The organism is Nostoc sp. (assembly GCF_036917155.1).
In the GTDB taxonomy this organism is placed as follows: Bacteria; Cyanobacteriota; Cyanobacteriia; order Cyanobacteriales; family Nostocaceae; genus Nostoc.
Genome location: NZ_JBALDZ010000241.1, coordinates 1 through 53,396, shown reverse-complemented (window position 1 = coordinate 53,396; position 53,396 = coordinate 1). Strand labels below are relative to the sequence as shown.

Genomic DNA, 53,396 nt, shown 5'->3' with positions numbered 1-53,396 from the left:
TCATGGATTAACTTCTGCCTTTAATTGCTGTAACCCCTTCACCCATTCTATTTTGCCTGATTTCAGCAACTAATTACCCCTGTGAACGGTTACGAAAAATCATTGTTTAGCCAAGTCCATTAATGACGCATCTTGGTATCAGTTTCGTGTTTGGATTGAGTACTTCGGACTTGTATTTAAACGGGTGACAGTAGCAGTTAATCCACAATACACGAGTCAAGAATGCTCTAGTTGCGGTGAAGTTGTTAAGAAAACACTATCCACTCGAACCCATGTTTGTAAATGTGGTTGTGTAATGGACAGGGATGAAAACGCAGCTAGAAACATCCTTAGTCGGGGATTGGGTACGGTAGGGCATACCGGAACCTTTGCGCTAGACGCAAACAACGCTTTAGGAGATGATGCCTCTATCCAGGTTGGAGTAATCCTGCCTGAGTAAGCAACGTCTTTGATTAAAGAATCTCAGTGGCTTCAGCCCTGAGAGTGTCAAAACCCCAATATTGTTCGCTTAAGACAAGAGATGCGATGAATCGCCGTCTCTACAAAGAATCTATCGATCAATTATTTATTGACAGACTACTAGTACAACACGGCGTAAATAAACCACCCATTCAAAATAGCCAGAAAGCTTACAAAATAAGCACTCTTTCTTTTTACTTTTGCCTTCTTGTACTAGGAGTATGCTGTTCGTTCTCAATACACGCGATCGCATTACTTTTGAGCAAGTTTCCCTAGCGAGCGTAAAGCCTTCTCCTTCAAAACTTCACCGGTAAAGTGAGAGTAAACGCTGTTTGACCAGAAGATGTTGAGTCAAGGGTGAGATCGCCACGATGGGCGCGGGCAATTTCACGGGATAGGCTGAGTCCTAGTCCAATTCCTTCTATTTTGCGGTTACGTGAGGGATCGCCGCGATAGAAGCGGTCAAAAATACGTAGGCGATCGCTCACTGGAATATCTTGAGATGCATTGACAATGGTTACATTGAGGGTTGCTAGAGTTTGATCAGTGTGAATTTTTATCCAGCCGTTGGGAAGATTGTATTTGATGGCATTACTGAACAGGTTTTGCAAAACTTGAATTAAAAGATCGCGATCGCCTTTTACCCGCAGTCCATCAGTGAAGTCAGTTTGCACAGTCAACTGGGGAGCTAGCATTTCCACATCTTCTAGCATCTCCATGAGCAACTCAGACATATCTACCTCAACCAGATACAAGCTCATTTTTCCTGCATCTGCCAGAGATAGTAACAAGAGTTTCCGCATAATTCCACTCAGGCGGCGCACCTCATCCAACAGGTTGCTTAAGCGTTGTTGCACTTCACTACCGGAATCAACCTGTTGTAGTGTTCGTTCGAGTTCGCCTTGTAAAATAGTTAGTGGGGTTTTCAGTTCATGAGCCGCATCACCACTAAAGCGGGAAGCTTGCGTAAAACTGCGTTCCAAGCGTTCCAGCATCAAGTTAAACACTTGAATCAGTTCGACAAATTCCACATCAGTTGTTCCAATGGGAATCCGCTGATCTAACCCTTTGACAGTCACCTGTTGAATTACGCCTGTTAATTGACGGATAGGACGCAAAGCACCACCAGAAACTAACCATGCTCCCACTGCAACTAGCAACAGCGCTCCCGGAATTGAAACCAGAAAAATATTGCGAATGGTAGCCATCTCTTGATCGACGGCTTGTAAGCTAACGGCAATGGCGATCTGAGCATTGGGAAATTTAGTGACCCCAATCCGCCAGACTGCTTTTGCCGTCTGTTCGGTGACAAGTTGAGGTGGGCGTGGACGAATCGGCGGCGGCGGCTCGAAGGATGGATTTGTATTGGAGGGTAAAGGTGGTTCTCTCTTCGGGGGTGGTGGTAGAGGTGTCAACTGGAGACGCGCCAGCAACAGACGATTCACCTCAAGATCGGCAGGTAAGGAGTTTGATTGATAAAGTATATTGCCGTTTGAATCAAGCACCAGAACGGCGACGGGGGTTTTTGTATTAGTTCCAAAAGTATAAGATAATGAATCTTCGTAAGATTGCCATCGCGAGTGATGTCTACGACGGGCTAGGCCTACGCCTGATTAGAAAAAACTTCCGAGAACGGGAGGTTCCTGTCGTTGAGGCAAGTTCGGAGTTGCCCGCATCAATTGATTTAATAGTTCTGCATCCAGGCGGCTAGTCTTAGCATTGTAAATCTGCAACCAGGAAATTGCACCAAATCCAACTAATGTGCTTCCAGCTAGAGCCGCAGACAACAGAGCAAGGCGGAGTCGAAAGGAAGGGAGTTTCATAAGGAAGAATCTGGCTTGCGAAATCGGTATCCAACCCCTCGAATGCTTTCAATCCAGACTGCTTCATCAATGGGGTCAATTTTTTTACGAATTCGCTGAATGCAAACATCCACAACGTTGGTGTTGGGGTTAAAGTCGTAACCCCAAACGTGTTCTAGAATTTGAGTCCGAGTGAAAACCCGTCCGGGAGAGCGCATCAGATATTCTAGAAGATTAAACTCGCGGCTGGTGAGTTCTATCGCCTGGTGATTACAAGTGACTTCCCTAGTGATGCGATCGAGTTTAATCGGCCCAACGCCAAGTACATTTTGGCGTTCGCTCACACTCCGACGCACAACGGCATGAATTCTAGCGACTAACTCTTCCACAAAAAACGGTTTGGCAATATAGTCATCGGCTCCCAAATTTAGTCCTTGCAAGCGATCGTCTAGTTCATTCCGAGCCGTCAACAAAATTACTGGAGTATTCCGACCTTGCCGCCGCAATAGTTTTAGAATCGATAGTCCATCTTTTCCCGGCATCATAATGTCGAGTAAAATCACATCATATTCGTTATCTAATGCCCGCAGATATCCTTCATCACCGTTATCGCAGTAGTCTACAACAAATCCCTGCTCCTTCAGCCCAGCCCGGACAAAGTTAGCAATTTTCGCTTCATCTTCGACAAATAGAACGTTCACAAGTATTTATGAGTTCACATATTGTTCCATTTTAAATTCATTATTTTCTGTTTAAATTACAGTTTTGTAATTTATAAAATAGGCAAGCTGTAATTTTGAGGTAGCTCAAATAAACTACAAATCAGGCATTCTAAACTTCGTCCACATCAGCAAAAGCATTCTCCCCAACCTCATAATCAGGGCGCGGTTCAAAACCGAGTAGAACACAATAACCGTTAATAGAAGCACCATTGCATTTCATCTTGCCCTCAGCCATGATATTCTCAGAGAATTCCTGACTCAAATTACAAAACTGTAATTCAAAAAGAGGGCAGACTGTCATTTTGAGATGATTTCATTAGAAACATAAACTTTTGGAGATTTAATGATGAATATTCGTCAACTTCTAGCAGTAACAGCAATTCCTGTTCTAGTTGGCACATTTGGTTTTATTTCACTCAACCAAGCAAATGCCGCTAATCAATTCGATCAAATAGCACAGGTGCAACAACCGCCCAATCAACCATCGAACGAACAGCCACATCCACACAGACCTGATTTTGCAGCCGCAGCCGCCAAGTTAGGAGTCACAGAAGCACAGTTAAAGGCTGCCTTGGGATTTCCTGCTAATCCTCCGAATCAAGGCGATCGCAGTCAGCATCCACCCAGACCTGATTTCGCAGCCGCAGCCGCCAAGTTAGGAGTTACAGAAGCACAGTTAAAGGCTGCCTTGGGATTTCCTGCTAATCCTCCGAATCAAGGCGATCGCAATCAGCATCCACCCAGACCTGATTTGAAAGCCGCAGCCACCAAGTTAGGAGTCACAGAAGCACAGTTAAAGGCTGCGTTGGGAATTCCTGCTAATCCTCCGAATCAAGGCGATCGCAGTCAGCATCCACCCAGACCTGATTTGAAAGCCGCAGCCGCCAAGTTAGGAGTTACAGAAGCACAGTTAAAGGCTGCCTTGGGATTTCCTGCTAATCCTCCAAATCAAGGCGATCGCAGTCAGCGTCCACCCAGACCTGATTTGAAAGCCGCAGCCGCCAAGTTAGGAGTTACAGAAGCACAGTTAAAGGCTGCCTTGGGATTTCCTGCTAATCCTCCAAATCAAGGCGATCGCAGTCAGCGTCCACCCAGACCTGATTTGAAAGCCGCAGCCGCAAAGCTTGGTGTCACTGAACAACAGTTGATCGACGCACTAGGTATTCCACCTCATCCTCCTGGCGATGGTGGAACTTCTCCCCAAGAAAATCGCCCTAATCAACCAAAATAGCTGAACATTATCTAGGGTAAGAACTACGCGAGTTAAAGAACACTGGAGAAGTCGCTAGCTGCAATTGTCTAGCTTCATACCAGAAGCGCCATAACGTTCCAGAAAGGTAGATAGATTTTGATGAATTAAGTCGATTTTAATAAGCAAACCGGAGTTTGCTGACTCATTTTCTCTAAATGCTTGCTTATTTAAGTAATTCAAGCATTCATGACTGCGATCGCTATGTAGCAAATAGCCATCTTCAAAAATTAATTATACGTTGCTCGCAATCCTTCGTAGGCAGAATTCATGTAGACGCGGAGCGGCTTCCCGCAGGGTATTCTGCCTACATCATTTTTACCCATCTGTCTAATATAAAATCTTCAAGAGATGAGTAGGTAAATTGGCATGAGTGAAACTACAGAAACGATTTTCAGCAAAATCATTAGTCGGGAAATTCCCGCTGATATTGTTTATGAGGATAATTTGGCCCTGGCATTTAAAGACATCCATCCCCAAGCGCCGATTCATATCCTGGTCATTCCCAAAAAACCCCTGGCTACACTAGCTGATGCTGAATCAGAGGATCATGGTTTGTTGGGTCATCTTTTGTTAACCGTCAAACGTGTTGCAGAAGAAGCGGGACTAAAAAATGGTTATCGAGTTGTTATCAACAATGGTGATGACGGTGGTCAAACAGTCCATCACTTACATTTACATATTTTAGGAGGACGGCAGTTGGATTGGCCCCCTGGTTAATAAAACCAAGTCATTAACAATTCAAAATTCAAAATTCAAAATTAAAGACATTTCATACGGGGATTTAAACCCCGACTAAAATGGGTGCTACATGTAGATTGCAGGTTCTTAAACCCTTTAATTTACGATAACTCTACCCACAAGGGGGATATAGTTTTTGGGCATGGGGTATGGTGAAGAAGTTACCAATATCCTTGCCCAATACCCCAAGCGACGGGGCGACTATCCCTGTCCACCCATCTTCGCGTAGCATCTCTTAAAAGTGGGGCGAGGTTTATACCTTTCCCCCTACCCCCCATCAAAATCCTTAACATATCGCGGAAGTCCCCACCCTCAACTCTTAGTAGGGTGGGGATTGTGAATTCTAACAGCACATTCTCACTTGAGTATCCGATAGTGTAAAAACAACTGACTTCCAACTTGACGAGTTTCGACGAGCTGAAGATGAGGAGCAGCACTAGGAATAAAACCCTCTCCCTCAACTGGGCTAGGAGCGTACTTTCCTCCATAAATAACCGGCCAAATAGTCAACCACCAATCGTCAATTCGCCCTGCTTTTACTAAAGAAGCTGTTAAAGAGCCGCCTCCCAAAGCAACGACTTTATGAATACCCCGCTCTGCCATCAAGCTGTAAGCCCGATCCCAATTCAGGTCTGGTTGAGTCGATGGGGAGTATTATCTCCCGCACCTCTCAGTTAAATCTGGGCGTGCGATTTTCACCGCACCCAGCTTCCGATGTTCTTAGCTTACGCTTTTGCTCATGTGTTTGTAATCGTGGCAACTCTCATGAATTGCTTCAAGATTATTTTTCTTCCGGTTGATGTGGTTTCCATCGACGTGATGTAGGTGAACCCGTTCCTCATCGATGAAGTTCAGACCACAGGAAGCACATCTATGGCTTTGCTTCTTAAGAGCTTTAGAGGTTTCGCCGTAATAGAGTTTACTGTTACGTTCGCTCCAGTAGGCTGTATCTCCGTCGTAAGGTGATTTAGTTTCCTTGACAGAAATGTGTTTGTTTTCGGAGTAAGGAACCTTTGGGAATGCTTTGTCTAGTAATTTCTTGCTAGAGTTGCGATTTTGATTAGTTTCCTTGTTGAATACTGTGTAAGCTCTTTTTTCAATGTGGTATAACGAGTTTCTTGACCCGTCCATCTTGCAGAACTTATGGTAATTTCTCCACCCTCTAACTACCGGGGCTAATTCAAGAGCCTTTGTGGTAGCACCATAATTCGAGTTGTTGACGATGTGTTTTACCTTCTTACGAAATGCTTTGAAGTTATCCACTGAGGGACTGCATCTGAACTTTCCGTTTTTCTGGACTTGAAAGTGCCAGCCGAGGAAGTCAAACCCATCTGTCGCGGCGGTAACTTTGGTTTTCTTTTGGCTTACATTCATTCCGCGTTTGCGGAGAAACTCGCTGATTCTTTCAAGTATCTCTATTGCATCATCTTCGGGTCGGAGTATAATAACCATATCATCCGCGTATCGGATTGATGGTTCAGTAATATCACTGGCTAGGGTTTTATCAGTGATTCTGTATCCTAAATTCTTATGGTATCTGTGTATACCCTCAATCCCGTTGAGCGCAATGTTAGCTAGTAGGGGGCTGACCACTCCCCCTTGGGGTGTTCCTTGTTCAGGGAATTCTGGGTTGACTCCTGCCTTGAGGCATCGGTATATTCCGAGTTTTAAGCCAAAAGGGGCAATGAGTTCATCCATAATTGCTGAGTGGTTAATCCTATCGAAGCATTTTTCGATGTCGAGTTCTATAACTCGTTTCTCTATTCCATTGCAAGCAGAGCGGAGGTTATTAAAGATGTACTTTTGTGCATCGTGGGCAGAGCGCCCAGTTCTGAACCCGTAACTCCTAGCGTGGAAAGTGGCTTCGTGTGCTGGTTCGAGTGCGTATTTTGCTAGGCATTGCCAAGCCCTATCCGCGATGGTGGGTATCTTAAGCATTCTGGTAGTCCCGTCCTTCTTAGGGATGGGGATTTCCCGTAGTCCTTGATGTTTCCAATTTCTACTATTCATTTTCAGTAATTCTTCAAGGTTGAAGCGTTCTTCAAATGAGAGCGATTTTTTCCCATCAATACCAGCCGTCTTTTTACCAGCATTTAGCTGAGATACAAGTCTTATTGCAAGAAATCGAGCCGAGGTTGATTTGAGAATAAGCTTTTGGAGTGACCGAGCTTTCCGCTTGTCTCCAACTTGAACCGCTTTAAATACGCGCTTTTGAAGGCGGAAAAGATTTCGGCGGAATTTCTTCCACGGTAAAGCTCTCCAAGATTCACTAGTATGTTTACTGTGTCTAATCATTTTCTCTTCTGGAGTTTGTATTTTCTGAACACCTCAGTCCAATTACGGACTGTCCTACCCTAACTGTGGGGATTCCTCCGCTCGTCTGGTCTACCTGAGATTCGACTGTCTCAAGACCCACAATTAGTTTTTATTCGTTCCCTCGGAGAGATTGATTGTTCCGTTAGATGTAGCCAATTCGACTACTGGATTCCCTAGACTCTTTGCCGCTATTAAATACAGGATACGGCGGGAATGAACTCCAGTGAGATCAGGGGATTTTGAGTTGCGCCCTGTCTTTTGGTAAGTCGCTTTTATAGGCTCGGTTTCATCATAGGAACTCCCTGTTAGCACCAGTGTCAACCCGCAACGGTCGTCTGATTGCGCCCTGTTCCCAGCTTCACTCTACAAGAACCGAGCTTGTTCGGTGTGGGCAGATAAGGAGTCAATTCTGAGTCTGAATGGCAAGGCTTACACTTGCATCTGACCGAGAGTTCAGCCTTTTGATGACAGTAATCTGCTCTCAGGCTGGCTTAGTTATGTACGGACTGATTACCGTGATTCACTAAACAACGAATCGCACGTATCTCCCAAATCAATCAATTCAACCAATTTTTGCAAGGCTTTGGTATCAGAACTGCGCTCCAAAGCAGTCCGTGTGGTGAATATCCATCGCTTAATGTCCTGGCTTAAAAAAGGCAAATCCAGCGATAGGTCAAGAGAACCTGAGACAACGCAAGTAATGGGTTGGGGAGGCTGACCCCGAACCTCGCGTGCTGCCAACAGTTCGGGATTGCGAATTGTAAAAGTTCCTCCCTCAGCCCGAATTGTGCCTGCTCCTACCAGGATTAAATCAGCAAAGGAGACTTGATGCTCCATGTGTGCTTGATCATCTGCATCAGAATCACGGGGTGCTTTAGGATCTACGGCGCTAATCTTTCCATCAGCCGTCATGGCAAGAACCACTGTTGTTTGAATAGCTGACATGATTACATTTTGACGATTCTTTATAATTTTACAAGAGAAGGCAGGAGGCAGGAGGAAAATAGCAATACAGTTAAGTTAGCGCCAAAAACCTTCAACTGTGTAGGTTCGGTTGAGGAACGTAGCAAGCTCCCACAGTGTAACGCAACATTTCTGGGGCTTTGTTGGGTTAAGCAAAGCACAACCCAATCGGCGATTTTCCTTAACTAGACATCTGGTGAAAATGAATGTAGAGACGTAGCACTGCTACGTCTCTACAAGGATTCTGGATAACGCATATTTAATTTCTGGAGATGTCTACTGAACTGTATTGGCTCTATCCTAGAAGTGACGCTTGTATAACGCATTTATGCGATCGCTACCCCTACATTCGTAGCGCATTCGGAAGAGGAGATAGACGTTACAGTTAGTCTAGTGCTATAGAGGGGCTTCAAAATTTATAATGAATTTTTGAGAAAAAGCTAAAAACTAGACTAGGCAATAAATACAGATGATCCGACCTCGTAAGGTCTTTGCTCAACATTGGCTCAAAAGTGAAAAGGCGCTCAACGCAATTATAAAAGCAGCAGAGTGTATAGAAAGCGATGGCTCTCTCAAAGGCGATCGCATCCTGGAAATTGGGCCTGGAACCGGGATTCTGACTCGTCGTTTATTACCCTTAGTGCAATCTCTGATTGCAGTTGAAATAGACCGCGACTTATGCCAACTACTATCAAAGCAGCTTGGTAAGACTGAAAATTTTTTACTGCTGCAAGGCGATTTTCTCACTCTAGATTTACCATCTTATCTGGCAGCCTTTTCCAATTTCCACAAGCCAAATAAGGTAGTAGCCAATATTCCCTACAATATTACGGGGCCAATCATTGAGAAACTACTGGGTACGATCGCCAACCCTAACTCTGAACCATTTGACTCTATAGTGTTGCTGGTACAAAAAGAAGTAGCAGAAAGGTTATATGCTAAATCAGGCTCAAAAGCCTTTGGGGCGTTGAGCGTGCGAGTACAGTATTTGGCTGAGTGTGAGTTAATCTGCACAGTCCCAGCTGCCGCATTTCATCCACCGCCAAAGGTCGATTCAGCAGTGGTGCGATTGCGTCCCCGAAAAATAGAAATACCAGCGCTTAATCCCCGACAGTTAGAGAATTTCTTAAAGTTGGGGTTTGGTGCCAAGCGCAAAATGTTACGAAATAATTTGCAATCAGTTATAGAACGCGATCGCTTGAGCCACTTACTGGAACAATTAAAAATAAATCCCCAAGCTAGAGCCGAAGACCTCAGCGTTCAGCAATGGGTAATTCTAGCAAATGAATTGGGAGTTGGGAGTTAGGAGTTAGGAGTTAGGAGTTAGGAGTTAGGAGTTAGGAGTTAGGAGTTAGGAGTTAGGAGTTAGGAGAATTCCCAATGCCCAATGCCCAATGCCCAATGCCCAATGCCCAATGCCCAATGCCCAATGCCCAATGCCCAATGCCCAATTCCCAATTCCCAATTCCCAATTCCCAATTCCCAATTCCCAATTCCCAATTCCCCACTCTCAGAAAATGCGTTCTTACAGCCTAATTGCCCCTGCTAAAATCAACTTGTATCTGGAAATCATTGGCGACCGCTCCGATGGCTATCATGAGTTAGCCATGATACTTCAAAGTATTGGACTTGCAGACCAAATTGATGTGCGTTCCATTAGCACTGAAAATATCCGTGTTCATTGCAACCACCCACAAGTACCAACAGATAAAAGTAATCTGGCATACCGCGCGGCAGAATTAATGGTGAGGCAATTTCCCGAAGCCTTTGCTAAAAATGGAGGCGTGGAGATTAATATTAATAAGCAGATTCCTGTCGCTGCTGGTTTGGCTGGGGGTTCAACGAATGCAGCAGCTGTGTTGGTAGGGATAGATTTACTGTGGAAGTTGGGGCTAACTCAGTCAGAATTAGAGGAGTTGGGAAGTACACTCGGTTCAGATGTACCGTTTTGTGTAGCGGGTGGAACTGCGATCGCCACAGGTAGGGGTGAACAACTTTCTCCCCTGCCGAGTTTAGATAACATATATATACTCTTGGCCAAATACCGCAGCCTGGAAGTTTCCACCGCTTGGGCATACAAAACTTATCGACAGCAGTTTGGTCATTCTTATATTAGAGATAGCGACAACTTGGCAGCACGTGCTAATGCAGTTCATTCAGGAGCAATAGTAAAAGCTATTGTGGATAAAAATACGGGAGAAATTGCCCAAAAACTGCACAATGATTTAGAACGTGTAGTATTGCCAGCCTATCCCCAAGTTTTGCAACTTCGAGAAGTGTTTGCAAATCAGGAAGGCGTTTTAGGAACAATGATGTCTGGTTCTGGGCCAACAGTATTTGCTCTTTTTGAGTCTCAACAGCAAGCAGAAAAAGTTAAGCTGCAAGTTCGGGAAGCAATTGTTGATGAAGACTTAGAATTGTTTGTGACTCAGACAATTACACATGGTATTCAGGTGGCATCTTCAGTTTAATTCAAATGGCTAGTAAAGACGCAGAGATGCAATTTTAAGGACGATTAGCTAAGGATAATAATTATTTCCTAATCCTCCAATCTAAAATCTAAAATCTAAAATCCCAAATATTATGAATGACCAAAACCTCACGCCACAAACAGATGCTAAAGAACAGGTTACAGCGAGTCCATTACGCTGTTTTCTTGGGGCAGCGATTTCTGGAGGAATGGGATTTGCAGTGTATTCGCTGATGATTGCGATCGCTACTAACTTTGCGACTAAACCTGTCCATTCAATTAATCCCTTGGTGGTAAAGATTTCTTCTGCTGTTCGTACTCTGGTTGTTGGTGTAGTTGCTTTAGGAAGTGGGATATTTAGTATAGTGGCAATTGGTTTGTTGGCTTTGGGAGTGCAATTATTAGTGCAGCGATTGACTAAGCAAAAAAGTAGTGAAAACTAGTAATTTGCTTTAGAGTAAACAACCTAACGTCTTTTGGATTGACCCCAACCACAAGGGTGCGGGGCATTATGATTTTAATTTGGGATTTTGGATTTGTTCCGCTTGACTTCGGGCGGGGCATGAACCGCAAATTTTCTAAAATCTAAAATCTAAAATTGGCACGGTCAATTTCTGGCGGCTAGGCGATCGCAATTGCAAACCTTGGGAATTATCGTCATCAATGAATCGGGAGCATCCACTTTTGGAAGAAACACCGGGCGATTGGAAATCGCGGCTACACAAACTTTCGTCCGCCTGCGCGGACTCTCTGAAACCCGCGTAGGCGGGTTTTGTTTGTATAGCCCCAGACTTCTAGTCTGTTCGCGTAGCGTGCGCCTTAGCGCAGGGCGATCCGCCAAAACAGGATGCTCCCAATGAATCTGACTTGTTTACACCTGCTGATTTAAGTAGGTGGGGGTCGTCATTTGTCATTTGTCATTGGTAAGGGTTTCAGCCATATTTACGTTTCGTAACATAGTTTGGTTTATTCCCGCCTACCTACTTATACCTCAATACGGTTCAGTTAAGGCTAAAACTCTTTGTCAAATTCAATTTTTTTAACGTAGACGCGGAGCGGCTTGCCGCAGGCTACCGCCTTCTCTGCGAGACACTGCGTGAACACGCAGCGTCTCGTAAGAGTTGGACGCAAAGAGAAGAAAGAAATGCCTAACTGAACTGTATTGACTTATATCTTGTATTTAAAGCTAGTACAGATGCCGCTATAGAACCTCTGTATAGTATGGTCTTTGAATTTAACAGATTTCGGGTTGACACTTTATAGACTGGCTCAATATTCAAAAATTTATGCGGAATTGATACCAGTGACACTGAAATTGATAGCAGTAATATCATTATATAAACAAAATTTATGGACACGACCAAGAGATATTTTTTACCCCTCATTTTTGTGACAATGGTTGTCAGCCTCAGTAGTTGTAGTTCTAATTCCACTACTCGTAATATTGACGGCGGAACGCCATCCCTTACCACAACACCAACAAATAGAGTATCGTCTCAGACTCCCAGCCAAATTCCTAGCGTAGCTCAGTTGAGAGAAAAATCTCCTAATCAAGAATCTTCTAAGGAAAATCCGCCTTCCTCATCAACTCCTAAAGCTGCCACGAACAAAACTACCAACGTTACACTTTACACAAGTGATACTCAATGCCAGAAACTAATTCCAGAAAAGGTTTCAGTACCAGCTGAGGAAACAGTAAAAAATGTAGTGAGTAAAATCTTAGAAAAATGGGATACAAGCGATTTTAGCTTATCTGGGTATCGTGTCAACATCAAAAATGGCATTGCTACAGTTGATTTGCGAATATCTCCTGAGTCAAAGCGGCAAATAGCTTCTCTTTCTAGTTGTGAACAGTTTGCTCTGTTTGGTAGTCTCCGCAAAACCTTAACTAGTAATGCCCAATGGAATATTAAAGAGGTTCGCTTCACCGAGCGAGGTGAGGATATTGTTCTTTAGTTAAATATGGTAGCAAGTGCCGTCATCAGCTAGTTAAAAAGATTTTCCAATCTGAACAGCCACAGGACTCATGCATCAGCATCTACTAAAACAGTGTATGTCTAGCAATTCCAAATTCAAAAATTTAAGAGGAATCAGTTGCGGGAGAGAGTAGTGAGTCGTTGAGCATGAAGTCAAGATAATTTGGGGATTAGGACGATGAAACCAAGTTTTAGATGGAATTTCGAGACTTGTGTGTACACAGTAGCCAAAGCATTGGGGGGAATTATTATGTGCGTCTTCATAAAAAATTGGTATTACACCGGAATTTTAATGAAAAATTCTGTACCCTCACCTAGAACAGAATTAAAACTCAATTTTCCGCCGTGGATTTCTTCGACAATTTGACGAGCGATCGCTAACCCTAATCCTGTACCTTTACCAACGGCTTTAGTAGTGAACAAATGGTCAAATACTTTTGATTTTATTTGTGCATTCATCCCCTTACCATTGTCTTTAATATTAACAATTATTTCTTGCTTATTATCACTAACTTGAGTAATAATTGTGATGCAATTGGGATTAATTTTAATCTCTTCAAAACCGCGTCCAGTGTTTGACTCTTCTAAAGCATCAATAGCATTTGCGAGAATATTCATAAATACCTGATTCAACTGTCCAGCAAAGCATTCTACTAATGGTAGCTGACCATACTCTTTGATAACTTGAATTTCTGGACGAGTTTCCGAAGCTTTGAGGCGATGTTTGAGAATCAAAATGGTGCTATCGATGCCATCATGAATGTTACAGGCAATGGGGCGATCGCTATCAGCACGAGAGAAGGTTCGTAAGGAAGTACTAATATCCCGAATTCGCTTCACCCCTTCTCGCATAGAACTCACTAACTTAGGTAAGTCTTCGCGGATGTAGTTAAGGTCAATTGCTTCGATTTCGTCTTGAATTATGCTACTGGGAGTAGAATATTCCTGTTGGTACAAATCAATTAAGCCAAATATATCCTTGATATAATCTAAAGCAGGTTGAATATTGCCGCCCAGGAAGCCAACAGGGTTATTGATTTCATGTGCCACCCCTGCTACGAGGTTTCCCAGCGCCGACATTTTTTCACTTTGTATCAATTGCACTTGAGTACCTTGAAGTTCTACTAGTGCTTCTTCTAGATTTTGTTTTTGTTGTTTGAGTTCTTCTTGTGCTAACTGACGTTTAGTAATGTCTTCTGTCACTAATAAAATGCCGAACACATTTCCCTTGGCATCGCGTAAAGGCATCTTGCTCGTATCCAACCAAACTTGTTGACCATCTGCCCCTCGCGATTGCTCAATAATATGAAACTCTGCTCTACCAGACTCCATGATGCGGCGATCGCACATTACAAACCAATCAGATTCTTCTTTGCTCGTTTGTAAGTCATAGTCGGTTTTACCCACAATCTCATCAGGCGAACTTAAGTTTAGTGCATCAGCAAAACTTTGATTACAGCCCAAATAAACTGAATTAATATCTTTCCAGCCTACCAAGTGGGGAATAGTATCAAACACTAAGCGCATCAATTGTTGAGTTTGCTTGAGGGTTTCAATCGATGCAAATAATTCCTGGTTTCGTTCTGCGACTCGTTGCTCTAATTGCTCAGTGAGTTGTTGGAGTTCTGTATTTCTGGTTTCGAGAGATTGGCTCAATTGGTTAAGCTTTAAGTGAGTTCGCACCCGTGCTAAAACTTCACTTTGTTGAAACGGTTTGGTGATGTAGTCAATAGCTCCTAGTTCAAAACCTGTGACTTTATTTACCGATTCAGTCAAGGCGGTGATAAAGATAATCGGAATATTTTGGGTTTTCGGATTGGCTTTGATGTGCTGACAGGTTTCAAAGCCATTCATCCCCGGCATCATCACATCCAGTAAAATCAAAGATACTGGAGCATGTTCTAGTTGCTGTAAAGCCCCCTCTCCACTAGTGGCGATCGCAACTTCAAAACCAGCATTGGCTAAGGTGTCTGAAAGCACCTTCAAGTTATTTGGCACATCATCGACAATGAGAATAATGCCATTGTCAAATAGATTGCTAACAGGATTGTTAAATGTAATGGAATTTCTAGAGAATGCTGTCATAGCAAAAATGGGGATTGGGGATTGGGGATTGGGGATTGGGGATTGGGGATTGGGGATTGGGGATTGGATATTGGATATTGGATATTGGATATTGGATATTGGGTAATTCCCCTAGTCCCTAGTCCCTAGTCCCTAGTCCCTAGTCCCCAACCCCCAACCCCCAACCCCCAGTCCCTTTGATTAGGGAAGATACTGTTCAATAAATGTTCGGATTTTTTCAATTTGGAAATTATCTGCATACTCACGTACTGCTTTAACAAATGGTTGGTATCGCTCATCTGTTTTTTCCAAAGTTTTGAGCTGTTGCTCGATCGCCATCAAGCGTCCTTGCAATGCTAATGTGTGCAATTGCGACAAAACCTCATCGGTTGGGGAAATGATCTCGTCTGGGGTGGATGAAGATATTGCTTCTGAGTTGGCACTTATCGGTTCTACAGCAATGGAATTTTGCTCATAAATCCATTTTAGATTCAGGTATTTTTCCAACAACTTCAGCAGTGCTGAGGCTTCTACAGGTTTGGGTAAAAACGCATCAGCTCCGGCTGTAATACTCTCATTTTGGTTACTTTCAAATACACTAGCTGAAGAGGCGATCGCCGGAATATTCTGCAATTCAGGAATCTGTCGCAACTCTCGCAGCATCTCGTAGCCATCCATTTCTGGCATCATCAAGTCTGTAATAATCAGGTCAGGATGAATCTCCTTCGCCTTCTCCAATCCTTCTCGACCGTTGCTGACGGCAATCACTGCAAAACCCAAAGGTTCCAGTAAACTAACCAAAACTGACCGATTCTCCCAACGGTCATCAACTGCCAGCACTTGGCGCTTGCTACCTTCAAATCCTAAAATTTTCCCTTGCTTAGTTGTTCGCAGAGTTGTAGCCCATTCTTTGGCTTCGGGAAGTTCGACCTCAAACCAGAAGGTGCTACCTTGTCCAAGGTGGCTTTCTACATTTAAGGTGCTACCCATCAGAGAAACTATTTGCTGACTAATTGCTAGTCCGAGTCCAGTACCTTCTCCTTGTTTCTTGACATCACCCACTTGTTCAAAGGGCTGGAAAATTTTCTTGAGTCCAGATGACGATATCCCTACCCCTGTATCTTGTACCTCAAAGCGAATTTTATAGATTCCAGCTTCCAATTTGTGAGTTTTAACGCGAAACGTCACTCCGCCTTCATCAGTAAACTTAATGGCATTGCCCAATAAGTTAATCAACACTTGGCGTAGGCGTTTTTCATCGACTGTAATACCAACAGGTAAATTAGAATCAGGTTGATAAGTAAAGGGAATTCCTTTTTGAACAGCACGCACACGCATCATCTCCGCAATGCCTTCAAGGAGTGCCGGGAAATAGGCATCGTCAGGATACAATTCCAACTTGCGGGCTTCGATTTTGGCGAGGTCAAGGACATCGTTAATCAGATTAAGCAAATGATTGCCGCACTGATAGATGATATCTACACCTTTTTTAGCTCGTTCTGTTAAGGGTTCACCATTTTGGAGAATTTGGGCATAGCCCAGGATGCCATTGAGGGGAGTTCGCAGTTCATGACTCATATTAGCCAGAAACTCGCTCTTGGCAAGGTTTGCAGTATCGGCTTTCTCTTTGGCTTCTGCGAGTTCGAGTGTCCGTTCTTCTACCTTTTGTTCCAAAGTGGCAAAAGAGGTTTGCAACTGTTTGGCCATGCTATTAAAAGATGCGGAAAGTTCTCCAAGTTCATCGGTGCGATTGCTGGGTAAAGTCGCATTCCAATTTCCCGTTTCTAATTGTTTAGCGGCGCTATTGAGTTGTAAAACTGGTAATACCACAAGCGATCGCGATAACCAACGCACTAAAACTACAGTCAGTAACAACACAGCCAAAAAAGTTACTAGAGCAAATGCGGCTACTGAATATTCCTGGCGCACTACAGAACTTGCATCCAGTTCAACCACCAAGAATCCATTCACCCGACCCTGGAGATTACTAATTGGAGCATAGCCGTAAAGAATGGTTTCGCCATTTGCAGTTTGGTGAAATTCCGGCTCAACAAATGGCGCATTACAGGCAACGGCTGCATACAAATCATCTAATGACTTTGTGTAATCCATACCAATTAATACACTTTTGCTTTGCTCACCAGGGTCATAGTTTAGAACATAGAGAAATTTTTTATTTGGTTGCTGACGTACAGTATAGATACGTAGAATATCTTTACTTGTTGCTTGAATAGACACAAGTCTATCTTGATTAATTTTGTAAAAGGCTGAGGTGCGATCGCTACGCTGGAGAACCAATCCGTGATAATCGCTATCGATTTGTGGAACTGCCAGACTGACAATCGCCAAAAGACGATTACGGATTGCCTGCCGTTGACTAGAGTACAACTGCCAGTACATCCCCGAAGCTATTGTCCCAGCCATCACCGCGATTAGCACTGAATAGGAAGCAATAATTTTTGTGCTGAGGTTCCAATTTCGCACGCTCTGTGGCTCCTTTTACAGCCCCAAACTACTAATATGAGCAAGTATATTATTAGTCATTGCCCAATTATTTTTAAGATGCCCATTTCATCTATCAAATGAACAGTTGGTCATTAGTCATTAGTCATTAGTCATTTGTTATTTCTGCCCCTCTGCCCTTTTATTGGGTTAAGCCCAGACTGGCGCGGTAAGCGTCTAAGTATACTGAGTAAGATTCAAGTATGATTCCTATATAGCTACTCAGTGAATATTTTAAATAAATCAACACCTCTCGAACAGAGAATATAATTAATTCAGTATAAATTCTCAAGCTATTTCCTAAATTAAAATAATATAACAAAGGATGAGAGTAAAAAATATTCCATTTTCCTTTGAGAACGAATTAAGTAAAACAATAGCATCAGCTAAATAGAGTGCCTTGCAAAAAAAAGGCTTAACTCACATAATCCATACATGTATAATTAGTAGATATGATGGTAACTCAAAAGCAATTAAAGGTATCGCTACTTGTCTGGAATTTATCCACAAACGATGGCTTTATTCGGGCATATTTATTACAGAAAGCTCTAATTAGACTAGGATATGAAGTAGAAATAGTTGGATTTCTCTTTGGTGATGAGTTATACAAAGCGATTCCTCCTGAGGTGAAAGTATATGCTGTAAAAGGGTGCAATTATCCAGCTATATTTAAATCAATTTATAGTATTTTAAAAAAAATTAATGGAGATATTATCTATGCAATTAAACCTCAAGCAGCAAGTTTCGGTGTGGCATTATTAAAAAAGCTATATAGTAAAAAGCCAGTAATTTTAGATATAGATGACTGGGAACTCAGCTGGCATGGTGGCGATGAATGGCAATATAAACCTACAGTCAAACAGTTAGCCAGGGATTTATTAAAACCAGATGGCGCTCTCAGAAGTCCTAATCATCCTTTATATGTGAAATGGATGGAAAAGCTGGTAAGTTGTGCTGATGCTGTGACAGTGCATAATAAATTTTTACAGCAGCGTTTCGGTGGTACGTTTATTCCCAATGGCAAAGATACAGTTTTATTTGATCCATCTCGGTATAATCCTGAAGCAAGCAGAATTCGCTATGGTTTATCTGAATATAAAATTTTAATGTTTCCCGGTGCGCCCAGACCTTATAAAGGCTTAGAAGATGTCCTCATAGCGCTAGATAAAATTAATCAGCCTGACTTAAGGTTAGTGATTGTAGGTGGTAGTCCTTATGATGATTATGATAAGCAACTTCAACAAAAGTGGGGACGTTGGATTATCAAATTGCCAAGTTATCCAGCCGATATCATGCCTGATGTGGTGGCTGCTGCTCACATTGTTGTTGTTCCCCAAAGAGATACACTTGAAACTCGGGCACAATTTCCACTGAAGCTTACAGATGGAATGTCAATGTCTAAGCCTGTATTATCGACGCGAGTGGGAGATATTCCCGAAATTTTAGATGGAACTGGTTATTTAGTTGAACCTGCTAGCCCTGAGCAAATCGGTGAACAAATTCAATTAATATTTGATGATTTAGAGTTAGCGAATGAGCGTGGTAGAAAATCCCGCGAACGATGTGTAAAAAAATATAGCATAGAGGCTATGGCTGCTAATCTGAAGTCAGTAATCTCTCAGGCAGAAATTCTAAATTCAAAAGATCAGGACATATTAAGGGATTTCCAAGGTGCAGACTTTGATAAAACCTTGTGGGGTGTTCATCCCAAAATCTCTGGGGTGAAATGAGCAGTGATACCGAAATTTACGCTCAGGAATTTGTCATTTTTAGAGGTTTTATATATGTTAGTAATCTCTGCAAAATCTGGACAACTAGGCAACAGGTTATTATTATTTGCTAATTTTATCGCATTTGCAATTGAAAATAATGTCACAGTCATCAATCCAGCATTTGACGAGTATGCTGATTTTTTTATCTCAACGTCTCAAGACTTTTTATGTTGCTATCCTCCCACACCATTTTCAATTACTGGAAACCAATTGCTACGTAAATACTACTATAATATCAATCGTTATTTAGCTGAAAGTAGGCGTTTCAACACAATTAATATTAAGCGAAATGAGCCATTTAATTGGAGTAATTCAAACATCACCAAAGATATAAAATTAGGTTCTATAAACTTCTTTCAAGGATGGATGTTTCGCGATGGATGGTTTGTAGATGACATATCAAATCTAAAAAAGCATCAAGAAAAAATTCGTGCTTACTTTCAACCTTTAAATAAGTATCAGTTAAATGTAGCAAAACTCATATCCAATATTCGTAGCCGGACTGATATTATCATTGGAGTTCATATCCGTCATGGAGATTATCAGCAACATCAAAATGGCAAATATTTCTATTTAATTGAAGAGTATTTAAAGGTTATGGAATCAGCACAAACACTATTTCCTAACCAAAAAGTGACATTTTTGATTTGCTCAAATCAAAAGCAAAATGAGGATTGTTTACAACATTTATCTTATATTAATGGCAATAATCATATAATTGATGATATGTATTCCTTAGCTGAATGTGATTATATTATTGGACCTCCTAGTAGTTATAGTATGTGGGCATCATTTTATGGTGAGCGACCTCTCTATATGATTAGGGATGTTAATAAAACGTTAGAAATCGAAGATTTTGTTCACTTTTACCAATGGCAAGGAGTTTTTCACTATAACGAAGACTGGAGTAAAAGTGTCTGGGAATGGAAACATTAGACCTATTATTAATATAAGCATTATCGAACAGAATTCAGTAGTCAGGAGTCAGAATGGGCTAAACGCCCCGCTATCCATGTACAGAATGAATTTTGACCCTGATTCTATCGTCAGTGATCGCCAGCCCCAAATAATGACTAAAACCTATTCCTAGCATACGTTTGCTAATTTGCGGATATGTCTATTAATTTTTTATGGGGTTAGCCCCAGGCTAGCGCGGTAAGCAGCGCGTTGAGACTTAGTCCCAACTGTGTTAGTAATCTGCTCCCATTTCTGTTCAATTTGTTGCATTGCTTGTTCCTTGGTAATTTTGTTCGCTAAGAAATCCGCTCGAATCGCATCGAGGGCTTCGATATATTGCTGATTGTGGGGAATTTTCAGATCCACAACCATATTGGAACTATTCAAGCTGACACCGATCGCTCCTAAATAGCTGTTGGCTGCTTCAGGTGACATCCCGGCTTTAATCCAGGGGTTTGCATTTTCAAATTGAGAAATTCGGTAGGGGTTGAAGCCCGTTTCGCCCAGGGTGACATCAATATTTGACTGAGCCGATTGACCCATGTAGGAGAGAAACGAGTATGCAGAATCTTTCACCGCTGCTGCTGTCTTTGCCGCAACAACACCGACCCATCCCCCATAAGCGGCATAGGGCGCGTGATTAACTCCATCAATGGCGTAAGGACAGGTAAACTTGTCACAAGTAACCAACTTACCCGTCTTTTGATCGAGAACTTGAGTTGTGCCAGGAGTGATAAAGGCTCCTACTTTGTTAATCACTTTCGATGCAGGAGCGATCGCCAGTGTACCCACATCTCCCCAGTCAAGGGTCATAGCACACCTCCCACTCAGAAATAATTCTCTGGCTTTTGCCTGACTCAGATTTTGATCGTCGGGAACTCCATAATCCATCGTTTTTTTGTATATCTCTAGTGCCCTGGCAAATCCTGGATTGTTCACTAAGGGTTTCATCGTGTCCGGGTCAAAAAATATCCCTTGTGCAGTTCCCTGAGATTGCAAAAAGGGAGCGACAAATGAACCCAATATAGATGCACTAAATTCCTTGGGACGCTTTTCAATACAAGAGCCATAGTCTGATGTACCATCGCCATTTAAGTCTTTACCGTGAAATCGTTTGGCGATCGCCAGATAGTCATCCCACGTTCCTGGAGGCGTTAAACCCGCTTTCTGTAACAAGTCAGTGCGATAATAAATTATGTGAAAGTCGCCATCTAAGGGAATTGCGTAGGTGCGTCCCTTGTAATTCGCATTGAAATTCTGAAATAGGGGAGCAATATCATCCCATTGCAAAGCAGCATCAGATTTCCGGCGATCGCTTAAATCTTCCAAAGAGCCAGCATTAATAAAGTCGATTAGCCACTGAGGCAAAACAATTGCTGCATCATACTTTGAATTCTTTCCAGACCAGTTTTTTTGTAGTGTGTCATACAAATCTTTGAAGGGAACAGTCGTTAGATTGACCTTCGCTCCAGTTAGGGCTTCAAACCCCGCAATATGTCGTGCAGTCGCCGTTTTTTGCGCTCCATCATGGGTAATGACATTAATCATCACGCCGTCAAAGCGTTGTGTAGTCGGCTTGATCTGGGTAGGCTGGGGCGATACAGAGATTTGAGAACTGGGTGGGGAAAAACTACAACTCGGAACCCCTAAGCTCAAACACAGAGCAGCCAGGAAAATCAAAACATAGCGAACTTGTTTCAAATGGAAACAAAAGCCATGCCAATCAGACATTTTATGCGTCCTCTTCATGGTTGTAATATGAAAAGGTTTTCAAGTCTTGTATACAAATTTTTATCTCCCTTTTTATTTGTAATTTATAGTTCAAAAGAACTACTGAGTTGCGATGCCTGTGGTGGGTGTAGCGACGATCGCTATTTTGGGAAAGCCTGAAACACCAATTCTATCGTCAGTAGTTTGAAAAGTCAGATTGAATTGAAGAAGAATTCAGAAGTCAGAATTCAGGAGCGGAGCTGGAGACGTTTCCGTTAGCTCCGGTCAGCAATCTTGACGCTCGTTCGCTCTTAGCGTCTACCCTTCTCACATTGGGAGAGGCTAACGCCAAGGGAGAAGACAAAGGCTTAGCTACGCTATCCGCTTTTTCGTTCAGAATTCATTCTGTACATGGATAGCGGGGCGTTTAGCCCATTCTGACTCCTGACTCCTGAATTCTGTTCGATAAGCGAACGGACGGTTTAACTTCTAAATCTTGATGATTTACGCCGACCTACTTGGTTTAATTTTTTATGGAGTTAGCCCTAGGCTGGCGCGGTAAGCGGCGTGTTGAGACTCACGCCCGACTGTGTTGGTAATCTGCTCCCATCCCTGTTCAATCTGCTGCATTGTTTTCTCTGTGGTGAGTTTGTTCACTAAGAAATCAGATACGGCGGCATCAAGGACTTCAAATTGATATTGCTGATTATGGGGAATGCTCAAATTCAAAACTATGTTGGGGCTGTTCAAGCTGACTCCAATGGCTGCAAGATAATTGTTGGCAGCTTCAGACGACATCCCAGATTTAATCCAGGGATCTGAGTTTTCAAATTGAGAAATTCGATAAGGATTGAAGCCCGTTGCGCCAATTGTCACATCCACACTGGATTGAGCCGATTGACTCATGTAAGAGAGATACGAGTATGCGGCATCCTTCACTTTTGCTGCTGCTTTGGCATGAATCACACCAGTCCAACCAACGTTGGCCGCGTAGGGTGCGTGATTTGCTCCATCAATGGCATAAGGACAAGTAAACTTATCGCAGGCGATCAATTTGTTGGTTTTGCGATCGAGAACTTGAGTCGTACCGGGAGTTATGACAGCACCCACTTTATCCATCACTTTAGACACGGTTGGATCAATAGCTAGTGGCCCAACATCGCCCCAATCAATGGTTAGAGCGCATCTGCCAGTGATAAATAATTCTCTAGCTTTAGAACCACCCAAATTCTGATCCTGGGGAATTCCATAATCCATTGTTTGTTTGTAAATATCTAATGCTTTGGCAAAAGCTGGATTGTTTACTAGGGGTTTCATCGTCTCTGGGTCAAAAAATGCTCCTTGTACTGTTCCCTGAGATTGTAAAAAAGGAGTGGCGATGGATATCAACATACTTGTGCTATTTTCATGAGCGCGCTTTGAAATACAAGAGCCATAGTCTGGTTTACCGTCACCATTTAGGTCTTTGCCATGAAAGCGTTTTGCGAGCGCTAAATACTGCTCCCACGTTTCTGGAGGCGTTAAGCCAGCTTCCTTTAACAAATCTGTGCGATAATAAACCATGTGAAAATCACCATCCAACGGAATACTGTAGATGCGCCCTTTATAAGTCGCACTCACATTCCGAAAGATCGGAGCGATATCTTCCCACTGCAAAGCAGTATCAGTCTTCACTCGCGCAGTCAAATCCTCCAGATAACCAGCATCGATAAAGTCGATCAGCCATTGAGGCAAGATAACTGCCATATCGTACTTTGAATTCTTACCAGACCAGTTGTTTTGTAATGTAGTGTAGAGATTTTTAAAGGGAATACCCGTTAGATTGACCTTCGCTCCAGTCAAGGCTTCAAACTCGGCAATATGTCGCTTAGTCCCCGTATAAATAGCTTCATCATGGGTAATGACATTAATCGTCACACCATCAAAGCGTTGTGCAGTTGAATTGTTCTGGCTGGGCTGGGGCGATACAGAGATTTGAGAATTGGGTGGAGAAAAACTGCAACCTGGAATCCCTAAGCTCAACCAGAGGGCAGCTAGAAAAATCAGATAATATCTAACTTGTTTCCAGTGGGAACAAAAGCTACGCCAATCAAACATTTTATGCGTCCTCTTCACAGTTGTAATCGGTATATAATTACACTCAAATTGCCCACATTGGGGTGATTTGACGAGGAAAATAGTTAAATTTTGCAATGATCTATAAAATTACAGATTTACAGCGATTGAAAGCAAGTGAGGCACAAATTCCGACGACTTACATGTCGAATATTGCCGGAATCAGCGCACATCAAGATTATCGTGTAATTAATTTGTGGGAGGTTGATGTAAATATTGTATTTGAACAACCTTTACCATCATTGCTTCCCTTTGTGCCAATTCTTAAAGGTGGTGAAAATGAGTCAACAATCCGACAAGCATTACAAATTTTGCGTAGAGATGAACAATTAAACCAATTAGAAACAGTTTTAGCTTTTTTTGCTAATTTTGTACTAGAAAGTGCTTTAGTTCAGGAAATCATGAGGTGGGATATGGCTGTGTTGCGCGAATCACCTTGGTATCAAGAAATTTTACGCGAAGGGGAAGCACGAGGAGAAGCACGTGGGGAAGCGCGTGGGGAAGTCCGGGGAATTCAGACGGGTCTTGAGGTATTATTAGAGATAAAATTTGGCGATCCTGGCTTGGAATTAATGCCAATTATCTATGAAACTACAGATTTACAGCGATTGAAAGCAATTCAACAAGCAATCAAAACTGTAAATTCTGTTGAGGAATTGAGGCAAATTTTGTAGTGCGATTATCGAACAGAATTCAGGAGTCAGGAGTCAGAATGGGCTAAACGCCCCGCTATCCATGTACAGCATGAATTGTGTACGAAAAAGCGGATAGCGCAGCGTCAAGCCTTCTCTTTCAGAGACGCTAACGCGAACGGCATAGCAGTATGTTGCAGTGTCCGCGATCGCCTCTTTCTACTGCAAAACTGCTATAGAGTCTGTTCACAAGTGCATCACTTATGAACAGATTCTACCGTATAAACTCTATGATTCTCTTCCTGATGCCCAGGTATCACGCCATTTGACAGTACCTTCTTTCGCAATCACCCAGCGGCGATTTACCAGATTTTCGCGCAGAGGCGATTGCCCTTCCCGCCACATGGCATATTTATAAGCAATCAGTTTACCAGCACTTTCATCAAAGGGAATCTCAGCCGACCAGGTATTGGAGTTGATGTACTCTAAAGGATATGCTTTGCTGATATCCCAGTTACCCAACTCTGGGCAATCTCCTGTTACCACAATGATTTCACCGGGTTGGGTATCCACGCCATTGAGTTGGACGCGGACAATTGTTTGTGCTTTGATTCGTTCGCCAACGTGGCTGAAAACAAGCACTCCGCGTTCTTCTAATATCAGGTTATAAATCTTGCCGTCTTTCACTTCATACTTATTGCGAGTCACCACGCAGGTATGTTCCCCATCGGGTAATTCTGTTTCTACTTCTCTTAGAGTAACTTCTCCTCCCCGGTTTAAAGCGACAAAACACAAGGAGTCACGATAGCGGCGTACATAACAGTAAACATCTGCTGTTAAGTATTTTTGCCAGTGGCTACCCATTGACACGGCTGGATTCAGTCGCCGTAAACCAGATAGCAGCCTGATGGAACGATAAATCTCATTCTCAGCATCCCAATTTTCCATCATTGGGCGGTTGTACGGGTCGTTACCGCCATCAGTATCGTCATGGAGATATTGTTCTGTACCGTAGTAAATGCAGGGAATACCGCGAGATGTCATAATTAAAGCGATCGCTACCTTCAACATCGCTGGATCGGGGTTCAGCGATTGAAAGCGGCACATATCATGGTTATCGATGAAGGTAACTAGCTCTGTTGCCCCGTTATAGCGATAATCCTGATCAAAAATGTATTGAATTGTTTGGAATCCGTTTTCTGAACCTTGCCCTAGCGCGGCTCGAATTGCCACACACAAACCAAAGTCTAGAAGTGTCATGCCTGAGTGATTGGCAAATTCCACCGAGCGATCGTCACTCGGATTACTATAAATCCATTCACCAAAAATAAATACATCTGGTTTGTGATTGGTCATCTCGCCAGTGAATTCTTGCCAAAACCAAATCGGCATGTGCTTGACAGTATCCACCCGCAGTGCATCTACACCCCGATCTAGCCATTGCTTAATGGCTGACTTAATATATTCCCGATATTCCGTATTGTTTTCATTGAAGGTTGCTAAACCAGCAAGTTCACAGTTCTGAACTTGCCAATCGTCTTCCCAGTTTTGCACTTCGCCATAGTGATGATACCAATTATTGACATCATTATTGAAGTCAGCAATTTTTACACCATCATCAAACAATTCACCCTTACTACCACTAGTATCAGGGCTGCTATGGTTGCAGACGATATCCAGCACCAGCTTCATATTGCGCTTGTGTAGTTCCGCAATTAATCGATCAAAGGTTGTATTTTTTTCTTCTTGAGTAGCATTTAAAGAAGGATTTTCTCCCTCAGCAATGTAGCGAGGATTAATCCGTTTAAAATCTTTTGTCCAATAGCCATGCATCGCTGCATTGCTAATAAATAACTCTTCAACTTGCTCGAATAGTGGAGTTAACCAAAGGGCGGTAACTCCCATGTTTTTGAGATAGTCTAACTTATCGATGACACCTTGCAAGTCGCCACCCCAGTACTTACCCCACTCTTGTCTCTTTGGATCGTACAGTTCTGAGTTTGCACCTTCGCTGTTATCTGGATCGCCATCATAAAAGCGATCGACCACAAGAAAGTAAATGGTTTCCTGACGAAATTCAATATCTCTGGTGTAAAGAAACTCTAGGTCAATTTCAGTTTCTGACGGTGGTGTTTCTATAATAGCGTCTACTTTTTCTTGTGCAGAATCAACTTTGTATTGATCTGGTGAAAACTGGGATGGAGGGGTTTTTACCATAAAAAAACTCAAAATTTCATGTAATTTACATTTGTAGAACTAACAGTACAAACACTTTGAGTATTGTGTGTCACTACAAACATCGGTATTGTCACATCCTGCCCACGGTGTAGGTATCTATCGCTAGCTAGTTTATAATTCTATCGATAGATATAATTCATCTGCTAGAGGGTAAAAACACAAGAATATAGCAGTTATTAACGATAATTGCTCGTTCAGAAAAGTCTGCATCAAAGGAAGTTTCCATCTTCTGCTGCACAGATTTTGGTATGGGTTGACCGCCGCTACTGTGAGCTAGGTTGACTCTGATTACAAATTATCTGTAGCTTTACCAAAGCGGAAACTGGAAACAGCTACTCCACCCATAAATGCATCCTCATGATAAACGCGATCGCCCGGCTCTGATTCTGCGGCACCAACAGCCACCAAGAGCGGGATCAAATGATCCTCTCTGGGATGAGCTAGGCGGGCTGATGGTGCATTGCTCCAGTTGAGTAGTTTCAGGTTTCTTTCCTCCGACTTCGATCCGCAAACAGCGTCAGTCAGCCACTCATCAAACTTATGGGAAGGGACACTCGCCTGTGGCCCCATCTGTCTCAAGTTGTGATAGCTCAGTCCACTGCCGATAATCAGCACCCCCTCCTTTCTTAGAGGAGCGAGTGCCTTACCAGCAGCCAAATGAGCTTCTGGGTCATAGTCTCTGCGAAGCGAAAGTTGAAGCACTGGGACGTTTGCTTCTGGGTAAGCTACTACTAGAGGGGCGAAGACACCATGATCAAACCCACGGGAGTTGTCGGAACGCGTCTGAAATCCTGCTTTCTCTAACAATTCTTGCACTCGTTGGGCTATTTGCGGCGATCCTGGTGCAGAATATTTGATGTGATATGTGTGTTCGGGGAATCCAGAGTAGTCGTAGAGCATCCCAGGAGCAGCACTCGCCATCACTGTGAAGTCGCGTTCTTCCCAATGACCAGAGATCATGAGGATTGCCTTGGGGGTGATCCCGATCTCCCTTGACATTTCTTGCAAAGATGCTTCAAGTTGATCAAATCCCGGCATCTCCTGTTTTAACCACGGCCAGGGGCCGCCCCCGTGGGAAATAAAGTAAGTCGGGAGGAAAATTTCATGGTCAGTTTTGTTTGTCATCATATAGTTCTCAATTTCTTTTTGATGAATGCGATCGCCAATAACCAATAACCAATGGGTTGTACTTTTACTATACTCAGTGCTGAGTTCTGAGTAAGAAGAGGAGTACTCGGTACAATCGATGGCAGGTATTTGCCCTGCCCGAAGTCAAGCGGAATTTTTTTCTATGGAGTTGGTTGATACCCCGCCCCTTGTGGGTGGTCTTTCAACTCAGCACGGGAATCGGGACAATTGGTGAAAGTTTTGCCCCAATGGTCTATCGGGGAGCAAGCTTCTCTTTACCTCCTCTATGAGGGACGGCGACTATTGCCAGCCAAGGTAACGTGTTTTCGTGATTTTATTTGCGATCGCTTTGCGGCAATCAGTTCCGAAGTTTGACCACAACATTGCTGCTAAATTTTCACGACATAGGTGGTAGAAATGCCATGAATTTGTCGATAGTCTATCTTACAATTAGCGATCGCAGAACATTGGCAAATTGCATTTGATGAATAATAGGGGAAGTCAGGAGTTTGTGGAGTCGGATTACAGTAAGGTTTAATTAGTGCTGGACATTAGCCGTCAACAAGGTTTCGTTACACCTGAGCAATACTGAGTAAAACATGTCTTAGCGAACTTTTTCTCTAGAAGATTCGCTCCATTGGTAAACTGACCATTGTCACTTTCAATCTGTTATTACTATCAAGGAATTAATTTAGGTAGCAAATATGACTAAATATGACAAGGTTTTTAACTCACCAAAGACATCAGAGGAATCACTAAGTCCAGAAGAAGCAGTAGCGGCGATCGCAACTGTAACTGCGATCGCAGATTCAGTGATTGACGAGGTAGATGCAGAAAGTTTAGCGGGTATTCTCTGGGAATTCGAGGTTTTCGAGGAATACTCAGAAGATGAAATCACAGAAATAGTTGATAGACTCATCTCCATTGCCGAAGAAGAGGGAATTGGGCCTTTGTTTAATGTCGCTAAAGTATCTCTCTCAGATGAATTAGTGCTAGATGGTTTTGCTGCTGGGGTAATAGTACTTTTAGACGATGAACTCGCCATCCCCAAACCGAAACAAGCCTACCTCAAAAAGCTACAAGCAGCCTTAGAACTGGAGGATGAAGAAGCAGAGGAAATCATCAAGGAGGTAATTGCGGCCTTTAAAGAAGCAGAAGATGAAGAATATGCAGACGATGATGATGATGAAACAGTAGTCATCGAAGATTTTAGTGAACAGGCATATCAATCCCCATTAGGTAATTTTACCGTCCCGATTCCAGTTGATCCCCAGCAGGGCGGTAGAATTCAGAGCCAGGAAGGAGTAGTTGGCTTTTCTGATGACATCGGTACTTTGCTGAGAATTGATTATTATCCTTTCCCCCTGGAACAGTTAGAGGAATTGGAGTCTATTGGACAAGAAGAATATTTACAAACAATCTTAGTAGACAAGTATGTACCCCAGGCGATTTTTGCCAATGTACCAGATGCTTCTGTGGAGTATACCGAATATCTGGAAAATACTTTGCGAGGCGCTTACTATGTGTTAATCGATATGCCTAAAGGTTCCACGATTTCTAAGCAAGAAAATAATGGAACTGCGATCAGATTAGATGCGTACCGAGGACTGCTTACCTTTATCAGGGGTGAATTTTTGTATATAGTTAGTAGTCAACACAGCTTTATTAACGGCGAAACTCCCGATTCTATTGAAGAAGAGGCCGAAGACATCAAGGAGAGTATTTTAGAGTTTGTTGAAACTATAGAGTTCGCCTAGTAGTCTGTCAATACATAAATAAATTAAGAGTAGAGACGGCGACTTAGGGAACTCCAAGAGTCTATAATATGGCGGGTGAGACGCCATTGGTGTCAAGTTAAGAAAAATAGAGTCTTGTAAAGAGAGGCCTACTAATTGACTAAACTCAGCACCCTTGTGCTGAGTTTAGTCATGAGTAAACCACGGAAAAAACAAGGGAATCCAGACTTTCGCCATCGTGTAACGGCGCTGGCGCTTCAGAGCAAGGAGATTGAATCGTCGCAACCAAGAGCGATGTCTACGACGGGCTACGCCTACCCCAAATGTTGCAGAACTGTGAATACTTGATGAAAATACAGCCGAGCTAATATCTAATCCAGGAAATTACTGTAAGTATAAACATAGGGAATTTCAAATCATCTATGCAGCTACTTGCCCTCTAGAACGGAACAAATTCTGAACTTAGACAATCTTAGAAATGGTAATCGTCAGTAAATGCACTCAGGTAAAAATCAATATCTTGGCTGAAGCAAAGGTTTGTAGCGCTTAAACGCAATTTCAAACATTAGATAACTTGCTACTTAAATAATGTTTAATTTTCCCGAACTGCTTTTGATCCCCATTTCGATAGAATGACTAGGCAGAACCCTAAAACTAAAAACCGCTTTTGACTGCGACGCCCATGAATGAACTGAACAATGGTTTTACGCTATTTCTAAGTCTGCTAGTCGAGGCGATGCCTTTTTTGCTTCTTGGGGTTTTATTCTCCAGTTTGCTGCTGTTTTTTGTTGATGAGCGCAAACTAGTAGAAAAAATGCCCACAAATCCGCTATTGGGTGCTTTAGTTGGCAGCATGATCGGCTTTTTATTTCCGGTGTGTGAGTGCGGGAATGTACCGGTAGCGCGGCGGTTCCTGATTCAGGGAGTACCCACACCAGTCGCAATTGGTTTTTTGCTAGCAGCACCAACAATTAACCCAATTGTAATTTGGTCAACTTGGACAGCATTTCGAGATCAGCCAGAAATAGTGGTCTTACGAGTCGTATTTTCTCTAGTAATTGCCACAATCGTCGGGTATGTTTTCAGTTTTCAAAAGGACTTAAATCCGATAATTCAGCCCGCGATCGCTCGTTATATGAAGTTTAACCCACCCGCGCCGCCTGAAACCAAACGCCGTGGTAAGCGTTCCCAAGCACAAGAGGAAGCAACAATACCGAATATCTTACAATCTGGGACTTATATCTTAGGAGGAAAAGCAGGTACACCACTGCGGATAGATGCTAATTTAGTACCGCCTACCTCAGCGTCTACTTCCAATAAACCGTTGACAGCGAAACTGCGTCTAGTAGTGGATAATAGCATCCAAGAATTTCGAGAATTGGGCGGCGTTATGGTTGTAGGAAGTGCGATCGCGGCTGCCATTCAAGTCCTCGCTCCCCGTGAATTAATTCTCAGTTTGGGTGCTGGCCCCATTACCTCAATTGCGGTCATGCTGATATTAGCAGTAGTGGTGTCAATTTGTTCTACAGTTGATTCTTTCTTCGCCCTATCTTTTGCCTCAACCTTTAGCAGTGGTTCATTGTTGGCATTTCTAGTATTTGGGCCAATGATTGACATCAAAGGTATTGGTTTGATGTTATCCATTTTTAAACCAAAAACGGTTTTTTACTTATTTGCTTTAGCAGCACAATTAACATTTGTGTTTACCCTTTTCCTTAACTTGCACGTCTTTTAAAAAATTATTTGTCATTTGTCCTTTGCTAATGACCAATGACTAATGACCAATGACTAATGACTAATGACTAACAAAAATCCCAAATCTAAAATCCCAAATCTGTTACTCCCTTGGCTGGATGCTATAGCAATTACAGCCTGGGGCACTTTGATGTTGAGATATTGGCTAACTAACAAGCTGAACCTGTTGATTCACCCAAATTACATTTGGTTCGTGGTCGTGACAGGTATTGGTTTGATTATTATTGGTTTCTTCAAGATGCAGGAACTTTGGCAACGTCGTCGCCATGACGTTACGCCAAACGCCCCGCATATTAGTTTATTTCCCCCAGGTTGGGGCAGTACTTTGTTGTTGACTACGGCGATTCTAGGTTTTATCATTACACCGCAAGTTTTTGCTAGTGACAAAGCACTTCAAAGGGGTGTTACGACTGATTCATTGGGAAGCACGCGTGTCAAACCCCAAGCCTTTCGCGCTACCGTTCGTCCAGAGGAGCGATCGCTTGTAGATTGGGTGCGTACTGTCAATGTCTATCCAGAACCAGATACATATACAGGTCAAAAAGTCAAAGTACAGGGATTTGTCATTCATCCGCCGGATATAGGAAAAGAATATTTGTTCTTAGCACGATTTGTCTTAACTTGCTGTGCAGCAGATGCTTACCCTGTAGGATTACCCGTCAAACTCCCAAATAATCAAGAGGCTTATGCCGCTGATAACTGGCTGGAAGTCGAAGGACAAATGGTGACAGAAAATTTGGCAGGTAAACGCCAACTTACCATTGCTGCCAACTCTCTCAAAAAGATTCCTCAACCCCAGAATCCTTATAGTTATTAGTCGTTAGTCATTAGTCATTAGCCCAATGCCCATCAGGAGTGCTGTTAGAGCGGGGCGGTTTAGCCCGTAATGAGTGCTGAGTGGGGAATCTCACTTCTTTACTCAGGACTGGGAACCGGCTAAACCTTAGCTATCCGCTAACGGAAAAGAGGAACTGTTTTGCCCAATGCCCCATGCCCAATTCCCAATGCCCTATAACCAATGACTAAATTTAAAGCATTTATCCAACCACTTGATCGCATAGCGATCGCACTAATGCTACTGCTGAGTGTGCTGATTGGGTTAATCATCTTGCAAGGTGATGTGGTAACTGCTCGTGTCCGGGATTTTACCTGGCAAAATCAACAAGTTGGGGCAGAAGATAACTCTTTCACCCTCACCTTCAGCCGCCCAATGGAAATCAAAAGCGTCGAGGATAACTTGAAAATCGAGCCACCCCTCGCAGGTAAATACAGTTGGGCAGGGCGGCGGATGGTTTATACACTCGTGACACCAGCACCTTATGGCACGAATTATAAAGTGCAGTTGCAAGGAGCCAAAGATAAGTTTGCCCAGCAAGAGGGCAACAATCGGCTGATACAGCCCTTTACAGGTAGCTTCCGTACACGCGATCGCGTCATCCTTTACATCGGCACCGATAAAGAAGAACAGGGGCGGTTAGTTCTTTACAACTTGACCCAAGAACAAAAAAGGGTACTTACCCCCAAAGACTTGGTAGTAATAGACTTTGAATCATTTCCTGATGGGGAGAAAATTTTATTTTCTGCTCGCGCCGCAAACAATCAAGACCTACTTTCAGCCCAAATATATACAGTGACAACAGGCGTTTCTGCTAAATCTGGACAAAAAGCAGAACCAGAAGGCAAAGTTGACCTGACTTTAGATAGTAAAGATTATCAAAACCTGAAATTTGACTTATCCCCTGATGGGCAAACTATTGTCATCCAAAGGGGAAACAAAAATAATCCTGGCGACTTTGGACTCTGGTTTATGCCAGCAACCAGTGATGCTTCCGCAGAAAAACCCGTCCCGAAACGCCTCAAAAGCCAACCAGGGGGAGATTTTATGATCACGCCAGATAGTAAAGCCGTTGCAGTTGCCCAAGGACAGGGAGCAGCGATTTTACCACTGCAAGGTGATGCAACTAAACCTTTAGATTTTCTGCCCCAGTTTGGTTTGGTACAGGCTTTCTCTAAAGATGGCTCTCAAGCAGCAATGGTAAGGTTTAATACAGATTACACGCGAGATTTGTTTTTAGTGACAAACCAAGGTGTGCAGAAACAACTAGTAAAAACAACAGGCTCAATTCTCAGTTGCCAATTTGACATTGCCTCACCCACCCTCTATTGCTTGCTGACACAGCTAGTATCCAAGGAACAATACATAGAACAGCCTTATGTGGTGGCAATTGATCTGAAAACCGGACAACAGAAACCACTGTTAGTACTGCCTCCCGCTCAACGTAATGTGCAAATGAGTTTATCGTCCGACGGTTTGGGCTTGTTATTTGACCAAGTAGTACCTCAGAAAAACACCACAGCATCATTACCCCCAAACACTTTAAAAACTGATGATGGAGATACGATCGCTACCAGTAGCCTGTGGTTAATGCCTCTATTGCCCATCGCTGATGCTACGACTGTTGAAATTAAACCAGAACAACTCCCCTTAGCCGGGTTTCATCCCCGATGGCTACCTTGAGAGAATAATTCCTAAGTCGATTTCGGAAGGTTAATTAAGGTGTCGCCACCAAAACTCAAGTTGAACCTAATGGAGTTCAGTTCCATCCTTACGGAGCAGATAGCGATCGCTAATCAACTTCAAGACTACTCTACCTATTTCTGGATGCGTTTCTCTGTTACTGAGGATGTTTTTGTAACGTTTTAGGTTTTCTGGACTGGGGAATTTGTAATACCCTCAGAAAAAATTCCGCGAAGTTTGGCAGCACGTAGTTTTTTCGAGTAGTAGTTACGAATACCAAATTTATCTAAAAAGTTTTCTGGAATCACACTATCAATAGGAAAGTAGAAAGCTAAATCTCCAGGACGCAAGTTACCTTTGACTATAATTACTTGATACCCCATATCTTCAATAGAGGCAATATCTAGCCTATCAGCATTGGGATGAGGATTAATGCTGTTGATTTTGACAACTTCAACTTTAAAAATACTCATATATCACCTCTTTGAAAAACATCCAAATTACAAACTAGTAATTATTTGTTGATAATTTGTCCAAGCTTCCCAAAAAATATAAATTGATAGTATTCCTAAGAAAATACGAAGCACTAAACTCACAGTATAATCTGGTAGTTTTGGCAATGTGCGAGTACTCATCTGAACACCTAAAAGACCGCCACATCCTAAAACTATACCTTGAGCAAACAGAATATTTCCCTCTAATGTGTGTCCTGTACAGGCAGCTAAACCAGTGATGACAATCACACCCAAACTAGTCTGAATTGCTACTTTAATTTCTTCTCCCAATAGCAACATTTGCAGCGGCACCATAATCGTACCGCCACCTAAGCCAAATAAACCTGCTAAAATTCCTGCTGCTCCCCCAGTGCCAATTTTAGAAACTAATGGGTTAAATACTGGGGCTGTATCCTCTTTTACCTTAAAGGCTAGTTGCTTACGAAGCTCAATTAGATAGATGTTAGTGAGTAGTATGATGCCAAATGTAAAGAGTATTATATAGGATGGAATTTTATTGGCGAAATATACACCTATTCCAGTAGTTAGAAAAGCTGGAATTCCTAAATAGATTACTCGTTTAAAGTCAAAGTAGCCCATCCACCAATTCTGCAAACTTCCAGAAATTGAAGTAATCACAATAGCAAGGCTACTAGTAGCGATCGCCTGAACGGGAGTATAACCTAGTGTGACTAAAAGAGGAATCGTGATAATACCGCCACCTATTCCTAAAAGTCCAGCTATGACTCCAGATATTAAACCCCCACTCACTAAAATCAACCAACTAAAATCAATCATAAATTAGATATTTTTCTAGACAACTGATAGTGCTGAATGGGCATTGGGCATGGGTTATTTCTCCCTCATCTCCCTCATCTCCCTCATCCCCCTACTGTCACCGGATGATTAACAACGCCTCCGTAGAGCAATCCAGAATCATTCCACGGAACTGTAATCGGTTGTGTATTACCTAAATTGTCTGTAGCACGAGCCTGGAGAAAATATTCCCCAGGAAGTGGGTTCCATTCAATGTCCCACCGTACCCATGCAAATGGAAAATTTGGTTCTCTCAGTCGTGCAAATTGCCAAGTTTTGCCGCCATCTAGGCTGACTTCTACACGTGCAATCTTTCCTTTCCCAGACCAAGAACGTCCACGTAGTAAGTGGGTTTTAGCCGAAAGCGTAGCTGGCCAAGCCAACTCAAAAGCGCTCTTAACATTTTGGTAGGTAATCAGCTTACCTTTATAGGGAGCGATCGCTGGGTAGTCTGCACCAACCAGCACCATCTGTTCTGTCACCCACTGGGTATATATCGGTGTTTCAGAAACTTCAATCCGCTCAATCCATTTAACGTTGGCGTTTCCTCCCCAACCAGGGAATAAGACACGGCACGGCTGACCATGATCTGGAGGTAATGGTTCTCCATTCATTGCGTAGACGACGAGCGAGTTATCTGCTAATACTTTGCTAATTGGAACTACACTGCTGAACTTGGATTTATTTGTCTCTTTTGAGTCCAGCGAATCTACATCTGCACCCTCAACGAGTACATCTTTTGCTGTGGATTTCAATCCAGCCCGCTCTAATAACATACCAAGTGGTACACCAGTCCACTCAGCTACACCAATAGCCCCAAGCCTCCAACGTGTTCCAGGAAGTGGTATGTTGTAAGCTTCTTCAAAGAAGCGCCGACCATTAGCAGCACACTCAATGGCACAAGTGACTGAGACGGATGGCATGGCGATGATTTCATCGTAAGTAAACTCGCAAGGTGCAGAAACACCAGTTCCATGAATTTGCAAACGCCACGTAGACGGATCAAAAGGCGGAGGTGTACTGCGGTTGTGAACATAGAACCAATCATTAGGTACTAAATAACCACGCCCATACATCGTTTCCCAGTTCATCTCTAATGTGCCTTTGCTATGAGAGATATACCCTGGTGGCAATGGTTTAAGTATTTTGCTGCCTTTAGTTTTAATAGCTGCCTGACTGTGAGCAGATGAAGGTTTAGCTAACCCTCCAATGGCTGTTGCACCAACCATAGTAGCTAGTATTTTCAGAAAACGCTGGCGCGAAATACCCGCATCTGTGCTTTTTTGCCAGATGCACTGTTCAACCCGTGTCTGTAGATAATCCTCTTGGTCAAAGAGGTTTTCATCGCTCAAGCTATTACCCCCTTTTAATTCGTAATTCGTAATTAAGATACACAGAATAAGGCTTGATGAGGGAGATGAATTAATAACCAATGCCCCTCAAGAGTGCTGTTAGCGGGGCGGCTTAGCCCGTAATGAGTGCTGAGTGGGAAATCTCATTTCTTTACTCAGCACTGGGAACTCGGAACGGGCTAAACCTTAGCTATCCGCTAACGGAACTGTTTTGCCCAATGCCCAATGCCCAAAAAAACTAGCTATTTATCGCTGTCCAAACACCGGTTATCTCATCTTGTGTATAGTTGGGCAAATAGTGAGTAAATCCGTTTTTAGCTATTTGAGCGATCGCATTTATAAAGCGATTGCAGTCTTCCAATGTATTATATACAGCAAAGCTGGCTCGGATAATACTAGGAATGTTGCGTGTAATTCCTCTGTCTACTTCCTGAGCAATTTCGGAGTCTTGCTCGTCTGAAACATTCTTGAGTTTGCGAATGTATTCATAGGTGCAGAAAGCCCCAGCCCGAACGCCAATGCCGTATTCTTGTGCCAGAATCTCTGCTACTAAGCGTCCGTCAAACCCATCAATATCAAAGGGAATAACATGAGCTAAATTATCTCCGGGAATATGCATTTTGACACCAGTAATCATCCCCAGCCGTGTATATGTAAATTCAACTAAAGAGTGTTCATATTGAGCAATGCGATCGCGTCCTACTGCTTCGATAATTTCAATCGCTTTGGCAATGGCGATCGCACCCATTGCGTTTGGTGTTCCAGGATCGTGGGCCCGTTCTGTATAAAAACGCTTGATCTCTAAATTTCTGGTGATATAAGGCAGGTTTCCACCGCCAATTTGATAAGGGTAGGAGCTATCAAAAAATTCCTTTGGCCCTAGCAAAACCCCGGTTCCATAAGGGGCATACATTTTGTGTCCAGAGAAAGCCACAAAATCTAAATGACATGGGTCATCATCAGCACGCATATCTACTCGTTCATGCTGAATTAACTGACACACGTCAGCAAATATCTTCGCGCCATACTGATGTGCTAAAGCTGCAATCTCGTAAATCGGAGGTCTATAACCTGTAATTGTCGAAGCACCTGTAATAGTTACTAACTTAATTTGCTCGGCTTCGGGAAGATTTTGGTGTGCTTTGAAGATATCTTCAATTTCTGCAACACTTACACTTCCATCCGGCTGAGTTCTGTACTGCACAACTTCGTCTCTAGTCACCCAAGGCAGTAGGTTGGATGAATGCTCAATATCAGAAACTAAGATTTTCCCCGGTTTTTTTGCCCAAAGTGTCGCGGCTCCATTAATTGCTTCTGTTGTATTCTTCGCAAAGATTACATAGTTATCTGAAGATGACCCCACAAAGTCTCGAATGATGTTCCGGCTGGCGTCATATTCTCGTGTAGTGATGACGGACTTTTGCCCAGAACCTCGATGCACGCTGCCATAAGTGTCAAGCATTTCATCGACATGCTGCTTGACGGTTGCAAAAGGAGTGGTTGTAGCTCCATTATCCAAGTTGACGTACTTGACATCGTTTCCGTTAAGAGTTTTCACCTTGAAAGATAGAGACTCATCTGTAAATAACGGTCTGATTTCTTTGTCCCAAAAGCTGTCAAAATTTTCTGACAACAGCGATAGTTTGGCAGCTTCTTGCTTGATATTTGCACCCATTGCAAGTACATCGGTCATCTTTAGCACCCCTATTTTAAAATTGAATTTTTTGGACAAGCCTAACTGCCATAACGCTTTATTTCACGCCAAAATCATCTCAATGGCAGTAATCATAGTCTTTATAACTACTTTATTACTAATGGAAAACTCGGTTATATAAATTATTCTTTAACAAAATGATTAAAAAGTGTATCCATATTAATACTTAATCATGATAGTCTTATTGTTAATAATTATACCTTGTAAACAATGTGAGTAAGTAGTCAAGTATACTTTAAATAATTTTCTTGTAGTCATTAAACAAACTTGACGCATTGAAGGCAAGTTGAGAGAAAAACCTCTCACGAACTAAGCCGATAATTGCTTACTAGAACTGCATTTACCCAGATAAAAGCCAGTACTAAGTTGAGATTACTCTTTAAAAAAGTTTCATTAATCCACTTAGGTGTATTGTTACTTCTTCAACAATTCTTTATAAGTATTTATTCGTGGTCGGCAGAATTTTCTAACATTGCAGTTCTACCAGAAGCTCTTAGTTGTTTGCTTAGGGAACTCCAAGAAATAAATTATCCAATATTGTGGTGTGGGCAATACTGCTCGGATAAGCAGGGGAAGCAGGGGAAGCAAAACTCAACGCCAGCCTCCATTTCTCCCCCGGCTATTGAACAGCTTGCCTCAACCAAGAAATTCCAAAACCTACGCAGTATTGGTGGTGTGGGCGTCTCACCCCACAAGAGTTAATTGGATATTTTTTTATTTGGAAGTCCCTTACATTAAATAGCGATCGCCCAGGATTACAGAATTATCATCAAATAGAAGATACTTGTACTGAGATATATCTTACTTAAGTAAGTAATAAATAAGTCAGTATGAAAACGTATTAGAAAATACATTTATTATTTATTTCTGAAGACAGATGCGATTTTAAATAATAAAGTGTAGGTTTAGGCAGTTTTTTCAAATAGAAAAACTTTATCAGCCAATACAATTTAGTTTTTTACTATCGGGTTTCTCCTCTCTCCCGCCTATCCTCAAAGATCGCCGGAGTTCCCCTTCTATCTATCCTTGACGGGAAAGAGCATCATAGTGTTATAACGGCATCAGTCTAGATACAAAATGGGGAACACCAATTGATAATTAATTGCTGGTGCTTAGAGAGAGTTAAACTTAGCTTCTAGAGCAAACCCTGATTAGACAGAGTTGATAAGCAATGCTAATGCCAGCACTGCTGAATATTTTTAAGCAGGTGAGTCAAGAGTGATGAATGAAGCTGACACCTCAAATAAGGGGGCTGTGATGGAATCCCTAAATTCTGCTAATTCGCCACAATTAGAACAGGCGAGTTGTCCCTTTTACTCAGTTGTGCCTAATGACAATATGGCAGTTAAAAAGCTGCCCCTCCTCATGCCAGCTGAAGATACACAATTTTCACAAGATACCACCGAGCAGGACTGGGTTGCAGAGCCGGAAAGCGGCAAACAAGCACTTATTGACTCGGAGTTTCAAAACCTGCTGGCATTGAACGAAGAATTACGTGCGGCTAACAATAACTTGTATGAACAAGTAGAGCATCTAAAAGATAACCTAGCTGAGTCAGAAAAGGTTTTGCAGTGGCAGAAAACGCGCTCCAGCGTTAGTGAGTCGATGCTCAACCAACACACTCAGGAACTCGCTGCCGCTCAAGAACAGATAAAATCTCTATTTCAACAATTAGAAATCGCTGTACAAACTATTCAGCGCCAGGAAATTTTTACTGATACTTATAAAGCACAGCTGCAAATTAGCCAACAACGCCTGGCCCAGTTAGAGCGAGAATGTACGTTGCTACACACTAACAACAACGAACAGTCTGAGCAGCTATTGCAGTCAGAAAATGTTTGTCGGGAATTACGTACTAGACTGATGCGACAACAACGCCAAACGCTTCAATTTAAAGCAGCTTTGGAAAAATGTCTAGATACATCGGTTCCTAGTTATGACTCTCTAGAGGATGCTGCAAAACATCCTAAAGACATAACTAGTAGCCAAGGAAGATTCTCCAGAAAAGCTCGGTCTTTGTTTCCTAACGCACAGCCAATTAAACCTTGGTCAGCAGAAGCAGAATCCTTGAGTAACGATCTAGATAATTCTTGGGGCGAACCTTCAGCACCAATTCCATTCCAAAGAAATGAAGCCCCACCGACGTCCTCATCTCCTTGGAACTGGACAGTTAAGAAAGACACGGCAACACCGACACAACCAGAATCATCTCCAGAAGTTAATGATTCCCCAAATACAGCGGAAGCTGTTTCATCTTCGGGTTCATTAAATTTAGATCAGCAATTAGATAGTCTAATTCAAATGTTTTTTACCTCCCAACCTGCATCTGCATCACCACCACCTGCTGCGAAAACGGATGTAGGTGATGCGCCTATCTGGGAGACTTTAGCAACAATCTTAGAAGACGATGAGGAACTAGAAAATCCACGAAAGGAGCCGATAGAAGCAGAAATTAATCCTCCTGCAACTACCTCCACTTCTTGGACGACGGATTCTGTGCTTTCACCAGCAAATAACTTACTGGTTCCCTCTACTCCAACTCGCACCAAAACGCCTGTTGGAGAAGCTGAAGACTACTGGTCAGAAGTTTCACAATTGACGAATTTGGAATTGTCAACAACTGATTTGTCTCTAGAGTCATCAGGTGATAACACTAATGATACCAATTCACCTTCACCAGTGGTTTATCCCCAGCGTCCACCCAAGGGGCGTAAGTCATTGGCATCTGTGGAACTACCGAATTTTCGCTCCAAGAGTTAGGAGAGACGCGATTAATCGCGTCTGTACAAGAGTTGGGAGTAATAAAGTGATTAGTGATTAATGACTAGTGACCAATGACTAATGACCAATGACTAATGACTAATTCTTGCTTCTGACTTCGGAATTATAGCTTCTGGGTTGGTTTTTGCGACTTGACTGCGCGATCGCGGTTTGCCTGTAGCGATCGCATAATTAATCGCCAATAGCCATAGCCACAAGCCTGGATTCCGGGGTTCTAGCCAAAAACCTACCCGATTCAAGAAGCGCTCAAACCACGGACTCAGCAAAGCGCTAACTAGGGCATGACGGCCGAAGTTGAAATAACTACCAAGCCATCGCACTAAATCTCTAGGGCCAGCAAGTTCCCAAATCCATAAAAGTAAGGCAGGATTTTTCCTGGCGGCTTTCAGTGCTAGGCGGTTAAAGGTTAACCAATCACACTTATCTTTGATGAAATTATCTGCCACCTCTAGCGGTTCGTCTGCTAACAGTCCAAAAAAGGTGTTGAGCATGGCGTTAATCCGTTGCGGTGGTAAAAATTTCCCTGTGGGCACCATCATGCCTTTGGAAAATAGCCAAGTCACGGAAACGTTGCTTTGGTAAGCGCGAATTTGGTTCAAGTGTCGGAAACTTAACAAGTCATGTTTGAGAGCAATATCCAAAAGTGTTGTTAAACGCTCTAAGTTGCGAACTAGGGAACCAAAACCAGTGAAGACCAGGGGAGACTGGAGTGATGCCGCATCACCGATCGCCATCAATCGATCGAAGGCAACCGTGCGATCGCTACTTCCGATACTAAAATGCCCCGGTATATACCCAAATGTCGGTTTCTTCCACACCAATTTGTCCATATCGCACCTGCGATACTCTGGCAAAATCGTGAAAAAGTCCTCGTACATCTCTAGCAAGGAACCAGGATTTTCGGCATTGACTTCGTGGTAATGAAATAAATAAATCGTCAGTTCATCACCTGCCCCAGGAAACAATTCCCAAATTAACTGCCTTCCCCGCGAAATATCCCCATGACTGTAAAGAACGTCTCCATATTGGGAATCCCATACTCCTGGCTCAAATCCGCTCTCAATTGCCGCTCCCACTGTCGGACAGACACTATCAAAAGCACGACCACCATTTAATTGCCAGGCGATGGGTGATGCAGTTCCCATTGCATCGATTAGCAGTCGTCCACTTACTTGTTTTTCAATCTGACTGGGTAAGTGCTTGACTTTCAAAATGACTTGTGATATATCAATATCTGCACGGATAAACTCTGTTTCATCCCAGATTTCGCCACCTGCGGCTTGCAGCTTTTGCCCACACATTTGGAGCCATTTTTCGGAATCCAAACCTAAATTTAGGACTGTGGGTGTGTGGAGGACGGGCGATCGCAGTTTGGCTGGATTATTCGCATCAAAAAACTTATTGAATCCATCTTTGTATTCCCTGGCAATGATGGTTTCTAACTCAGCGGGGGTGACTAAACCCAGGTTAACCAAGCTTTGAATCTCATCGCGCGAAATATTCCATTCTCGGTTCATCCGCCCAAAGGGCATTCGTTCCACCAGCAGGACTTTATATCCCAGTTTTGCCATCAGTGCTGCATGAATCGCACCTAATGCGCCGCCGATATAAATCAGGTCGTAAGTAGGGGATGAGGGGGATGAGGGGGATGAGGAGGATGAGGAGGATGAGGGGGATGAGGGGGATGAGGAAGATATTATTTTTCCATCTTCCTCATCTCCCCTGCTCCCCTGCGAAAAAACAACCTGACGCGGCTGCTGCGGATTCCGTACCCCTTCGCGCCATCGTTGTTCCCACCAATAGGCACGTGTGAGGTCATATTCACCGTTGGGCATTTTCTGAAAATACTTGACGGTGAGGGGGTAAGCAGAGGCTAACGCAGCAAAAATCGATTGCTGGGATAAATCAATCGCTGGCGGTTCTGGGTAATGATGCGGAAAACGGCTTCTGATTTCTTTGGTTAGGTGTTGCAGAATTTGTCCCTCTCTGGGAAAGGGTTGTTCTGACCAACGAAACACTTTCAGATAGGTAGTTCGTTGCACTGACCAGACAAATACCGAAAGTTCCGCAGGCAAGTTTTCGGAAAAGACCGTCCCAGTAGGTGTAGTAGCACTAGTTATTTTGAGGCGAAAGCCTTCCGAGGTAAGCAATTTTTCCCCATTTCCAGGTTCAAAATCTGTTTGTAGCCAGCTACGCACAGTTGCCATATCTGGAGTTGGAATTTCTAAATAAAGGATTTCTCTCATCGTTTCCTGACATCTCCGATCAATCTACTCACTAAGACAGATTTTCTTCAGGCACAAAGTAAGGTAAACTCCGCCCTATTAGTTTCGTAAAGATTCAGTGAAGAAATTTTAAGAATTTGTTGAATTTATTGTTCATTTTGTATTTCTGTAAACCCACGCCATGAATTATCCCATTCCAGACAGTCCCCAGGAAATTTTTGCTCTGCGACAACAGCCGATTGATGAAGAACTAGTTGCTGCTGCGATCGCTGGAGTAATTAAAGTTGTCCGCGCTCAGGGTCAATCTTTAGAAGAATTAACTGCTCAGTTGTTAGCAGATGATCCACTGCTGGATCAGCAACAGCGTCGCTGGTTGAGCCAATTAGTTGCCCAATCATGGGAAAAGTTCTCTTAGAATTTTGCCTAACATGAAGTTATTGTCGCAGGCATTGCCCATTTATTGGCAGCATTAGCTTTCTAGGTCTGTACCTGTGTATATTGGCGATCGCGTTTAGGTGTGGGTGTAACAATAATTATCTGTTTGGAATTGGCAATTGGGTTGCTATTTTTGCAGTCACTAATTTAACCATATCAGCACAGGGTAATAGTATGAATTCCATCTAGAATCTCATCCTGTCACGTGGCTCCCGACTCTCTGTTGCAAGGATTTTATAATAGACAGAATTTTTCTAGATAATATCTATATTCGGTTATTGTTACACAGAATTTTTCCGTATATTTTCTCAAAATAGAGTAAATATACGGAATTTTTAGGCGATCGCGTCCCATTCTCACTAAATTTGCCTCACACCACATAGCATTCTTTGTCAACTAGAAGCTTTCAAAGCTGCTGATGCTTGGGAGTGTAACAACAAACCGTATTCCAGTCCCTCCACCACCGCTTGATAGGAAGCCGCCAAAATATTATTAGAAACCCCTACCGTCGTCCAACGTTGACGACCATTACCTGACTCTACTAACACACGGGTTTTGGCCGCAGTACCCGTATGTCCATCGAGAATCCGCACTTTATAATCTGTCAAATCAAAGGTTGCGATTTGGGGATAAAAATTCACCAAAGCCTTGCGTAAAGCTGCATCCAAAGCTGCGACAGGGCCGTTACCTTCTGCCGCCTCCAGAATATTTTTGCCGTCAACAGCGACTTTGACTGTAGCTAGGGCATTGCTAGTTTCTTTCCCCTCAATTAAGTCGCAGTGGACTTGAAAACCTTTGACTTCAAAAAACTTCTGGCGACCTCCTAAAGCTTCGTGCATCAACAGTACAAAACTGGCTTCTGCTGCCTCAAATTGAAATCCTTCACTCTCCAAATCTTTGAGGCGCTGGAGAATTTCTCTCGCCTCTGCCTTTTGCTGATCCAATTCAATGCCAAAACTGCGGGCTTTGGCTAAAACATTGCTCAGTCCAGACTGTTCAGAAATCACAATGCGGCGACGATTCCCGACTTGTTCCGGCTGAATGTGTTCGTAAGTTAGGGGATTACGTTCCACCGCTGATACATGAATACCGCCCTTGTGGGCAAAAGCCGAACGTCCTACAAAAGGGGCATGTTCATCTGGTGCAAGGTTGACAACCTCACTCACAAAACGACTAGCTTCTGTAAGTTGTGTGAGCTGGTCTTCTGTGATACAACTGTAACCCGCCTTCAATTGTAAATTGGGAATTAACGAACAGAGGTTAGCATTGCCGCAACGTTCACCATAACCATTAATTGTGCCCTGTACCATCTTTACCCCGGCCATAACGGCGGCTATTGCGTTAGCAACCGCCATTTCTGAATCGTTATGAGTATGAATTCCAATTTGGGGCATTGGGAATTGGGGATTAGGGATTGGGGACTGGGAAGATTCTTTCCTACTTCCTAATTCCCAGTCCCCAGTCCCCAGTTTCCCAGTCACTTCTACCACATCTTGAACAATTTGGCTAATTTCGTGGGGTAAAGTGCCGCCATTGGTATCACAGAGGACTAGCCATTCAGCACCAGCTGCGATCGCCACCTCTAATGTCTGTAAAGCATAATCTCGATTGTGCTTATAGCCATCAAACCAATGTTCGGCATCGTAGATAATCCGACGACCTTGAGAACGGAGGTACTCAATTGTGTCGCGAATCATCGCCAAATTTTCTTCTAATGTCGTCTTGAGTCCTGTTGTTACGTGTAAATCCCAAGACTTGCCAAAAATCGTTACCCAGCGAGTTCCCGCAGCTAAAATATCCTGTAGCATCGGTTCGGTTGCGGCAGTGGAGTTGGGGCGTCGAGTCGAACAAAAAGCCACAATTTCAGCTTGTTTGAGCGGATCTTCTTGGAGTTGCCAGAAAAATTGTACATCCTTGGGATTGGCACCAGGCCAACCGCCTTCAATAAAGGGAATTCCCAGTTGATCGAGCCTACGAGCAATGCGTAACTTATCTTCTATCGATACTGATAGCCCCTCGCGCTGAGTGCCATCCCGTAATGTAGTGTCATAGAGCCAAAGTTGAGGTGATGAATTTGTGGTCATAAAACTGGGACCGACGAGACAACTTTCGAGGCAATGTGTCAATATACAACAAAAAGCCATTTTGGCAGTTTAAAAATGCCTAAAGTACTAGCTGAAGGTAAAACAATTGATTGTGAGCAAGGAAGCAATCTCCGAGAGATTTTGCTGCAAAATAGTATTGAACTCTACAATAGCGGTGCTAGGGTAATAAACTGTCGGGGCATTGGCAGTTGTGGTACCTGTACGGTTAAGGTAGAGGGCAAAGTATCAGCAGCGAATTGGCGCGATCGAGCGCGGCGTTCGCTTCCTCCCCATTCTCCTACAACAGACTTACGTTTAGCCTGTCAAACTCAGGTTTTAGGCGATGTGAAAGTGACAAAGTTTGATGGATTTTGGGGACAAGGTTCTCGAATAGTGTGGACACCAAAAGGTTAAAAAGGAGTAAGACAAGATGGGTAGATGGACACCCTTAATTTTGATGGCTGGAGGTTTGGCCATTCTGCTTGGTACGTTACTAGGCATCAACTTTCCGATGGGGGTACAAACCGCTAACGCTCCCAGTGAAAAAAAATCCCAAGTTCTCCCAGCTAATATCAATGTTAATAGCAGTGCAGGCAGTAAGAATGATGAAACTGCAACTGAAGGAAATGAAAAAACTGAAACAAACGAAAATAAACGCAGCATTATAGCCCCAAGACCTGACAACAGGAGTAGTGTTGCCCAAAGTCCTTCCAATGACTCAACCTCACCGGCTGACAGTACAACAGATGGTAGTACAAATACTTCCGAAACAAACACCCCATCCAGCGATACAAATCAAAACAGCGAACCAATTCGCGCCTTGTGGTAACTCTCGATCCGTCTTTAGTTACGAGTTATAAGTTATAAGTTATGAGTTATGAGTTATGAGTTATGAGTTATGTACTAATGACAAATGACTAATGACTAAATAACTAATGACCAATGACTAATGACTAATGACTAGTGAGACTGTAATTATTGGTGGCGGCGTTATTGGTTTAGCGATCGCCATTGAACTAAAACTGCGCGGGGCAAACGTCACCGTGCTTTGTCATGACTTCCAGGCTGCTGCTACCCACGCCGCCGCCGGGATGTTGGCACCAGATGCGGAAAACATCCCTAATGGGGCAATGCGTTCCTTGTGTTGGCGATCGCGTGCCTTATATCCCGACTGGACGCGCAAATTAGAAGAACTGACCGGCTTAAATACTGGCTACCGTCCCTGCGGTATCCTCGCACCTGTCTTTGAGGGAGCAGGGGGAGATGAGGGAGCAGGGGGAGATGAGGGAGTAGGGGGAGATGAGGGAGTAGGGGGAGATAAATTAATTCTTTCATCCCCCTCATCCTCCTCATCCCCCTCATCCCCCTCATCCCCTGCTCACTGGTTAAACAAAGAGGCAATTCATCAATACCAGCCAGGATTGGGAGCAGAGGTAGTTAGTGGTTGGTGGTATCCTGAAGACGCACAAGTTGATAATAAGGCTCTCGCTCACGTATTGCGGACGGCGGCTGAGTCTATTGGTGTTGAATTCAAAGACGGCATTACAGTAGAAGCATTTTTACAGCAGCAAGGGCAAGTGGTTGGTGTACAAACCAATACTGGAATAATTCGCGCCGCGCACTATGTTTTAGCTTCAGGTGCTTGGTCAAATGAATTGTTACCACTACCCGTGCGTCCCAGAAAAGGACAAATGCTGAGTGTGCGGATACCAGAAGTTTCGCCGGAATTGCCGTTAAAGCGGGTTTTGTTTGGGCAGGATATTTACATCGTACCAAGACGCGATCGCCTCGTTATTGGCGCAACCAGCGAAGACGTTGGCTTTATCCCCAACAACACCCCAGAAGGTATTCAAAAATTACTACAAGCTGCCATCCGGCTTTATCCCCAATTAAAGCATTATCCCATTCAAGAATTCTGGTGGGGATTTCGCCCAGCTACCCCCGATGAATTACCCATCCTTGGCACTAGCTACTGTCAAAATTTAACTCTCGCGACTGGTCATTACCGCAACGGAATTCTACTTGCGCCCGTAACTGCCACATTGATTGCCGATTTAATCTTGGAACAAAAGTCTGACCCTCTACTTGCTAATTTTCACTATTCGCGCTTCCAGTCCAAGCCATCTACCTCCACCCCAATGCTGACTCACTCTGCCAATTTCTCCAACGGGCATCACTCTGCTATATCCCCACTCTCTACTCCCCACTCCCCCTTGATTATTGCTGGAAAAACCTTCCAATCCCGCTTGATGACGGGCACTGGTAAATATCGCAGTATTGAGGAAATGCAGCAAAGTATCGCCGCCAGCGATTGCCAGATCGTCACCGTAGCAGTCCGACGGGTACAAACCAAGGCTCCTGGACATGAAGGTTTAGCAGAAGCTTTGGATTGGAAGAAAATCTGGATGTTGCCCAATACCGCAGGTTGTCAAACTGCGGAAGAGGCGATTCGGGTAGCGCGTTTGGGGCGAGAAATGGCAAAATTGTTAGGACAGGAAGATAATAATTTTGTCAAGTTAGAAGTAATACCTGACCTTAAGTATTTACTCCCAGATCCGATCGGGACGCTGCAAGCAGCAGAACAACTAGTAAAAGAGGGCTTTGCAGTATTGCCCTATATCAATGCTGACCCAATGTTAGCCAAGCGTTTAGAAGAAGTAGGCTGTGCGACAGTAATGCCTTTGGCATCGCCAATTGGTTCTGGACAAGGGCTAAAAACAACTGCCAATATCCAAATCATCATTGAAAATGCAGGTGTGCCAGTGGTGGTGGATGCTGGTATTGGTTCACCCTCAGAAGCCGCCCAGGCTATGGAATTGGGAGCAGATGCCTTGTTGATTAATAGTGCGATCGCTCTTTCTCCAAACCCAGCAGCAATGGCCCGTGCTATGAATTTAGCAACAGTCGCCGGTCGTCTAGCATACCTTGCTGGCAGAATGCCTATTAAAGATTACGCCAGTCCTAGTTCTCCTCTGACTGGGACGATTACTAGTTAGTTAGGCACTGGGGACTGGGGACTGGGGACTGGGGAATGGGGAATGGGGAATGGGGAATGGGGAATGGGGAATGGGGAATGGGGAATGGGGAATGGGGACTGGGGACTGGGGACTGGGGACTGGGGAGAGTTAGAACTCATTAATCCACCTTAAAAACTTAATTAACGGAGTTCAAAGACTCATTCATCTAGCTCAAAATTCCCAATTCCCAATCCCCAATCCCCAATTCCCAATCCCCAATTCCCAATTCCCAATTCCCAATTCCCAATCCCCAATTCCCAATCCCCAATTCCCAATCCCCAATTCCCAATTCCCAATTCCCAATTCCCAATCCCCAATTCCCAATTCCCAATCCCCAATCCCCAATCCCCAATCCCCAATCCCCAATCCCCAATTCCCAATTCCCAATCCCCAATCCCCAATCTCCAAATGTAACGATTTATCTAGCAGTTTAAGAGCGGATTTAGCATTTATGTAACATAAAATTAACGATAAAGATAAAGGAATTAATTCATGCCCTATATCAATGAAGAAGGCGGCCTTCTGAATAATTTTGCTCGGGAACCAAAAATTTATCAAGCAGAACCTCCCACAGAAGGGCAAAAGCGAACTTATATCCTACTAGGAATCGCCGCTACAGCTTTGGTTGTCGGCTTGATTCTAGTCGCCTTCTTTGTTTCTAAGAGCAGTTGATCATAAAACATTTAATCTTCTTTATAGTTTTTCAGGTTCCGATTTTAAGAGGGGCCTGCTTTTTTATTTTTTGTTAAAATTGAACTAGAAACAAAAGTATACAATTATACTTTATTTTTCCTACTAGATATGAAGGCTCAATATATTTTGAGCAGCACAACATCTACTAGTTAAAAAATCATTTTTATGATGAATTTATCCTACTTGGATGCACCTAGAAAGGTGATATATACTGTGTTTTGGCTCTTTAGCCGCTATGAGCGTGAATGATACTGCACACAACAATAATTCTACTTGGAATCGGCAAGTATACCACCGCCTAAAACTTGCCCTAAGTCTTGGCTTACGACGACAACTTTTTTTAGCTGTATGTGATAATTTACACTTAAGAAATCAGGTAGCAGCCCGCTTGCATTCTACATTGGCTTATCCTGTTGGACAGGTGCTATATCAGTCATCAAACGCTCAAGAAAATAGCACTCCAGCTTATCCGCGATTAGTGACATTGCGTTTGAATTTAAACGATCCCAATCCCATAATCCAAATTAATCAATGGTTGGCTAATTATCCACCGCCAATGGTTGGAGTATCAAAAGATAGCCCTGGAAGACCTTTTCCAGTACCAGCATTTCAGATTGTCGGCGTGGAGCATCTCACTAAGCAACCAGTCGCGACACAACGGTTATTTTTACACTATCTCCGCTTAAGTGAACAATATTTCTCTACACAAGAATCCAGCCGATTCCTAGAATCTAACTTGCTGCTGTGGATACCACGTCCTTGGTTATCTGCTATCAAACAATCAGCACCACAGTTTTGGCGTTGCCGCACTGGCATATTTGTGTTTGCTGGAGAACCCACACCAGCAAATCAGAATTCGGGCTATCCAGAACGTTTTTCACGTTCTGGAAGCTTAGATTTAGAGAATATTGAGCAGTCGATTCTAGATGAATCAGTTAACCAAGCAGAACTTAGAACCGCAGCCACCGAGTTCAAGTTTGAGAATAATTCCGATTTCCCAATGGAGATACAAGGGAATCGCGTACACAAAACTCAGGAAGCTTCATCATCAACAGCGGATTTATTGAAGGCTACGCCACAACCGCAGGAATCTACGAATAGGTCTGGTAGTGGAATTAATAATCAATCGCTGTCGTCTTTATCTTATATTAGCAGTGAGTTAACGGAGCTAGTAATAGCAACAATCAATACAAGTATCGCTCAAAATACAGAGAATTCCTTACAACCACAACAGATTTTGTTGGAAATTGAAGAATTACACGAAAATCTTGTTTCAGAAGAGATACTGGCAGAGGCATATCATCGTTTGGGCACTTTATACCGCCTTCGCATTGAGCAAGGAGAGTCAACCCTAGAAAACTTGATGGTGGCAATTATTGCCTATCAAGAGGCAATTAGCTATGACGAAAATTCATCGCAACTTCCAGATATCTTGAATGACTTGGGTACACTCTACTGGATGCTATACCGCACACCACCCAATTCAGAGGAAGGACAAACTTATATAGAGCAGGCTATAGAGTTTTATCAGTTGGCGTTAAAAATGATTTCACCCCAGACACATTGGGAAACTTACGCTCGTGTGCAAAATAATTTAGGGACAGCCTATGGTGATTTAGCTCGTTTTTCTCACCCATCTGAAAATTGGCAGCAAGCAGTTTTAGCTTACAGTGAAGCACTTAATTACCGTACAGCCGATATGGATTCATTAAAGTATGCAGCTTGTCAAAATAATTTGGGTACTGCTTACTGGCATCTAGGGCAATATAATCAACCAATTTTACATTTAAAGAAAGCGATCGCAGCTTACAATGAAGCACTTGTACACTACAACCCCGAAGAGGAACCGCTCAAGTATGGTATGATTCAAAATAATATCGGTACTGCTTGCTGGAATCTGGCACAATACGAACAACCTGCCCAAAATCTCCAGTTAGCGATAGATGTCTACAGCGAAGCTCTCAAGTATCGCACTCCAGCAAATTTCCCCACCGCCTGCGCTGCTACACAAAATAATCTGGGTACTGCCTACTGGCATCTAGCAAACCTATCTCAGACAACTAAAGAGGCACGGCAAAAGTATCTGCAACTATGTATCAGCGCTTACGAAGAAGCTATAGCTTTGGCTCACTCACTTAGCGATACTTCTTTAAGTTTTGATTTACTAGCTTCTTATAATAACCTGGGACTGGCCCATTATCAGCTAGTAATAGATGAGTCTTTTAAGGGCGACAAAGCTACACGTTCTCAACACTTAGAAGTAGCATTAGATAACCATTTGCAAGCCTTAAACGGATTCAGTAAACAATCCGAGGCTTATCAAACAACCTTCACTTATGTAGTGAAAACTATTCGTGCTTTTCATAATGAATTAGGAATACAGGGGCAAAATCTGGCTTTATCTAAAGTTCCTAGTCAGTTGTTGCCAGAGATTTTGTCAAAGTTATAAAATACAGCAGGGAACAGGATTTAAAGTCTCTTAGTATATGGCTTTTGTCTTAAAGTTTGTACCTCATTTATCTGAAATTTGCTATATATTACGATGTATTTCTAACACTTTTTTATCACTCTGGTCAAAGAAAAATCTTCAGCCAACTTTGAATAGTAACTTGATATCAACTTGACAAGTAATTAAGAACGCAAGTAAAGTAGCGATGTCTACGACGGGCTATGTCTATGCAACTCCTGTCTTAATAATTACCAAGCCATGAAATCTTTTAACAATCCATAAACTTAGCTTGATGAATATAAATTATTCATTAATATATTTTTAAATTAACATAAATATTTTATAAAAAACACAATAAGACATTGGCGTATTTTCCGTAAATTTACTAAGGTAGATTTGAGGTCTACTTGAAATAAACTCCAGAATGATAATTAAAATCCAAAATTATGAAACTAAGTTTTATTTTTGCTACTGCTATATCTAGTTTTTTTGTGAGTTCTGCCACAGGATTTGGTTTCTCTGCTCAAGCTTATGCTCTAACTTTTCCTGGTATCTCTAGCGCTACATGGGGAGAACCTACTCCAGGAAGTACTAATACCGATCCCACATATACAGGTGTGGGAAGCAATACATTTACTTGGGGTGAACCTGATTTATCGACAGGACTTCCAAATAGACTAACCTTTAATGGAACTTCGTTTTCTGCGGATATTAACTCTGTATTCAAAATAGCTGATTTAACTTACTTTAACGGAACGGTATTTAGCGGTACAAGTGTTGAATCTGTACCTCTAAATCTCAATGTATCCTTTAGCCCTCCCGTTGGAATCAGTCAAGTTTTTAACTTCAACTTTAGTCTAATAAATACACTTAACGACCCAACAGATCCAGAAAAGAGTGCAGACTTTGTATATATAGACACAAATTTGAGTAATCAAAATTTCACCTTTGAAGGCAATAATTACACCCTTGAGCTAACTGGCTTTAATCCAGACGTTTCCCAGATAAGTATTAAGGCTCTTGAAGGAGCCACAACTACAACAGCTATTTATGCCAAAATCAAAGCCATACCCGAACCTACGCCAGTAGTGGGTCTATCCTTGCTGGGAATATACCTAATATCTCGTAAAAATTCTTGGAGAAGAAATACTAAGGAATAACATACAATTTATGTCCCTGGTTTACCTCACCCTCAATCCCTCTCCTTTATAAGGAGAGGGAAGCTAGAGACAGGATAAAGTTTTGTATCTTATTTAATCCATGTTCCTAAGAGCATAAAAATGTAGAGACGCTATAAATCGCGTCTCTACAAAGGGTTGCCGTTTTTGGAGCATGTCCTAAGTCACCAATAACATTGACAAACCTACACTTCTATTGGCAAGCATCTACACCTTTAATTAGCTCATCAACAAAATTTCTAAGCCGCTCTTGCCAGTCAGGAACGGCTTTTAGCTTATCCTTAACCCCTGGTAACACCTTAAAACATACAGGGTCTTTATCGAAGGGGTGAT

General features: G+C 42.9%; 40 protein-coding genes and 3 pseudogenes. 23 read left to right on the top strand and 20 right to left on the bottom strand.

What is annotated here, in order from left to right; all coding sequences use genetic code 11:
- Positions 1-88: 88 nt before the first annotated feature.
- Positions 89-439: pseudogene (locus V7K67_RS32595) on the top strand (RNA-guided endonuclease InsQ/TnpB family protein); the annotation flags it as partial.
- A 316-nt stretch (positions 440-755) separates the two neighbouring features.
- On the opposite strand, the pseudogene V7K67_RS32590 reads toward V7K67_RS32595, so the two are convergent.
- From V7K67_RS32590 to V7K67_RS32575, 3 genes and pseudogenes are all read right to left on the bottom strand, one after another.
- Positions 756-2,282 (bottom strand): annotated as a pseudogene (locus V7K67_RS32590) (ATP-binding protein).
- Positions 2,279-2,962 (bottom strand): response regulator transcription factor, encoded by a 684-nt coding sequence (locus V7K67_RS32580; protein ID WP_334705767.1) that lies wholly within the window; start codon positions 2,960-2,962, stop codon positions 2,279-2,281. The pseudogene V7K67_RS32590 and the gene V7K67_RS32580 overlap by 4 nt, the downstream one beginning before the upstream one ends.
- Before the next feature lie 130 nt (positions 2,963-3,092).
- A complete protein-coding gene (locus V7K67_RS32575; protein WP_334729518.1) occupies positions 3,093-3,284 on the bottom strand; it encodes a hypothetical protein in 192 nt (63 codons plus the stop codon).
- Between the two features lie 42 nt (positions 3,285-3,326).
- Here V7K67_RS32575 and V7K67_RS32570 point away from each other — a divergent pair, with 42 nt between their 5' ends.
- A complete protein-coding gene (locus tag V7K67_RS32570; RefSeq protein ID WP_335170127.1) occupies positions 3,327-4,214 on the top strand; it encodes a hypothetical protein in 888 nt (295 codons plus the stop codon).
- 387 nt (positions 4,215-4,601) lie between these two features.
- Positions 4,602-4,952 carry a histidine triad nucleotide-binding protein gene (locus V7K67_RS32565; protein WP_334705770.1) on the top strand — a complete coding sequence of 117 codons (351 nt, stop codon included), beginning with the start codon at positions 4,602-4,604 and terminating at the stop codon, positions 4,950-4,952.
- Positions 4,953-5,330: 378 nt separating this feature from the next.
- Here the strand turns inward: V7K67_RS32565 and V7K67_RS32560 are convergent, their stop codons facing one another.
- The 3 genes from V7K67_RS32560 to V7K67_RS32550 all read right to left on the bottom strand — a co-directional run bounded on the left by V7K67_RS32560 (position 5,331) and on the right by V7K67_RS32550 (position 8,234).
- Positions 5,331-5,603: a RibD family protein gene (locus V7K67_RS32560; protein WP_442943986.1), complete on the bottom strand. Its 273-nt coding sequence runs from the start codon at positions 5,601-5,603 to the stop codon at positions 5,331-5,333.
- Between the two features lie 90 nt (positions 5,604-5,693).
- Entirely contained in the window at positions 5,694-7,268 is a 1,575-nt protein-coding gene (locus V7K67_RS32555) for a group II intron reverse transcriptase/maturase (protein ID WP_335170123.1), read from the bottom strand.
- Positions 7,269-7,799: 531 nt separating this feature from the next.
- Positions 7,800-8,234, bottom strand: coding sequence for a RibD family protein (locus tag V7K67_RS32550; RefSeq protein WP_335170121.1), 435 nt, complete (start codon positions 8,232-8,234; stop codon positions 7,800-7,802).
- Positions 8,235-8,721: 487 nt separating this feature from the next.
- On the opposite strand from V7K67_RS32550, the gene rsmA reads away from it, so the two are divergent.
- Positions 8,722-9,558: a 16S rRNA (adenine(1518)-N(6)/adenine(1519)-N(6))-dimethyltransferase RsmA gene (gene rsmA / locus V7K67_RS32545; RefSeq protein ID WP_335170119.1), complete on the top strand. Its 837-nt coding sequence runs from the start codon at positions 8,722-8,724 to the stop codon at positions 9,556-9,558.
- Between the two features lie 52 nt (positions 9,559-9,610).
- Here rsmA and V7K67_RS32540 read toward each other — a convergent pair whose 3' ends face one another.
- Entirely contained in the window at positions 9,611-9,760 is a 150-nt protein-coding gene (locus tag V7K67_RS32540; protein ID WP_335170117.1) for a hypothetical protein, read from the bottom strand.
- A gap of 9 nt (positions 9,761-9,769) precedes the next feature.
- Between V7K67_RS32540 and ispE the strand changes: the two genes are divergently transcribed.
- The 3 genes from ispE to V7K67_RS32525 all read left to right on the top strand — a co-directional run bounded on the left by ispE (position 9,770) and on the right by V7K67_RS32525 (position 12,678).
- Positions 9,770-10,723, top strand: coding sequence for a 4-(cytidine 5'-diphospho)-2-C-methyl-D-erythritol kinase (gene ispE, locus V7K67_RS32535; protein ID WP_334730708.1), 954 nt, complete (start codon positions 9,770-9,772; stop codon positions 10,721-10,723).
- Positions 10,724-10,835: 112 nt separating this feature from the next.
- Entirely contained in the window at positions 10,836-11,165 is a 330-nt protein-coding gene (locus tag V7K67_RS32530; protein ID WP_334730707.1) for a DUF3082 domain-containing protein, read from the top strand.
- 907 nt (positions 11,166-12,072) lie between these two features.
- Entirely contained in the window at positions 12,073-12,678 is a 606-nt protein-coding gene (locus V7K67_RS32525) for a sporulation/spore germination protein (protein WP_334730706.1), read from the top strand.
- Between the two features lie 296 nt (positions 12,679-12,974).
- Here V7K67_RS32525 and V7K67_RS32520 read toward each other — a convergent pair whose 3' ends face one another.
- Together V7K67_RS32520 and V7K67_RS32515 are read right to left on the bottom strand one after the other, a co-directional pair.
- On the bottom strand, positions 12,975-14,783 hold the full coding sequence (locus V7K67_RS32520) for a response regulator (protein WP_335170115.1): 1,809 nt from the start codon (positions 14,781-14,783) through the stop codon (positions 12,975-12,977).
- 180 nt (positions 14,784-14,963) lie between these two features.
- Positions 14,964-17,246 carry an ATP-binding protein gene (locus V7K67_RS32515; RefSeq protein WP_334730703.1) on the bottom strand — a complete coding sequence of 761 codons (2,283 nt, stop codon included), beginning with the start codon at positions 17,244-17,246 and terminating at the stop codon, positions 14,964-14,966.
- Positions 17,247-17,716: 470 nt separating this feature from the next.
- Between V7K67_RS32515 and V7K67_RS32510 the strand changes: the two genes are divergently transcribed.
- Together V7K67_RS32510 and V7K67_RS32505 are read left to right on the top strand one after the other, a co-directional pair.
- A complete protein-coding gene (locus V7K67_RS32510) occupies positions 17,717-18,994 on the top strand; it encodes a glycosyltransferase family 4 protein (RefSeq protein ID WP_334730702.1) in 1,278 nt (425 codons plus the stop codon).
- A 54-nt stretch (positions 18,995-19,048) separates the two neighbouring features.
- Positions 19,049-19,972: an alpha-1,2-fucosyltransferase gene (locus V7K67_RS32505; RefSeq protein WP_335170112.1), complete on the top strand. Its 924-nt coding sequence runs from the start codon at positions 19,049-19,051 to the stop codon at positions 19,970-19,972.
- Positions 19,973-20,164: 192 nt separating this feature from the next.
- On the opposite strand, the gene V7K67_RS32500 is transcribed toward V7K67_RS32505, so the two are convergent.
- Both V7K67_RS32500 and V7K67_RS32495 read right to left on the bottom strand, forming a co-directional pair.
- Positions 20,165-21,724 (bottom strand): ABC transporter substrate-binding protein, encoded by a 1,560-nt coding sequence (locus V7K67_RS32500; RefSeq protein ID WP_335170111.1) that lies wholly within the window; start codon positions 21,722-21,724, stop codon positions 20,165-20,167.
- A gap of 510 nt (positions 21,725-22,234) precedes the next feature.
- On the bottom strand, positions 22,235-23,800 hold the full coding sequence (locus V7K67_RS32495; RefSeq protein ID WP_334734044.1) for an ABC transporter substrate-binding protein: 1,566 nt from the start codon (positions 23,798-23,800) through the stop codon (positions 22,235-22,237).
- Between the two features lie 125 nt (positions 23,801-23,925).
- Here V7K67_RS32495 and V7K67_RS32490 point away from each other — a divergent pair.
- Positions 23,926-24,492 (top strand): annotated as a pseudogene (locus tag V7K67_RS32490) (transposase); the annotation flags it as partial.
- A 246-nt stretch (positions 24,493-24,738) separates the two neighbouring features.
- Here V7K67_RS32490 and V7K67_RS32485 read toward each other — a convergent pair.
- Both V7K67_RS32485 and V7K67_RS32480 read right to left on the bottom strand, forming a co-directional pair.
- Positions 24,739-26,667, bottom strand: coding sequence for an alpha-amylase family glycosyl hydrolase (locus tag V7K67_RS32485; RefSeq protein WP_334734043.1), 1,929 nt, complete (start codon positions 26,665-26,667; stop codon positions 24,739-24,741).
- Positions 26,668-26,976: 309 nt separating this feature from the next.
- Positions 26,977-27,816, bottom strand: a complete 840-nt coding sequence (locus tag V7K67_RS32480; RefSeq protein WP_335170109.1) for a DODA-type extradiol aromatic ring-opening family dioxygenase — start codon at positions 27,814-27,816, stop codon at positions 26,977-26,979.
- A gap of 228 nt (positions 27,817-28,044) precedes the next feature.
- On the opposite strand from V7K67_RS32480, the gene V7K67_RS32475 reads away from it, so the two are divergent.
- From V7K67_RS32475 to V7K67_RS32455, 5 genes are all read left to right on the top strand, one after another.
- Entirely contained in the window at positions 28,045-28,191 is a 147-nt protein-coding gene (locus V7K67_RS32475; protein ID WP_334734041.1) for a hypothetical protein, read from the top strand.
- 329 nt (positions 28,192-28,520) lie between these two features.
- Complete coding sequence (locus V7K67_RS32470; RefSeq protein WP_334734040.1) at positions 28,521-29,573, top strand: hypothetical protein; 1,053 nt, start codon at positions 28,521-28,523, stop codon at positions 29,571-29,573.
- A gap of 661 nt (positions 29,574-30,234) precedes the next feature.
- A complete protein-coding gene (locus V7K67_RS32465; protein WP_334734038.1) occupies positions 30,235-31,287 on the top strand; it encodes a permease in 1,053 nt (350 codons plus the stop codon).
- A 63-nt stretch (positions 31,288-31,350) separates the two neighbouring features.
- A complete protein-coding gene (locus V7K67_RS32460) occupies positions 31,351-32,124 on the top strand; it encodes a TIGR03943 family putative permease subunit (protein ID WP_334707212.1) in 774 nt (257 codons plus the stop codon).
- Positions 32,125-32,325: 201 nt separating this feature from the next.
- The gene (locus V7K67_RS32455) at positions 32,326-33,825 is read left to right on the top strand and encodes an Ig-like domain-containing protein (protein ID WP_334734037.1); all 1,500 of its coding nucleotides are present in this window, start codon (positions 32,326-32,328) and stop codon (positions 33,823-33,825) included.
- A 182-nt stretch (positions 33,826-34,007) separates the two neighbouring features.
- Here the strand turns inward: V7K67_RS32455 and V7K67_RS32450 are convergent, their stop codons facing one another.
- From V7K67_RS32450 to V7K67_RS32435, 4 genes are all read right to left on the bottom strand, one after another.
- Positions 34,008-34,298 carry a hypothetical protein gene (locus V7K67_RS32450; RefSeq protein ID WP_334734035.1) on the bottom strand — a complete coding sequence of 97 codons (291 nt, stop codon included), beginning with the start codon at positions 34,296-34,298 and terminating at the stop codon, positions 34,008-34,010.
- 27 nt (positions 34,299-34,325) lie between these two features.
- Positions 34,326-35,117 (bottom strand): sulfite exporter TauE/SafE family protein, encoded by a 792-nt coding sequence (locus tag V7K67_RS32445; RefSeq protein WP_335170105.1) that lies wholly within the window; start codon positions 35,115-35,117, stop codon positions 34,326-34,328.
- Between the two features lie 83 nt (positions 35,118-35,200).
- Positions 35,201-36,487 carry a sulfite oxidase gene (locus V7K67_RS32440; RefSeq protein WP_334734033.1) on the bottom strand — a complete coding sequence of 429 codons (1,287 nt, stop codon included), beginning with the start codon at positions 36,485-36,487 and terminating at the stop codon, positions 35,201-35,203.
- A gap of 238 nt (positions 36,488-36,725) precedes the next feature.
- Positions 36,726-38,180 carry an aminotransferase class V-fold PLP-dependent enzyme gene (locus tag V7K67_RS32435; RefSeq protein WP_334734032.1) on the bottom strand — a complete coding sequence of 485 codons (1,455 nt, stop codon included), beginning with the start codon at positions 38,178-38,180 and terminating at the stop codon, positions 36,726-36,728.
- 1,242 nt (positions 38,181-39,422) lie between these two features.
- Between V7K67_RS32435 and V7K67_RS32430 the strand changes: the two genes are divergently transcribed.
- Positions 39,423-40,961, top strand: a complete 1,539-nt coding sequence (locus V7K67_RS32430; RefSeq protein WP_335170102.1) for a hypothetical protein — start codon at positions 39,423-39,425, stop codon at positions 40,959-40,961.
- Positions 40,962-41,053: 92 nt separating this feature from the next.
- On the opposite strand, the gene V7K67_RS32425 is transcribed toward V7K67_RS32430, so the two are convergent.
- A complete protein-coding gene (locus V7K67_RS32425; protein WP_334734030.1) occupies positions 41,054-43,228 on the bottom strand; it encodes an NAD(P)/FAD-dependent oxidoreductase in 2,175 nt (724 codons plus the stop codon).
- Positions 43,229-43,388: 160 nt separating this feature from the next.
- Here V7K67_RS32425 and V7K67_RS32420 point away from each other — a divergent pair, with 160 nt between their 5' ends.
- A complete protein-coding gene (locus V7K67_RS32420) occupies positions 43,389-43,622 on the top strand; it encodes a hypothetical protein (RefSeq protein ID WP_179065172.1) in 234 nt (77 codons plus the stop codon).
- A 412-nt stretch (positions 43,623-44,034) separates the two neighbouring features.
- On the opposite strand, the gene cimA is transcribed toward V7K67_RS32420, so the two are convergent.
- Positions 44,035-45,726, bottom strand: a complete 1,692-nt coding sequence (gene cimA / locus V7K67_RS32415; RefSeq protein WP_334734029.1) for a citramalate synthase — start codon at positions 45,724-45,726, stop codon at positions 44,035-44,037.
- A gap of 75 nt (positions 45,727-45,801) precedes the next feature.
- On the opposite strand from cimA, the gene V7K67_RS32410 reads away from it, so the two are divergent.
- The 3 genes from V7K67_RS32410 to thiO all read left to right on the top strand — a co-directional run bounded on the left by V7K67_RS32410 (position 45,802) and on the right by thiO (position 48,722).
- Complete coding sequence (locus V7K67_RS32410) at positions 45,802-46,140, top strand: 2Fe-2S iron-sulfur cluster-binding protein (protein WP_334734028.1); 339 nt, start codon at positions 45,802-45,804, stop codon at positions 46,138-46,140.
- Between the two features lie 16 nt (positions 46,141-46,156).
- Positions 46,157-46,555 carry a hypothetical protein gene (locus V7K67_RS32405; protein WP_334707974.1) on the top strand — a complete coding sequence of 133 codons (399 nt, stop codon included), beginning with the start codon at positions 46,157-46,159 and terminating at the stop codon, positions 46,553-46,555.
- Positions 46,556-46,682: 127 nt separating this feature from the next.
- Positions 46,683-48,722 carry a glycine oxidase ThiO gene (thiO, locus tag V7K67_RS32400; protein WP_335170099.1) on the top strand — a complete coding sequence of 680 codons (2,040 nt, stop codon included), beginning with the start codon at positions 46,683-46,685 and terminating at the stop codon, positions 48,720-48,722.
- Between the two features lie 179 nt (positions 48,723-48,901).
- Here the strand turns inward: thiO and V7K67_RS32395 are convergent, their stop codons facing one another.
- Entirely contained in the window at positions 48,902-49,144 is a 243-nt protein-coding gene (locus tag V7K67_RS32395; protein WP_335170097.1) for a hypothetical protein, read from the bottom strand.
- Between the two features lie 91 nt (positions 49,145-49,235).
- On the opposite strand from V7K67_RS32395, the gene psb34 reads away from it, so the two are divergent.
- The 3 genes from psb34 (at position 49,236) to V7K67_RS32380 (ending at position 53,045) form a co-directional block, all read left to right on the top strand.
- Positions 49,236-49,415 carry a photosystem II assembly protein Psb34 gene (psb34, locus tag V7K67_RS32390; protein ID WP_334707976.1) on the top strand — a complete coding sequence of 60 codons (180 nt, stop codon included), beginning with the start codon at positions 49,236-49,238 and terminating at the stop codon, positions 49,413-49,415.
- A 256-nt stretch (positions 49,416-49,671) separates the two neighbouring features.
- Positions 49,672-51,885: a tetratricopeptide repeat protein gene (locus V7K67_RS32385; RefSeq protein ID WP_335170095.1), complete on the top strand. Its 2,214-nt coding sequence runs from the start codon at positions 49,672-49,674 to the stop codon at positions 51,883-51,885.
- A gap of 446 nt (positions 51,886-52,331) precedes the next feature.
- Entirely contained in the window at positions 52,332-53,045 is a 714-nt protein-coding gene (locus V7K67_RS32380) for a choice-of-anchor K domain-containing protein (RefSeq protein ID WP_335170093.1), read from the top strand.
- Positions 53,046-53,396: the final 351 nt, after the last annotated feature.

Bases quoted from the DNA above. Each gene is read 5' to 3' on its own strand.
- V7K67_RS32570 (WP_335170127.1), top strand. From the start codon at position 3,327: ATGATGAATATTCGTCAACTTCTAGCAGTAACAGCAATTCCTGTTCTA.
- V7K67_RS32450 (WP_334734035.1), bottom strand. From the start codon at position 34,298: ATGAGTATTTTTAAAGTTGAAGTTGTCAAAATCAACAGCATTAATCCT.
- V7K67_RS32470 (WP_334734040.1), top strand. From the start codon at position 28,521: ATGACTAAATATGACAAGGTTTTTAACTCACCAAAGACATCAGAGGAA.
- V7K67_RS32555 (WP_335170123.1), bottom strand. From the start codon at position 7,268: ATGATTAGACACAGTAAACATACTAGTGAATCTTGGAGAGCTTTACCG.
- V7K67_RS32460 (WP_334707212.1), top strand. From the start codon at position 31,351: ATGACTAACAAAAATCCCAAATCTAAAATCCCAAATCTGTTACTCCCT.
- ispE (WP_334730708.1), top strand. From the start codon at position 9,770: ATGCGTTCTTACAGCCTAATTGCCCCTGCTAAAATCAACTTGTATCTG.
- V7K67_RS32575 (WP_334729518.1), bottom strand. From the start codon at position 3,284: ATGACAGTCTGCCCTCTTTTTGAATTACAGTTTTGTAATTTGAGTCAG.
- V7K67_RS32410 (WP_334734028.1), top strand. From the start codon at position 45,802: ATGCCTAAAGTACTAGCTGAAGGTAAAACAATTGATTGTGAGCAAGGA.
- V7K67_RS32520 (WP_335170115.1), bottom strand. From the start codon at position 14,783: ATGACAGCATTCTCTAGAAATTCCATTACATTTAACAATCCTGTTAGC.
- V7K67_RS32385 (WP_335170095.1), top strand. From the start codon at position 49,672: ATGAGCGTGAATGATACTGCACACAACAATAATTCTACTTGGAATCGG.
- V7K67_RS32510 (WP_334730702.1), top strand. From the start codon at position 17,717: ATGATGGTAACTCAAAAGCAATTAAAGGTATCGCTACTTGTCTGGAAT.
- V7K67_RS32405 (WP_334707974.1), top strand. From the start codon at position 46,157: ATGGGTAGATGGACACCCTTAATTTTGATGGCTGGAGGTTTGGCCATT.
- V7K67_RS32485 (WP_334734043.1), bottom strand. From the start codon at position 26,667: ATGGTAAAAACCCCTCCATCCCAGTTTTCACCAGATCAATACAAAGTT.
- V7K67_RS32455 (WP_334734037.1), top strand. From the start codon at position 32,326: ATGACTAAATTTAAAGCATTTATCCAACCACTTGATCGCATAGCGATC.
- V7K67_RS32480 (WP_335170109.1), bottom strand. From the start codon at position 27,816: ATGATGACAAACAAAACTGACCATGAAATTTTCCTCCCGACTTACTTT.
- V7K67_RS32530 (WP_334730707.1), top strand. From the start codon at position 10,836: ATGAATGACCAAAACCTCACGCCACAAACAGATGCTAAAGAACAGGTT.
- V7K67_RS32565 (WP_334705770.1), top strand. From the start codon at position 4,602: ATGAGTGAAACTACAGAAACGATTTTCAGCAAAATCATTAGTCGGGAA.
- V7K67_RS32425 (WP_334734030.1), bottom strand. From the start codon at position 43,228: ATGAGAGAAATCCTTTATTTAGAAATTCCAACTCCAGATATGGCAACT.
- thiO (WP_335170099.1), top strand. From the start codon at position 46,683: ATGACTAGTGAGACTGTAATTATTGGTGGCGGCGTTATTGGTTTAGCG.
- V7K67_RS32430 (WP_335170102.1), top strand. From the start codon at position 39,423: ATGAATGAAGCTGACACCTCAAATAAGGGGGCTGTGATGGAATCCCTA.
- V7K67_RS32435 (WP_334734032.1), bottom strand. From the start codon at position 38,180: ATGACCGATGTACTTGCAATGGGTGCAAATATCAAGCAAGAAGCTGCC.
- V7K67_RS32420 (WP_179065172.1), top strand. From the start codon at position 43,389: ATGAATTATCCCATTCCAGACAGTCCCCAGGAAATTTTTGCTCTGCGA.
- V7K67_RS32550 (WP_335170121.1), bottom strand. From the start codon at position 8,234: ATGTCAGCTATTCAAACAACAGTGGTTCTTGCCATGACGGCTGATGGA.
- V7K67_RS32380 (WP_335170093.1), top strand. From the start codon at position 52,332: ATGAAACTAAGTTTTATTTTTGCTACTGCTATATCTAGTTTTTTTGTG.
- V7K67_RS32465 (WP_334734038.1), top strand. From the start codon at position 30,235: ATGAATGAACTGAACAATGGTTTTACGCTATTTCTAAGTCTGCTAGTC.
- V7K67_RS32505 (WP_335170112.1), top strand. From the start codon at position 19,049: ATGTTAGTAATCTCTGCAAAATCTGGACAACTAGGCAACAGGTTATTA.
- psb34 (WP_334707976.1), top strand. From the start codon at position 49,236: ATGCCCTATATCAATGAAGAAGGCGGCCTTCTGAATAATTTTGCTCGG.
- V7K67_RS32500 (WP_335170111.1), bottom strand. From the start codon at position 21,724: ATGTCTGATTGGCATGGCTTTTGTTTCCATTTGAAACAAGTTCGCTAT.
- V7K67_RS32495 (WP_334734044.1), bottom strand. From the start codon at position 23,800: ATGTTTGATTGGCGTAGCTTTTGTTCCCACTGGAAACAAGTTAGATAT.
- cimA (WP_334734029.1), bottom strand. From the start codon at position 45,726: ATGACCACAAATTCATCACCTCAACTTTGGCTCTATGACACTACATTA.
- rsmA (WP_335170119.1), top strand. From the start codon at position 8,722: ATGATCCGACCTCGTAAGGTCTTTGCTCAACATTGGCTCAAAAGTGAA.
- V7K67_RS32525 (WP_334730706.1), top strand. From the start codon at position 12,073: ATGGACACGACCAAGAGATATTTTTTACCCCTCATTTTTGTGACAATG.
- V7K67_RS32445 (WP_335170105.1), bottom strand. From the start codon at position 35,117: ATGATTGATTTTAGTTGGTTGATTTTAGTGAGTGGGGGTTTAATATCT.